Source organism: Saccharopolyspora cebuensis (genome assembly GCF_039542665.1).
In the GTDB taxonomy this organism is placed as follows: Bacteria; Actinomycetota; Actinomycetes; order Mycobacteriales; family Pseudonocardiaceae; genus Saccharopolyspora; species Saccharopolyspora cebuensis.
In genome coordinates this window covers 1-57,671 of the sequence record NZ_BAABII010000025.1, presented here as the reverse complement: position 1 = coordinate 57,671, position 57,671 = coordinate 1, and the positions used below count along the sequence as shown (strand labels likewise).

General features: G+C 69.0%; 33 protein-coding genes, 1 pseudogene and 1 CRISPR repeat array (1 of these 35 running past the window's edge). Of the genes and pseudogenes, 18 read left to right on the top strand and 16 right to left on the bottom strand.

What is annotated here, in order from left to right; genetic code table 11:
• Positions 1-156 carry the 5' end (the start) of a hypothetical protein gene (locus ABD976_RS28150; protein WP_345368098.1) on the bottom strand. 168 nt of this gene lie to the left of the window's left edge, so 156 of the gene's 324 nt are visible here — the first part of the coding sequence; it begins with the start codon at positions 154-156; its stop codon lies beyond the left edge, outside the window.
• Positions 157-480: 324 nt separating this feature from the next.
• A CRISPR array of direct repeats spans positions 481-1,970; the repeat unit is 29 nt; unit sequence CGGACCACCTCCACGTGCGTGGAGAGCAC.
• Between the two features lie 173 nt (positions 1,971-2,143).
• Between ABD976_RS28150 and cas3 the strand changes: the two genes are divergently transcribed.
• From cas3 to ABD976_RS28110, 8 genes are all read left to right on the top strand, one after another.
• Positions 2,144-4,888 carry a CRISPR-associated helicase Cas3' gene (gene cas3 / locus ABD976_RS28145; protein ID WP_345368097.1) on the top strand — a complete coding sequence of 915 codons (2,745 nt, stop codon included), beginning with the start codon at positions 2,144-2,146 and terminating at the stop codon, positions 4,886-4,888.
• A gap of 360 nt (positions 4,889-5,248) precedes the next feature.
• The gene (gene casA / locus ABD976_RS28140; RefSeq protein WP_345368096.1) at positions 5,249-6,829 is read left to right on the top strand and encodes a type I-E CRISPR-associated protein Cse1/CasA; all 1,581 of its coding nucleotides are present in this window, start codon (positions 5,249-5,251) and stop codon (positions 6,827-6,829) included.
• Positions 6,822-7,454: a type I-E CRISPR-associated protein Cse2/CasB gene (casB, locus tag ABD976_RS28135; protein WP_345368095.1), complete on the top strand. Its 633-nt coding sequence runs from the start codon at positions 6,822-6,824 to the stop codon at positions 7,452-7,454. Before casA ends, casB begins: the two co-directional genes overlap by 8 nt.
• Positions 7,451-8,629: a type I-E CRISPR-associated protein Cas7/Cse4/CasC gene (gene cas7e, locus ABD976_RS28130; protein ID WP_345368094.1), complete on the top strand. Its 1,179-nt coding sequence runs from the start codon at positions 7,451-7,453 to the stop codon at positions 8,627-8,629. The genes casB and cas7e overlap by 4 nt, the downstream gene beginning before the upstream one ends.
• Positions 8,626-9,372 carry a type I-E CRISPR-associated protein Cas5/CasD gene (gene cas5e / locus ABD976_RS28125; protein ID WP_345368093.1) on the top strand — a complete coding sequence of 249 codons (747 nt, stop codon included), beginning with the start codon at positions 8,626-8,628 and terminating at the stop codon, positions 9,370-9,372. The genes cas7e and cas5e overlap by 4 nt, the downstream gene beginning before the upstream one ends.
• Positions 9,369-10,055 carry a type I-E CRISPR-associated protein Cas6/Cse3/CasE gene (gene cas6e / locus ABD976_RS28120; protein ID WP_345368092.1) on the top strand — a complete coding sequence of 229 codons (687 nt, stop codon included), beginning with the start codon at positions 9,369-9,371 and terminating at the stop codon, positions 10,053-10,055. Before cas5e ends, cas6e begins: the two co-directional genes overlap by 4 nt.
• Entirely contained in the window at positions 10,052-11,035 is a 984-nt protein-coding gene (gene cas1e / locus ABD976_RS28115; RefSeq protein WP_345368091.1) for a type I-E CRISPR-associated endonuclease Cas1e, read from the top strand. The genes cas6e and cas1e overlap by 4 nt, the downstream gene beginning before the upstream one ends.
• 395 nt (positions 11,036-11,430) lie before the next feature.
• Entirely contained in the window at positions 11,431-13,491 is a 2,061-nt protein-coding gene (locus tag ABD976_RS28110; protein WP_345368090.1) for an NACHT domain-containing protein, read from the top strand.
• Between the two features lie 128 nt (positions 13,492-13,619).
• On the opposite strand, the gene ABD976_RS28105 is transcribed toward ABD976_RS28110, so the two are convergent.
• Positions 13,620-13,766: a hypothetical protein gene (locus ABD976_RS28105; protein ID WP_345368089.1), complete on the bottom strand. Its 147-nt coding sequence runs from the start codon at positions 13,764-13,766 to the stop codon at positions 13,620-13,622.
• A 183-nt stretch (positions 13,767-13,949) separates the two neighbouring features.
• Here ABD976_RS28105 and ABD976_RS28100 point away from each other — a divergent pair, with 183 nt between their 5' ends.
• Entirely contained in the window at positions 13,950-14,291 is a 342-nt protein-coding gene (locus tag ABD976_RS28100) for a hypothetical protein (RefSeq protein ID WP_345368088.1), read from the top strand.
• 262 nt (positions 14,292-14,553) lie between these two features.
• On the opposite strand, the gene ABD976_RS28095 is transcribed toward ABD976_RS28100, so the two are convergent.
• The 7 genes from ABD976_RS28095 to vsr all read right to left on the bottom strand — a co-directional run bounded on the left by ABD976_RS28095 (position 14,554) and on the right by vsr (position 29,337).
• The gene (locus tag ABD976_RS28095; protein ID WP_345368087.1) at positions 14,554-16,176 is read right to left on the bottom strand and encodes a serine/threonine-protein kinase; all 1,623 of its coding nucleotides are present in this window, start codon (positions 16,174-16,176) and stop codon (positions 14,554-14,556) included.
• 60 nt (positions 16,177-16,236) lie between these two features.
• Positions 16,237-19,419, bottom strand: a complete 3,183-nt coding sequence (locus ABD976_RS28090; RefSeq protein ID WP_345368086.1) for a type I restriction endonuclease subunit R — start codon at positions 19,417-19,419, stop codon at positions 16,237-16,239.
• Between the two features lie 6 nt (positions 19,420-19,425).
• Complete coding sequence (locus tag ABD976_RS28085; protein ID WP_345368085.1) at positions 19,426-20,682, bottom strand: restriction endonuclease subunit S; 1,257 nt, start codon at positions 20,680-20,682, stop codon at positions 19,426-19,428.
• Positions 20,679-22,658 (bottom strand): type I restriction-modification system subunit M, encoded by a 1,980-nt coding sequence (locus ABD976_RS28080; RefSeq protein WP_345368084.1) that lies wholly within the window; start codon positions 22,656-22,658, stop codon positions 20,679-20,681. The genes ABD976_RS28085 and ABD976_RS28080 overlap by 4 nt, the downstream gene beginning before the upstream one ends.
• A gap of 71 nt (positions 22,659-22,729) precedes the next feature.
• Positions 22,730-24,760 (bottom strand): N-6 DNA methylase, encoded by a 2,031-nt coding sequence (locus ABD976_RS28075; protein WP_345368083.1) that lies wholly within the window; start codon positions 24,758-24,760, stop codon positions 22,730-22,732.
• 380 nt (positions 24,761-25,140) lie between these two features.
• Entirely contained in the window at positions 25,141-28,323 is a 3,183-nt protein-coding gene (locus ABD976_RS28070) for an AAA domain-containing protein (protein ID WP_345368082.1), read from the bottom strand.
• A 537-nt stretch (positions 28,324-28,860) separates the two neighbouring features.
• Positions 28,861-29,337 carry a DNA mismatch endonuclease Vsr gene (gene vsr, locus ABD976_RS28065; RefSeq protein ID WP_345368081.1) on the bottom strand — a complete coding sequence of 159 codons (477 nt, stop codon included), beginning with the start codon at positions 29,335-29,337 and terminating at the stop codon, positions 28,861-28,863.
• A 687-nt stretch (positions 29,338-30,024) separates the two neighbouring features.
• On the opposite strand from vsr, the gene ABD976_RS28060 reads away from it, so the two are divergent.
• The 6 genes from ABD976_RS28060 (at position 30,025) to ABD976_RS28035 (ending at position 45,192) form a co-directional block, all read left to right on the top strand.
• A complete protein-coding gene (locus ABD976_RS28060) occupies positions 30,025-31,251 on the top strand; it encodes a DNA sulfur modification protein DndB (protein ID WP_345368080.1) in 1,227 nt (408 codons plus the stop codon).
• Positions 31,252-31,872: 621 nt separating this feature from the next.
• Positions 31,873-33,537 (top strand): DUF6119 family protein, encoded by a 1,665-nt coding sequence (locus ABD976_RS28055; protein ID WP_345368079.1) that lies wholly within the window; start codon positions 31,873-31,875, stop codon positions 33,535-33,537.
• 505 nt (positions 33,538-34,042) lie between these two features.
• Positions 34,043-39,886: an anti-phage protein ProA gene (locus tag ABD976_RS28050; protein ID WP_345368102.1), complete on the top strand. Its 5,844-nt coding sequence runs from the start codon at positions 34,043-34,045 to the stop codon at positions 39,884-39,886.
• A gap of 297 nt (positions 39,887-40,183) precedes the next feature.
• Entirely contained in the window at positions 40,184-40,567 is a 384-nt protein-coding gene (locus ABD976_RS28045; RefSeq protein ID WP_345368078.1) for an effector-associated constant component EACC1, read from the top strand.
• The gene (locus ABD976_RS28040; RefSeq protein WP_345368077.1) at positions 40,564-44,301 is read left to right on the top strand and encodes a caspase, EACC1-associated type; all 3,738 of its coding nucleotides are present in this window, start codon (positions 40,564-40,566) and stop codon (positions 44,299-44,301) included. Before ABD976_RS28045 ends, ABD976_RS28040 begins: the two co-directional genes overlap by 4 nt.
• A 207-nt stretch (positions 44,302-44,508) precedes the next feature.
• Positions 44,509-45,192, top strand: a complete 684-nt coding sequence (locus ABD976_RS28035) for a hypothetical protein (RefSeq protein WP_345368104.1) — start codon at positions 44,509-44,511, stop codon at positions 45,190-45,192.
• Positions 45,193-45,219: 27 nt separating this feature from the next.
• Here the strand turns inward: ABD976_RS28035 and ABD976_RS28030 are convergent.
• A pseudogene (locus ABD976_RS28030) lies at positions 45,220-45,327 on the bottom strand (transposase); the annotation flags it as partial.
• Between the two features lie 674 nt (positions 45,328-46,001).
• On the opposite strand from ABD976_RS28030, the gene ABD976_RS28025 reads away from it, so the two are divergent.
• Positions 46,002-46,661 (top strand): GntR family transcriptional regulator, encoded by a 660-nt coding sequence (locus tag ABD976_RS28025; protein WP_345368101.1) that lies wholly within the window; start codon positions 46,002-46,004, stop codon positions 46,659-46,661.
• A gap of 106 nt (positions 46,662-46,767) precedes the next feature.
• Here ABD976_RS28025 and ABD976_RS28020 read toward each other — a convergent pair whose 3' ends face one another.
• Positions 46,768-47,931, bottom strand: a complete 1,164-nt coding sequence (locus ABD976_RS28020; protein ID WP_345368076.1) for an NAD(P)/FAD-dependent oxidoreductase — start codon at positions 47,929-47,931, stop codon at positions 46,768-46,770.
• A complete protein-coding gene (locus ABD976_RS28015) occupies positions 47,931-48,272 on the bottom strand; it encodes a bifunctional 3-phenylpropionate/cinnamic acid dioxygenase ferredoxin subunit (protein WP_345368075.1) in 342 nt (113 codons plus the stop codon). The genes ABD976_RS28020 and ABD976_RS28015 overlap by 1 nt, the downstream gene beginning before the upstream one ends.
• Before the next feature lie 419 nt (positions 48,273-48,691).
• On the opposite strand from ABD976_RS28015, the gene ABD976_RS28010 reads away from it, so the two are divergent.
• Entirely contained in the window at positions 48,692-50,056 is a 1,365-nt protein-coding gene (locus ABD976_RS28010; RefSeq protein ID WP_425570131.1) for an MFS transporter, read from the top strand.
• A gap of 184 nt (positions 50,057-50,240) precedes the next feature.
• Here the strand turns inward: ABD976_RS28010 and ABD976_RS28005 are convergent, their stop codons facing one another.
• The 4 genes from ABD976_RS28005 to ABD976_RS27990 form a co-directional block, all read right to left on the bottom strand.
• Entirely contained in the window at positions 50,241-51,389 is a 1,149-nt protein-coding gene (locus ABD976_RS28005; RefSeq protein WP_345368073.1) for an aromatic ring-hydroxylating oxygenase subunit alpha, read from the bottom strand.
• A gap of 164 nt (positions 51,390-51,553) precedes the next feature.
• Positions 51,554-52,402 (bottom strand): formyltetrahydrofolate deformylase, encoded by an 849-nt coding sequence (gene purU, locus ABD976_RS28000; protein WP_345368072.1) that lies wholly within the window; start codon positions 52,400-52,402, stop codon positions 51,554-51,556.
• A gap of 10 nt (positions 52,403-52,412) precedes the next feature.
• A complete protein-coding gene (locus ABD976_RS27995) occupies positions 52,413-53,786 on the bottom strand; it encodes an L-serine ammonia-lyase (protein WP_345368071.1) in 1,374 nt (457 codons plus the stop codon).
• A 357-nt stretch (positions 53,787-54,143) separates the two neighbouring features.
• The gene (locus ABD976_RS27990) at positions 54,144-56,609 is read right to left on the bottom strand and encodes a GcvT family protein (protein WP_345368070.1); all 2,466 of its coding nucleotides are present in this window, start codon (positions 56,607-56,609) and stop codon (positions 54,144-54,146) included.
• Between the two features lie 501 nt (positions 56,610-57,110).
• Here ABD976_RS27990 and ABD976_RS27985 point away from each other — a divergent pair.
• Positions 57,111-57,671 (top strand): PLP-dependent aminotransferase family protein (locus ABD976_RS27985; RefSeq protein WP_486374967.1); only part of this gene is annotated, 561 nt, incomplete at its 3' end.

The window sequence follows — 57,671 nt, the reverse complement described above, 5'->3', positions numbered from 1 at the left end:
GAACTCGGCGGTGATGCCGGCGAGCCGGTCGTGCCCGAATGCCTCAGCAGGGCAGTCGATCTCGCTGACCGCGCGATGGCGCATCGCCTCGACGGTGCTTCGCACACCTTCTGACGCGTCCGCCAATGCCGTCAGGTCGACGCGGAACCCGTCCACCAGGAAAACTCCCGCACTCTCTCGTCGCCAGGCCACGGCAGACGCTAGGGAAGACCTCGTGCAGCCGTGGGACCCGAACAAGGCCTTCGCCTGAATGGAGCAGTCGAGAAGGCGGCCATGTCGGACTTCGGTCCGTAGTACGCGGCGCGGGGAAGACGTGCTCTTCGGCTCGGCCCCTGTGACGTATCGGCACCCTTCCACGAAGTCCCGGCACGACTGGACGGCTGTGCAAAGCGCGGTGCGGCGAGCCTACTGGCCAGGTCGGCGAATACTTCGATGAGTACGGAGAGCATCTTCTCCGGGTAGGGGTGGGCCCGGCGGGGGCGGACCACCTCCACGTGCGTGGAGAGCACGTGCGCATCGACCACGACGAGCTTGCTCTCGACGGACCACCTCCAGGTGCGTGGAGAGCACAGATCCGGCCACCCCATCGGCACCGAACGCGGCGGACCACCTCCACGTGCGTGGAGAGCACCTGGAGCACCGAACCGATCTTCGAGGACGCGACGGACCACCTCCACGTGCGTGGAGAGCACCGAAGCCCGTTCTCGATCCGGCTGAGCGTGCCCGGACCACCTCCACGTGCGTGGAGAGCACCGGAATACCGTCCGGCCGGAGCCGCGATGCGCCGGACCACCTCCACGTGCGTGGAGAGCACAGCGGCCCAGCGCCTCGCGGCGCCAGCAGCAGCGGAGCACCTCCACGTGCGTGGAGAGCACGCTGGAGCGAACCGTGGAAGTCCAGGGCGACGCGGACCACCTCCACGTGCGTGGAGAGCACGAACCGTCGGTCGGATGATCCGCACCCGTGGCCGGACCACCTCCATGTGCGTGGAGAGCACTTCGCCGGGGGCGCGACCCGCAACGGCAAGACCGGACCACCTCCACGTGCGTGGAGAGCACCGCGTCTCCGGGGCCTGGACCGCCACCGTCACCGGACCACCTCCACGTGCGTGGAGATCATCAGCGGGCCGTCCAGCTCGTCGCGCGGCCGCGCGGACCACCTCCACGTGCGTGGAGAGCACTTAACATCCCGCTGCACCATCGCCCGAGCCAGCGGACCACCTCCACGTGCGTGGAGAGCACCTGGGCGCCGAACACGTAGAGCTCACCGAGGGCGGACCACCTCCACGTGCGTGGAGAGCACCGCTTGCTGGCCCCTCGGCGCCGTTTGGCCGCCGGACCACCTCCACGTGCGTGGAGAGCACTCATCCGAGGCGCGAACGACGACGTCCAAGCACGGACCACCTCCACGTGCGTGGAGAGCACGGTGGTTTGCGCCCGCGAATCACTTCCTGCGGACCACCTCCACGTGCGTGGAGAGCACCCGTTCGGCGCGATCCTCGGCGGTGGCATCGCCGGACCACCTCCACGTGCGTGGAGAGCACGTGACGGCCGCGCCGGCGAGGACCTGCAGCCACGGACCACCTCCACGTGCGTGGAGAGCACTCTCGGCGGTCGTAGTCGGGGATCATGTAGATCGGACCACCTCCACGTGCGTGGAGAGCACCACCAGCGGCAGCAGTGGGCGCGGTCTGCGGCCGGACCACCTCCACGTGCGTGGAGAGCACGGTTCGGGCCGGGCGTGAGTCCTGGTGGTTCCCGGACCACCTCCACGTGCGTGGAGAGCACGCAGTCAACGAGCTGCTGAGGTACTACCTCGGCGGACCACCTCCACGTGCGTGGAGAGCACGCGATCACGCCGGATGAACTGGCCGTCTACACCGGACCACCTCCACGTGCGTGGAGAGCACACCCGTTCGGAGGATGGCGCAACTGCACGAACCGGACCACCTCCACGTGCGTGGAGAGCACCCTTCGCGACCTGCGAGTTTAGCCGAGCGATTTCCCGTTTTGAGGCGGCCTGGGGGTCGGGGGCGGTTGCATCTGCGTTCGTTCGGGTGAAGTGGTTGTCGTGTTCGGCGGTTTTGTCGGGGGTGGTGGCTAGCGTCCGGCGGCACGTTGGCAGGACACGTGGGAGGTCGTTGGTGGTCGGTCCGGGGGCCGTGGTGGATCTTCGGCTGTGGGGCAAGGAGCGCGGGCTGGGTGGTGCACGGTATCCGCTGGCGTGCCACGGGTTGGACGCGGCGGCTGCGGTGCGGGCGTTGTGGCACGGTTTCGTGGCTCCTGGGATGCGGGAGCGGCTTGCCGCGGCGGTAGGGGTGCCGGAGTCGGAGGCGTGCGCGCTGTTCGAGTTCTGGGCCGCGCTGCACGACATCGGGAAGGCGAGCCCGTCGTTCGTCTGCCAGTTGGAGATGGGCGAGGAGTTCCCGCCGGACGTTCCCGAGGTGCGGCTGCGGCATGACGTGGCGGCGCACCTGTGGCTGCCGAGCGGGCTGGAGCGGATCGGGTATGCCCGCAAGCGTGCGACCTCGGTCGGGCGGAGGGTGGCGCAGTTGCTGGGCGGTCACCACGGCACCTTCCATGCTTTCGAGGGCAGGAACCTTCGGCCGGAGTCTCTGCCCGAGCTGGGTTTGGGGCGGGCTCCGGTGTGGGAGGCTGAGCGGACGGCGTTGGTGGGCGTGCTGGCCGGGGTGCTGGCTCCGCCGAGTCCGGCGCGGTTGCCGCCGATCGACGCTGCGGTGCTCGCCGGGCTGGTGGTGCTGGCGGATTGGCTGGTCAGCCAGACCGGGTTCGTGCGGTCCCAGCTCCCCCGCGTGCCGCAGGTCGGGGATGTGTCCTCGTTGCGGACGTTCTTCGACGGGTCGCTGGAGCCCGTCCGGGCGCTGGTGGAGCGGGCCGGGCTGTCGCGGACGCACCTTCGGGACGGCGCGTTCGCGGAGGAGTTCCCCGCCTTCTCGCCGAACGCGCTGCAGGCCAGCATCGCCCGCGAGCTCCCCGGTCTGGTGACCGGGCCGGGGTTGTTGATGGTGGCGGCGCCGATGGGGTTCGGCAAGACCGAGACCGCGCTGCACGCGGCGCGGCTGATGGGCCAGGCAGCCGGGACGTCGGGGTTGTTCGTGGCGTTGCCGACGATGGCCACGGCGGACCAGATGTTCAGCCGGGTGGCCCGCTACCTGTCGCGTCGCGGTGAGGGCGAGACGAGCCAGGCGTTGTTGCACGGCATGGCGTGGTTGAGCCCGGTGGAGGAGATCCTCGCCGGCGCCCGGGCTGCCGAGGGCATTTCCAGCGATGAGGAGTCCCGGGTCAGCTTCGCGGAGTGGCTGCGCGGGGCGAAGCGGGGCCTGCTCGCCGGTGTCGGGGTCGGCACGATCGACCAGGCGCTGCTGGCGGTGCTGCCGGTGCGGCACAACGCCCTGCGGATGTTCTCGCTGGCGGGCAAGACGGTGGTGATCGACGAGGTGCACGCCTTCGACACCTACATGCGCGGATTGCTCAAGGACCTGCTGAGCTGGCTGGGCGAGCTCGGCGTGCCCGTGGTGCTGCTCTCGGCCACGCTGCCCCGCGTGGTCGCCGACGAACTCGTCGCCGCCTACACCGGCCAGCCAGCCGCCGCTGATGCTGCGGTGCCCTACCCGGGCTGGCTGTACGTCGAGCGCGGCGGCACGCCGGAGCTCCAGCCGGTGCAGTACCCGGCCGACCGGCGCCGGCCGGTCGAGGTCAAGCTCCGCGGGGTCGCGCAGGACGCGGAGAAGCAGGTGGACCGCGTGCCGGTGCTGCGGGAGGTCCTGGCGCCGGTCGCGGAGGACGGCGGCTGTGCGGCGGTGATCTGCACCACCGTCGCTCACGCGCAGGGCACCTATACCGGCCTGCGCGAATGGGCTCGCCACCACGGCGTGCAACTGCTCCTGCTGCACTCCCGGTTCCCCGCGCGCCAGCGGGAGCGGATCACCCAGCAGGTCCTGGGCCTGTTCGGCAAGCCCGGCGACGCCACCCACGGAAACCGTCCTTTGAGGACGGTGCTCGTGGCGACGCAGGTCGTCGAGCAGAGCCTGGACCTGGACCTGGACCTCGTGGTCAGCGACCTCGCACCGATCGAGCTGCTCCTCCAGAGAGCAGGTCGTCTCCAGCGCCACCCCGACTGGGACGTTCACCGCCCGGCCTGGGCCGACCCTGCCCGTGGCGGGAACCGGCGCCTGGTGGTGCTCACCGCTCCCGACCAGGACGTGCGCAAGATCCCCCGGGTGTGGAGCTACATCTACCCCCTCGCCAGCCTCGTCCGCGCCCACAGCCTGATCAAGCTCCACGAGCATGCCCCGATCCGCATCCCCGAAGACGTCCAGAACCTCGTCGACCGCGGCAGCTCTGGGATCTTGCCGGACTTCGACGACGAACTGCTCTGCGGCTTCGCCGAGGCGGAACTCCAACGCGCCGCGGGCTGCATGGTCGAAGCCAAAACCGCCAAGCGGTTCAGCATCGGCACCAGCAGCGAATTCCGCAACCTCGCCGGGCTCTCCGCCGAGCAGATCGACGAGGAGCGCGCCACCACCCGCTTCAACGCCGACTCCGAACGTGTCCTGCCGTACTTCCTCCGCCCCGATGGTGAGATCCGGCTCGGCAGCCCGGACGGCGAACCGCTGCCCGTTCCCGCCCGCGACCGGCTCACCCGCGAGCAAGCCGTCGCCATCATGCGCCACTCCATCCCCGTGCCGGGCTCCCTCATTCGCGGCCGCGACGACCGGCACCTGCTCCCGAAGCCGTGGCGCGACCTCTGGCCGGTCAGCGACCTGGTTGCCCTACCGCACCGCGTCGACCCCGACGGCCGGGTGCGCCCGGTGCAGGTCGGAGACCGTGAGCTCCTGCTCGACCCGGATTTGGGCCTTCAGGGGTGACCCGGTGAACATGGGCAATGACCGTATGGATATAGTCTTCCGCATCCGACGAACGATCATGCGAGCAGCAGTCTTCATTAAAGGTCCTATAGCTGGTGAGTCGCCCGATCGAGCCGGTGGTGCGGGCAGCGATGCCGACTCGGCTGGGGTGCCTGTTCTGCCCGGTGTTCCCGAACGCGCACCTGCCTTGTTCGCCTAGTCGGGCAGGTCGTTCAGGCTCCCCAGCGACCTCCACGTACGTGGAGAGCACCGACTGGAATTCGTTGTTTTCGAGCGGCAGTCGGACCACCCCCACATGCGTGGGGAACTTTCCCAGTCTAACTGTCCATTTTGTCCTTACGTTGTGAGGAGTGGTGCGGGATGCCGCCGAGCTTCGACTTGGCCGAGCGCGGGTTCTGCCGGGTGCGGTGGCGACCGGGCCGCGCGCCCGCTGACCCCGATGCGCTGGTGGGTTTCCGCGAGCTGCTCGTGCGGGCGCCGGACATCGAGGATGTGGAGGTGCCGCATCCTCCGGCGTTGGCCGGGCTCCTGCGGGTGCTGTACGTGCTTACCGCGCGCGTGACAGAGCTGGACAAGGTGTCCGAAGCCAATGACTGGGATGAGGCGCGCGAGGCCGCCTTGGAGCGCGGCGGGTTCGACACCGATGCGATCAGCGAGTACTTCGCGGAGTACGCGGGGCGGTTCGAGCTGTTCCACACCGCTGCGGGGGAGCGTTCGCCGTTCTGCCAGGACCCGCGTCTGCTGGAGCAGTGCCGCACGTCCAAGGGCGAGCCGACGAGTTCCGGGGTGAACAAGTTGATGCTCGGGCGGGCTGCTGGTCAAGGGTTCGTGTGGCAGTCGCACACCGTGGACGCCGATCCCCGTCCGGTGCCGGTGCCGGATGCGGTGTTCGCGATGCTGGCGTGGTTGTACTTCGGTGTCCCGGGCCGGTGCACGCCGCGCCGGGTCGGTGCGCAGAGCGCGGCGGATACCGGTGCGGGCCCGCTGCGGGGGACGGTGTCGTTCCACCCGTTCGGGGAAAGCTTGTTCGAGACATTGCTGCTCGGGGTGCCCTATGCGCCGGGGTCGGGTCCTGCGGTGTGGGAGGACGAACTGCGCGATCCGCTGGGCGTGCCGCCCGGAGGTGAGGGGATCGGGGCGCTGCTGGCCGGCCGGTTCCGGCACGCCCTGCTGCTGGAGCCGACCGAGTCCGGGCAGGCGGTGGCCGACGCGCGGATCACCTGGGCGTGGCGCGTCCCGCACGGACCCGACCAGGACCCGTACCTGATCTACCGGCCGGGCAAGGAGCCCGGCGCGCCGCCCTACCCACAGGCGGCGCAGTCGGACCGAGCGGTGTGGCGGGATCTGGACTGCCTGCTCGGTGAGCACGACGAGGCCAAGCAGCCCGCGGTGTTCGAGGGTCTGGGCGATCTGATGGACGCGCAGGAGCGCACGCTGCGGGTCAAGGCGCTGGGCTTCGACCAGGACCGCAGCCAGGCGAAGGACCGGCAGTACTTCGCCGGCGCGACGTCGGCGAAGTCCGAGCTGTGGCAGCAGGTCAGTCCGCAGCACTGGGGGCGGATGCGTCGAGCGAGGGAGGCGGCGGAGGACCGCGGTCGGCATCTGCGAGGCGCGTTGTCCTACGCCTGGCGGGAGCTCGCCGGGGCCTCGAAGCCGTCGCGGGCCCGCGACGGTGGGGTGCGGTGGCTGCACACCGGGATGGCCCGCTACTGGGACGCGGCGGAGAAGGTCTTCTGGAAAGCCGTCGAGCCCGAGGTGCCGCCGCCGTGGAGCGTGGTGAACCGCTACATCGAGGTCGCGGTCCAGGCCTACGACGAGGTGACGCGCAGCGCGGCGCGCACTCCGCGCGACGTCGAGGTCCTGGAGCGGCACCGGCGCCGGTTGTGGACCGGCTTCGAAGCAGACGCAGGGGATGAGGAACGAGGAGCAGACCATGGGTGAACGACCAGCACAGCTCCGCGAGCAGGCGGCGGCGATGGTGCGACATGTCGGGAGCGAGGTGCTGCACGCCCCGGCACAGCGCGCGGCGGTCCGCGCGGCACTCGGCCACACCCCGGGCGAGCCGCGCACCTTCGGCGCGTACCGGGAGATCGGTGCGTTCCTCCCCGAGAAGCCCCGGTTCGCCGAGGAGCGAGCGTTCCTGGCCGTGGCGGCGATGATGTGCGCTCAACCCGCCAGCAATCGCCAGCAGGACATCACCGCCGCCCGCGGGTCCGACGCCGAGCCTGGCGAAGACGACGGAGAGGCGGACACCGAGGCCGCCGCTTCGCTGGGGGCGTCCTGCGCGACCGCGGTCCGCGACAAGCGGATCGCCGAGAAGACCGTGGAGTCCCGGCTGCACCTGCTGTGCCGCGTCGACGCCGACGGCGCACACCGCCAGCTGCCCCGGCTGGTGCACCACCTGCGCGGCGTCGGTGTCCCCATCGACTGGGCCGCGCTGATCGACGACCTCGCCCGCTGGGACCACTCCCGGCAGCGCATCGCCGCGCGGTGGATGCGCGACTTCTACCGGGACAAGAACCAGACCCGCAAGCCCGACGAGAACACTCCGGAGGACCCGTCATGACCACGCCCGCCTTCCTCGACATCCACGCAGTCCAGGCCCTGCCGTTCGCCAACATCAACCGAGATGATCTTGGTGCGCCGAAAACGGTGGTGTTCGGCGGGGCCGAGCGCACCCGGGTGTCCAGCCAGAGCTGGAAGCGCATGATCCGCAAGCACGTGGAGGAGCAGGTCGGGGAGCGCACCGTGCGCACCCGCCGCGTGGTGCGCGGTGTCGCCGAGCGCCTGAAGGCCCAGGGCTGGGAGGACGCGGAGGCCGAGGCCGCGGGCATCCAGGTCGCGGTCTCCGCGGGCGGCAAAGGCATCAAGCTGGAGTCCGACAAGGACGACGCGGACAAGGTCGTGCTGACCACCAGCGTGCTGCTGTTGCTGCCCGAGGCCGGGATCGATGAGCTCGCCGAGCTCGCCGCGGCGCACCGGGAGGTGATCCTCGCCGAGGCCAAGCGGGCGAAGAAGCCCACCGACGTCAAGGCGAAGCTGCCCACCGACGAGGTGGACGCGATCCTGAGCCGCCGAAGCGGCACGATCAACCTGTTCGGGCGCATGCTCGCCGAACTGCCCGGCGCCAACGTCGACGGCGCGGTGCAGGTGGCCCACGCCTTCACCACGCACGGCACGCAGGTCGAGTACGACTTCTTCACCGCCGTCGACGACGTCGAGAAGGCCCTGGAGATCCCCGGCAGCGGGCACATGAACACCGGCATGTTCAGCGCCGGCACCTTCTACCGCTACGCCAACATCAACCTCACCGACCTGGCCCGCAACCTCGACGGCGACACCGACCTCGCCGCCAGCCTCGTGACCGGATTCCTCGACGGGTTCATCAACACGGTCCCGACCGGGAAGCAGACCGCCACCGCCCCGACCACCCCGCCGGACCTCGTGCACATCGCCGTGCGCGACGACCGGCCGGTGTCGATGGCCACCGCGTTCGAAGCTCCCGTGTGGGGAAATCGGGGACATCTGGTCACGTCCGTGCAGCGGCTGCACACCCACGCCGAAGCCCTCAACCGGCTTCTCGGCCAGGCCCACCGGCTGCTCGGCGGCCACATCGCCGCCCCACCCGCTTTCGGCAGCGAGGAGCCCCAGCCGTTGGGGGCGTTCGGGGACCGGCACGAGTCCTACGACGACCTCGTGCACGCCGCGGTGGCCGGCGCCTACCCCGAGGCCGCGCGGTGAGCGGCTTGCTGCTGCGCCTGGCCGGACCGTTGCAAAGCTGGGGCGAACGCAGCACCTTCGACCTGCGCGACACCGCGGGCTTCCCGACCCGCTCCGGGTTGATCGGACTCCTGGCGTGCACCCTCGGCCGCCGCCGCGGCGAGCCGCTCGACGACCTCGCGACGCTGTCGTTCACCATCCGCGTGGACCGGCCCGGCGTCCGTCTGATCGACTACCACACCACCGGCGGGGGCCTGCCGCCCGGCGCGAAGGTCCCCACCGCCGACGGCAAGGGCCGCCCCTCCGGCAAGGGCACCGTGCAGACCTGGCGCGAGTACCTCTCCGACGCGGTGTTCACCGTCGCCGTCACCGGCCCCGACGAAGTGATCGAACGCGCCCAGGACGGGTTGCGCCGCCCGCACTGGCAGCCGTACCTCGGGCGACGCTCCTGCCCACCGGACGCGCCGCTGCTGCTTGACCGGCCCTGCGACGACCCGGTCGCCGAGCTGCGTCGCGTCCCCCTCGCCCGCCGCGTGCGCGGCGCGGCCGACGTCGAGGTGGACTTCCTGCACCCGCACGGTTCACCGGACGAGGTGCACAGCGAGGTCCACGACGTGCCGACGACGTTCACCACCATCGACCGCGCCTACCGGTCCCGCCCGATCTGGCGCAGCACCGAGCACCTGCCCGCCGCCCTCGGCGTCACCGACTTGGCCGACTACACCCGCCGACTCGCCGACTACCTCCACGGAGTCACCGCATGACCGACACCTGGCTCGTCGCGATCACCGTGAACCCCCGGCGCCGCCTGTGCAGCGGCGGCAAGCTCGACGGCCACGCCCTGCACCGCGAACTCATGCGCCTGGCCCCCGACGACCTCGGCGAGCGCCCTCGCCACCAGGCGGGGCTGCTCTACCGCGCCGAGCGCGCCGACCGAGACCTGCGAGTGCTCGCCCAGCTCACCTGCGAACCCCGCGTCCACGCGCTCGCCGACGGCTTCGCCCTCCAGGTGCAGCAGCGCCGCCTCACCCCGCTGCTGGAGGCGCTGCGTCCCGGCGCCCGGGTGCACTACCGCATCGACGCCAACGCCACCAAACGCCACGGCAACCAAGCCCCGGCCCACAAGCGCGGGAAACTCGCGAACCTGCACGGCGCCGAGGCCGACCTGTGGTGGCTGCGCAAAGCCACCGAAGCCGGCCTGCACCCCCTCCAAGTGCGCGCCACTCCGCAATCCGACGTCCTCGGCCCCGCGACCCGCAGCAGGAAAATCCCGACGGAAGACGGCGAGTCCTACTCCGCCGTCCACGGCGTCACCCGCTTCGAAGGCATCGGCATCGTCACCGATCCCGACAAGCTGCGCCACGCCGTGACCACCGGCATCGGCCGCGCCCGCACCTACGGCTGCGGCCTGCTCAGCCTCGCCCCCGCCGTCGAGGAGTCCCCATGACCACGGGCTTGCCCCAACCACGACGGCTGCTCACCGCACCGACCGTGGCCATGCTGCCGCGCGTCGCCGACTCGCTGTCCTTCCTCTACCTGGAGAACGTCCGCGTCAACCAGGACGACACCGGCGTGTGCGCCACCGTCGACAACCACGAGGGCACCACCCGCGTGTACCTGCCCGTCGCAGCGATCTCCTGCCTCCTGCTCGGCACCGGCACCTCGGCCACCCAACCCGCGATGGCCACCTGCGCCCGCCACAACACCACCGTGCTGTGGACCGGCGCGGGTGGCGTCCGCCTCTACTCCGGCGCCCAGCCCAGCGACCTCACCACCACCTGGATCGAACACCAAGCCCGCGCCTGGGCCGACGACACCAGCCGCCTCGCCGTCGCCGCCCGCATGTACGAGAAGCGCTTCGGCCTCCCCGTGCCCGAAGGCACCAGCCTCCAACGCCTCCGCGGCCTCGAAGGCCAACGCATGAAGACCCTCTACCACTCGCTGGCCCAACGCCACAAACTCCGCGGCTTCCGCCGCAACTACGACCCCGCCAACTGGGACGACCTCAACCCCGTCAACCAAGCCCTGTCAGCGGCCAACACCGCCCTCTACGGCACCGTCCACAGCGCCATCCTCGCGCTCGGCTGCTCACCGGCCCTCGGCTTCATCCACAGCGGCAAGCAGCACTCCTTCGTTTACGACATCGCCGACCTCTACAAGGCCGACCACACCATCCCGCTCGCCTTCGCCCTCAACAAGAGCACCCAACCCGACCGCGACGCCCGCATCCGCCTGCGCCGCGACTTCCACCTCTACCGGCTGCTCCCACGCATCGTCACCGACATCCAGCACCTGCTCGACCCCGCCCGAGCAGCCGACCCCGAAGCCGACTCACCCGACGAAGTCGAACTCGTCCACCTCTGGGACCCCGACCTCGGCCCCATCAACGCCGGCGTCAACCACGCCGACGAACTCATCGAGGACTGACCCGGCCATGCCCAACCTCGTGGTCATCTCCACCACCGCCGTCCCCGACTACGTCCGCGGCTCCCTAACCCGCGGCGGGACGGTATCGTAGGAGCGCACGGGGCGCCGATCGATCACGCTCGGAGAGTAACGATGCGGACTGCAGGTGCATCTGGTGCTGGATGACCTCGACACGATGAAGGCCCAGGCGAAGCGCATACTGCGCTTGGGCCTTCTTCCTGGGTGCGCCGGGCCTTACCGCCATCGACGGCGTCATGCAGCCGCTGGCTGGCCGTTCCAGGTGAAGGCAGTGAATTCCGCTGAGTCAAGCGACATGATCGTCTATGCTTTGGGTGCTTCGCCGACGTGCTGGCAAGTCGGGCGGTAGCGGAACTCAGCGCGCACCAGGACAAGAGATGACCGAGGACACACGGCCCGATCAGATGCGGAACCACTTGAGCGGGAAGGCGAAAAACGTTGTTCAAGCTGGTCATCTTTATGGTGATGTCTACTTCCATGAGGCCATGCCGCATCCCCGCGATTTGGCCCTGCATGACTTGGCCAGTGCTGTCCAGAACCACTGGCATGAGGAGGCCGCGCATCGAGGCCTGCTCGATCCCGCACCACTTGCGGTGGCGTGGACAAAAACAGGCGAACCGATCGCGGACCACGCGAGCAACATCGAGGGTTCGTTTTGCGGACGCGCTGATGATTTGACTGGATTGGCGAGGTCGTTTCGAAACTTGCCGCGCCGTCGCCTGGTAGTGCTCGGCGGCGGAGGCGCAGGAAAGACAACGTTGGCGATCTTGCTGGTATTGGCGTTGTTGAAGGACGTCGAACCGCGAGAGCCCATTCCGGTGATGGTGTCAATCGCATCCTGGGATCCACACCAGGAGCATTTGCATACTTGGCTGGTTCGCCGGTTGGAAGAGGAGTACCCTGGTATACGTCGGCTCGGCCGTAAGACGCTGGAAGCACTTGTTTCAGAACGTCAGGTTATTCCCGTGCTCGACGGCCTGGATGAAGTTCCAAGGATTCAGCAAGCATCGGTTTTAACCACGCTCAACCGATCGTTGACCGCTCACGATCCTCTTGTTCTGACGTGCCGCACAGCGGAGTACACAGCGGCAGTGCATGCCGGCGACGTCTTAAGTGCCGCAGCGATCGTGCGTGCAGAACCCGTGGTACCTGAAGCTGCAGTCGCTTATTTGCATGCAGGCACGCCACCGTTCCGGGCTCATCAATGGGAACCGGTTTATGACCAGATCAGGGCAGAGACTGGTCCGGTCGCCGAGGCATTCAGCAGTCCCTTGATCATCTCTCTGGCCAGAACGATCTACGCTCGCTCGGCATCGTCCCCTGCAGAGCTACTAGACACTGGTCGTCTCAGCACAGGATGGTCCGTTGAGCACTTTCTGCTCGGCGCTGCCGTGCCCTCCTCGTACGAAGACTTTCTGGCCCCAGCGACGCCGGGTCCCAATTCTAAGAAGGTAGGGTATGAACCTGGGAGAGCCGTCATGTGGTCGACCTTCATCGCTCACCACCTATACTGGCTCAATACCCGGGATTTCGCGTGGTGGCAACTGAAATACGCCGTGCCGAGATTTGTGTTCGGTGTCGCAGGTGGAGCTCTGACCACACTTATTCTCTTTCCTTTGCTGGCGCTCGGATTTGCTGACGGGAACGTCGGTCCGGACTATTTGAAAGCTTCACTTGGGCTTACCATTTTTTCTGCATACGGTTTGTCGGCTTGGTCGGTAATTAGGTCCCGTCGGCCAAAATCACCCCACCGAATACTTGCTCGACCGAGCCGAGGCTCTACGTCGTCGCGAATTTCTCTACTGCGCGGTTTGGTTCGGATAGTTCTCCTGGTGACGTTTTCGCTTTGGCTGTTAATTGCGTCGGTCGCGTTTATGCCGTCGTGGGTGCTTACGATACTCTTGCTGTTGCCGACATTTTCGCTTTCGGTTCTGCCCTGGTTGCCGCCGAAGGTTAGGCGATTCGTTGGTTGGCCTATTGGAAAGCTTTGGATGCGCATTACTCGTGGTTTGTGGAGTCCGGTCGCTGATTTGGACGTGACCAACCCGAGAAAATTGCTCCAAAGCGACAAGTCTGTCGCGTTATTGGTGTTTTTCGCGTTTCCGGTTGCTATGGCTGCCTTCCCTGCGTTGCTCATTTTCATCGATGTGGTCATCGCGCATTCAGACCCCTCTGGCAGTTATTCGGTCAGTCATTTTAGCTTTTCCGACTGGGTCGTGATGCCCGGGATTGGCGCCACCATAGGAACAGGTTTTTTGCTGGACTCCGCGTGGTGGAACTTTGTTGTAGCGCGCCTGTGGTTATGGCTGCGAGGACGCTTGCCGTTGCGGCTCATGCGATTCCTCGATGATGGCCGTGAACGCCAAGTCTTCCGTCAATCCGGCACGGTGTATCAGTTTCGCCATGCCCGCCTGCATGACCGGCTACTTCATGGCTAGCGGCATTTCCTTTTGGCTTCCGTCGCGCACGCGCCTTCAGGTGAACGTTAAGATTCTTTGTCGAACCGACGTAGCCGGCTATCGCTTTCGCGTCGAATAGTGCAAATACACGATCATCTCCTTGGTGTTCACTCGACTACTTTCGCAAGGGAAAATACCTGCTCGCGTATCTCCATTTTCTGGCGAATCAACATCGAGGTCGCTGCACCAAAGGCGAGAGGCTCAAGGTCTTTCGGTCCCGAAAAAGGCAAAAACGATCGCGTGCCGATGATCAAGAGCGAAATCCGAGAACTATTTGACAAGGGGAGTGGCGCCGAAACAGTGCCACCCGAGGATAAGGAGCCAGAAGTCAATGAATTGGACAATGGAAGCGAGTCCAGTGTGTGGACCGGGTCGTCCGGTCGGGTCGATTTTGATTTTTACCCCGCAGTCGGCAAATCGATGAAGGAGCACCTAGAATGAATGAAATTAACGATCCCGTTGATGAGATCCTCGAGGAAGGACTCGATGACTGGGTAATGCTGGTCAGCATTGTCCGGTTGGCAGAGGAGCGTAGGCTTGGTGATCAGCAGGGTGCTCGGACGTTGGCTACCGCTTTGATCCACGAGCTCATCGTTGGGGAGTGGATGGTCCCCGGCGAGATCGGGAACTCGGGATTCGAGCCATGGAAGGATCCACCGGCCGACGCAGCAGCTCGCGTGGTCGGCAATATTGATTCCGTTGGCTGGAATTTCGTTGACAATGTTGTTGTCTGGTTCGACAACACTGACAAGGGCAATCAGCGCGCTGAAGAAGTGTAGGACCGCCTCGGTGGACTGGTGTATTGGTGTGCGGAGGATGGATGGAAGAGCAGCGCAAGTCCGCGGATGGGCGGGCTGGTCTCCTGTAAGGGTTGGTGGCGGCCTAGGTAGTTGAGCGCGGGGTGCATCATGGGCCGGGCTGCTGAGGTCGCAGGCCAGCAGCACGCGACCGCGGCACCGTGGCGTCTTACCCGGCACCCGATGTGTCCGGCGAACGGGGCAACCTTTCCGTTCTCGCCGCTGCGCTCACCGCTACTGCGAACTAGTCGTCCAGCTGGCCGGTTCGGCGGATCCGGTCGAGCAGCACGGCGACTTCCTGGGTGAGTTCGTGTTCCCGTCCCCGCAGGAGGAGTAGGTCATCGTGCAGGGCCCGCAGCGTTCGGTGCGCATCGGTCAGGTTGTTCTCCGCGAGGTGGAGTTTGCCGATGTCGAGGCGCACCGTTTGCGCCGTCTCGGACGCGTCGCCCTCCGCGTCGCGGATCCGGTCGAGCACGTCGTTGAACTGCTGCAGGGCTTGGGGCGTCTGGCCGAGCTCTGCTCGGCAGTAGGCCGCCTGGAGCAGGCACTGCACTGCGTTGTCGCTCGCCGGGCCAGCAGTGCGGGAGTAGGCGGCTTCGAGGGCGTCGAACTCGGGCAGTGCCTCGCGGTAGTCACCGCCGATCACCATGGCCGCCGCGCGGCGCGACCGGAGTCTCAGGACGTGCGGGTTCTCCGCGCCGAGCACCTCCGCGGCCGGGTGGATCGCAGCCGCCAGGACGTCGGCTGCCTGGGCGTAGCGCGCTTCCTTCAGCAGTGCCGTGGACCGCTCGAACGCGTCGCGGATCGCCTCGCGCAGGCCGGTGCGGGGTGCACGCGCGGCCGAGGCCGATGATTCTTCCGCGGTGGGGCGTTCCAAGGTGGGCCGGGACTCGGAAGGTCGCCGCGGAGCGTTGGGGCGCCGGAACACGAGGGTGGGATCGGGCATCGCGTCGGTGATCGTGCCCGCGGCCTCCGGCTGCTCTCCCGGCACGGGGAGGAACGGCAGCAGCCGTTCGTAGACCTCGTAGGCATCGGTCGGTCGCTGGTCGGGTGCCTTGGCCAGCAGATCGAGCACCAGGCGTTCCAGCTCGACCGGGACCTCCGCTCGGACTTCCCGGAGCGGGGTCGGTTCGGTGGTCACGTGGTGGTACATCCGCGCGAAGTCGTTGTCCCCGTCGAACACCGGATGGCCGCACAACAGCTCGTGCAGCACGCATCCGAGCGCGTAGAGGTCGCTGTGCGGGGTGACGCGCGCACCCTGCACCTGTTCCGGCGACATGTACCGGCTGGTGCCCATGGGCGTGCCGGTCGCGGTCAGCCGGGTGACATCGGATTGCAGGACCGCGGCGATGCCGAAGTCGAGCACCTTGACCGCGCCCTCATCGGTGACCAGAACGTTTGCCGGTTTCAGGTCCCGGTGCACGACCGGCACGGAATGCGCGTGGGACAGCGCGGTGCAGATCTGCGCGGCGAACGCCGCGGCCCAGCTCACGGGCAGTGGCTCGTCCGGATCGATGAACGCGTGCAGCGGTGCGCCGCGCACCAGTTCCATCACCAGGTACAGCTCGTCGGCCGCGCGGTCCAGACCTGCATCGTAGACCTGGGGTACGCCGTGGTGGTGGATGCGCGCGGTGATGCGGGCTTCGCGCTGGAACCGGTCGGCGAGCACGTCGATCGCGGTGCCGGAAGCGACGGACTCCGGACTGATCCGCTTGACGGCGACTTCCCGATCGAGCACGACGTCGAAGGCCCGCCAGACCGTGCCCATCCCGCCGGAGCCGATTTCGTCCCGCAGCTCGTAGCGACCGCCGACCGCGTCCGCCTGCACGCGCCCTCCCCGTCCGCACCGCCACCGTCGGTGCTCCATGATCCCGTGGTGCGATCGGTGCGTCCACCGCTCGGCCCGAGAGCGATGCACTCGTGATCACTACGCCACGTCGTCGACGATGCCCTCCTGCTTGCGGATCAACCGCCAGGCCGCGCTGCGGGCACTGCGGTTGAGCGAGTCCTTGAAGGCCTTCTCGGGGCCGAAGTACTGCCTGCCGAGGTCGGCGATGGTGTCGATGTGGTCCATCATCTTGTCCTCGAAGACGTCGTCGAAGACGATCCCGAAGTTGTCCTCGTCGTTGTTGGCCACCGCGGCCAGCCGGACCTTGGGGTCGTCGACGGTCTCCTGGAACGGCTTGGCCACGTCGGCTTCGGTGAATTCGGTGCCGTGCTTGTCGTTGAACCTGTCGATGAGCTCGGACAGCAGCGAGGTGTCCCGGTCCTTGCCCGCCCCCGAGCCGTCGCCGAAGCCCGGCATCATCGCAGGCCCCTCGGGGCTCAGGCTGAGGTCGTGCTCCCCGGTCCGCTCGACGCGCAGGTGGCTCAGGTCCACTTCGCCGATGTCGACGCCGCCATCACCACCGCTGGGCAACCGGTTGAGCAGGTGCCGTCCGAACAGGTACAGCTGCTCCAGCTCCTCGTCGGCGTACGGCACGATCTGGGCCATGAAGCTGTACTTGCGGGCGAAGTCGCCCAGGTCGCTGCGGAACTGCTCGGCCACCGCCCGCTCCTCGGGGTCTTCGAGCAGCGCGGTGAACCGTTCGACGGCCGGCTCGGTGTGGCGGTAGAGCTCGGCGTGCAGCCGCGCCCACTTCGCCGGGCTGCCGGCCGCCGCCTCCTCCGCGGCCAGCAGCGCCTCGGCGAAGGTGCGCATCTCGGCGTCGACGATGACGTCCGGTGCCATCACCTTGCTCTGCGCGGTGTAGAGCAGGTTCGGGTCCGACGGCAGCGTCACGGCCTCCTCGAAGTACGGCCGGAACGCGTCCTGGATCTCGCCGGCATCGTTGACGAAGTCCAGCACCGCCAAGTCGTTCTGGGTCTTGCGGTCGGAGGTCCGGTTGAGCCGGGACAGCGTCTGCACCGCGCCGATGCCGCCGAGCTTCTTGTTGACGTACATCGTGGTCAGCAGCGGCTGGTCGAACCCGGTCTGGTACTTCTCGGCCACCACCAGGATCCGGTACTCGTGCTGCCCGGCCCCGCCGTGCTGGGTGGCCTTGTCGTCGGCGCGGGTGTAGGCGAAGGCCTTGGGCAGCGCGCCCTCCAGGACGCCGTTCTCCCCGGGCTCGGTGATCTCCTCGCCCTCGTGGTGCACGGTCCCGGAGAAGGCCACCAGCACGCCGACGTCCTCCCGGAGCCGGCCCTCCTCGCGCAGGCGCGCGACGTACTCCTTGATGGCTCGGGACATCTGCACCGCGCTTAGCCGGGAGGCGGTGACCACCATCGCCTTGGCCCGCCCGCCGAGCCGTCCGAGGGTGTGGGTGCGGAAGTGCTCGACGATGACCTGCGCGTGCTGCGACACCGTCGAGGGGTGGGTGACCGCGGCCCGCGCCAGCGCCGGGTTCGCCTTGACCGGGTCGACCTCACGGTCGTCGGGGTTGTTGTTGACCAGCTTCCAGTAGGTGCCGTAGGTGACGTAGTTGCGCAGCGGGTCGAGGATGAAGCCTTCCTCGATGGCCTGCCGCATCGAGTAGGTGTGGAACGGGACGTGGGTCGGTTCGCCCTCGTGCTCGACGAGCGTGCCGAAGGTTTCCAGGGTCTTGGCCTTCGGGGTGGCGGTGAACGCGAAGTAGGACAGGTTCGCGCCCTGGCCCCGGTCGGCGGCCTTCTTCTTCAGCTTCGCCTCGGTCGAGGTCGCGCCTTGTTCGCCGGTGTCGTCGTCGGCGTCGAGCCCGAGATCGCGCAGCACCTTGCGCACGTCGGTGGCCGCGTCCCCGGACTGGGAGGAGTGGGCCTCGTCGACGACGATCGCGAACCGCGAGCCCTTGATCTCGGTCGGGTTCTGCCCGAGGTAGTCCAGCAGGGCGGGAAAGGTGTGCAAGGTGACCGTGACGATCTTGCCGGTCTCCTGCGACAACGCCCGCGCGAGCTGCGCGGACTTGGCCCCGTGCTTCTCGTCGATCGCGACCACCAGGCCCGCGGTCCGCTCGAAGCTGCCGACGGTGTCGCGCAGCTGGGCGTCGAGGTTCCGGCGGTCGGTGATGATGACGACCTTGTCGAACACCGACGTGCCGGGCTGGAGCCCGCCCGCCGCCGCGTCCGGGTCGAGCTCGTCCGGGTCGGTGGGCGTGTGCAGCGAGGAGAGCCGGTGGGCGAGCCAAGCGATGGTGTTGGACTTGCCCGACCCGGCCGAGGCCATCACGAGGTAGTTGTGCCCGGCGCCGTGGCGGGCGGCGTGCGCGGTCAGCTTCTTCACCGCGTCCCACTGCTGGAACCGCGGGAAGATGACCTTCTTCGTCGACCTGCCGTGGGCGCCCTTCTCCTTGTGCAGGTGCACGAACCGTTCCAGCAGGTCCAGCCAGTTGTCCGGCTGCCACACCTGCTCCCACAGGTACGAGGTGGCGTACTTGCCGAACTCGACCGCGGACGGGTTGCCCGCCCCGCCCGGCTTGCCAGGTCCTTCGGAACCGGTGTTGAACGGCAGGAACCGGGTCTTCGCCCCGCGCAGCTCGGTGGCCACGAACACCAGGTCCGGGTCGACCGCGAAGTTGGCCACCACCCGGCGGGTGAACAGGAGCTCGGTGGGGTCGCGTTCGGTGCGGTACTGCTCCTTGGCGTGCTCGACGCCCTGCCCGGTCAGCGGGTTCTTCAGCTCCGCGGTGGCCACTGGGATGCCGTTGAGGAACAGCGCGAGGTCGAGCCGGTTGTCCTTGTCGGCCTGCTTGGCGGCGTACTTGAGCTCGCGGACCACCGTGAGCCGGTTGGCCCGGTAGTCGTCGAGGACCGCGTCGTCCAGCACCAGCGACGGCTTGAAGTAGGCCAGCTGGAAGCGGACGCTCCGGTCCTTCACGCCCTTGCGCAGGACTTCGAGCACGCCCTCGTCGTCGATGGCCTTCGCGACGCGCTTCGCGAACCCGCGCTGGGCCGCGTCCGCGTCACCGCCGTAGTAGCCGAGGAGCTCGTCCCACTTGCGGGCCTGGGTGGCGCCGATGAAGGTGAACAGCTGCGCGGTGTCCAGCCCCAACTCGGGGGCGTAGTCGTCGGCGCTGCCGAGCTCCCAGCCCCGCTCCCGCATCGCGTCCACGATCGCGGTGCCGAACACGGCCTCGTGATGTACCGGGCTCATGGCTGACTACTCCTCGATCCCTCGTCCACTCGCAGTGGAAACGTCGATCTGACCGGTTACGGCGGCGGTGATCAGAGCCTGGCGGCGTTCTTCCAGCAGCGTGACCTGCCGTTGAAAGACTTTCGAAAGTTTGGATCGCCGATCACTTGCAGCACGAACAGCTGCATATAGCCGTTTCAGATCAGCCGCGCGATCGGGCCATGGCAACCGAAAATTGGAAAGATCTTCCATTCCTAGCGTGCGTTGCGCTGTGTCGGAGGCAGTTGCATCCAGAGCCTGACGGATAAACGATCTCGTAGTCAGCCATATCGCGAGCAACTCATTTGAAACTTCACTCAAGGGGCGAAGCACCGCGATAGCACGGTTTACATTCGCGCTCGCAAGCTCGCCCGGAACTATGGCCGATCTCCCCAGCGTCCCGACAACGCTTAGCAGGACATCGCCTTCACGAGTCACCGTCCTCGAATACTGCGCAGACAGCTCCCCGGGAATACGAAGCATCCCCTCCGACCGTCCAGCAAGGTCAAGTAGATCATTTACACGGATAAGCGGGACTCCCTCATCGACAAAAGACGGAACAAGAACGCCATACCTCGGTCGCATTGCAAGTAGGTACTTTAGCCGGGTCTCTCGGGACGAATCAGCGTTGAACTCACGCTCCAACGCAGATTCGTAGCGCTCATCTATCAACGCCATCTGGCGTTTCCGTAGACCAACTAGCTTGTCGATGCGGGCGGTCTCGGCGTCGAGGAAGTCGGCGATGCGGCGTTGCTCCTCCAGTGGGGGCAACGGCACCGGGAATTGCTTGATGTCCCGCTGGAATAGGTGTGGCACCCCCATCCCGTCCTTGACGGACCCGATATGGCCTTGAATTGGTGAGCTGGCGATGACGTATCGAAGGAACCTCGAATTGATTCCGTGGCTGCGTAGCACGGCAATCGATCCGTTTACCGTGGCAGGCCGAGGAATGCCCCTCGTCACATTGACGACCCCTAGTGTGTTTCCGTCCTTTGCGAGGAGGACATCGCCCTCCGTCAACTGGAGTTCGGGCGACTCCAGATATCTATATTCGGAGATGTAGTTGACGTTCTCGAAGTCAATCTCCGCGCCCTTGATGTTCGGGGTAGCTAGGAACGCGTATCCTTCCGGCTGGTACTCGGAAGCAGTCAGCGCCTTCCAGCCGATCCTGGCATTGACCGTAGCGACCCTATCGAGGCGCGTCTTCTGCCAGTGGTCCGGCAGCCCTGGAAAAACGAAGCTCACTCCGTCACCTCCCCGAGGAGCTGCTGGATCTCGGCTTCCAGCGCCTTCAGCTCGGCGTCGATCTCGGCCAGCGGCCTCGGTGGTTCGTAGACGTAGAAGTGCCGGGTGAACGGGATTTCGTAGCCCACTTTGGTCTTGCTGTGGTCGATCCAGGCGTCGGGGACGTGGGGGAGGACTTCCCGTTTGAGGTACTCCTCGACGTCCTCGTCGAGGGGGACGTTCTCGTAGTCGCGGAGTTCGGTGTCGGGTTCGGGTGCGCCCTTGGCGGTCTGCACCTCGCCCTCCGGGTCGCGCACGCCGACGGCCTCGCGCAGGGCCTTGCCGAACGGGGCGCCGGTGGGCCAGGTCGTTCCGGCTTCGACCACCGCGTCCTTGATCGCGAGCACGGCTTCGTCCTTGGCCCACCAGGTCTTGCCGAGCAGCGGGCGCAGCGCGGACACGAAGCCCTCGGGGTCGTCGAGCTTGCGCACCGGCCTGGCCTCGCCGAGTGCCGCGAGGGTGTCCTCGGTGATCTCGAAGCGCAGCTTCAGCGGCCGTTCGACGGTGATGCGGTGGTAGCCGAAGTCGCGGTTGTCGAAGATCTTGACCTTGCCGTGCAGCGGGTGGTCCTCGTCGCCGGCGACTTCCAGGGCCTCGCCCCACAGCCGGGTGATCTCGGCAATCTGGTCGACGGTGACGTACTTGCGCTTGTCGCCCAGCGACTTGCGCATCTTGTGCCAGTGGTCGCGGGCGTCGAGCAGCACCACCTTGCCCCGGTACTCGGGGCGCTTGCGGTTGCTCAGGATCCAGAAGTACGTGGAGATGCCGGTGTTGTAGAACAGCTGGTCCGGCAGCGCGACGATGCCCTCCAGCCAGTCGTTCTCCAGGATGTGCTGGCGGATCCGCGACTCGCCGGAGCCGGCCGCGCCGGTGAACAGCGGCGAGCCGTTGAACACGATCGCGACCCGGCTGCCACCTTTGTCGGTCGGCTTCATCTTCGAGAGCATGTGCTGGAGGAACAGCAGCGAGCCGTCGTTGATGCGCGGCAGCGCGGGCCAGAAGCGGCTGCCCTCGCCGAGCCGCTCCAGCTCCCCTTCGACCTCGTCCTTGACCTTCTTCCACTCCACGCCGAACGGCGGGTTGGCCAGCAGGTAGTCGAAGGTCTGGCGGTAGTGCCCGTCGTCGCTGAAGGAGTTGCCGAACGCGATGTTCTCCGGGCTCTGCCCCTTGATCATCAGGTCGGACCGGCAGATCGCCCACGACTCCGGGTTCATCTCCTGGCCGTAGACCTCGACGGTGGCGTCCGGGTTCATCGAGGTGATGTGCTCGTGGGCGGCGCTGAGCATCCCGCCCGTGCCGCAGGCCGGGTCCAGCACCTTGCGCCCCGCGCCGGGCGTGCTCAACGCGTCCTCGTCCGGGGCGATGAGCAGGTTCACCATCAGCTCGATGACCTCGCGCGGCGTGAAGTGCTCACCCGCGGTCTCGTTCGACTGCTCGGCGAAGCGCCGGATCAGCTCCTCGAAGATGTAGCCCATCTGGTGGTTGGACACCACCTCCGGCCGCACGTCGAGGTCGGCGAACTTGCCCACGACCTGGTACAGCAGGTTCGCGCCGTCGAGCCGCTCGATCTGCCGCATGAACTCGAAGTGCTCGAACACCGTCGCCGCGTTCGAGGAGAACCCGCCGACGTACTGCTTGAGGTGCTGCGCCACGTGCGAGGAGTCGTTGGCGATGGAGTCCAGGGTGTAGGCGGTGGTGTTGTAGAAGCTGTGCCCCGAGGCCCGGCGCAGGAACTTCTCCGGGTCGTAGTCCTGGTTCAGCGTCCGCGCGGTCTCCAGCACCTCGTCGCGGGTCGGTGCCAGCACGCATTCGAGCCTGCGCAGCACCGTGAACGGCAGGATCACCTTCCCGTAGTCGGACTGCTTGTAGTCGCCGCGCAGCAGATCGGCGACGGACCACGCGTGGTTGGCCAGCTCCGTGTGCTTGTTGGTGTTCAACGCTTCCCTCGGTCCTCGTTCGTTGCGGAGAGCATGGTGCGGGCCTCCAGCCGTTACCGGAGGCGTGCTGGTCAGCCGTTCGCGTCGGGCGGCAGAAGGGCTCCGCTGGTCAACCCGGTCGTCCACTGCCGCGCGGTCTCCTCGGCGAGCGCGTCGGCGAGCGCCGCCGCCTGCCGGAGCCGGAACAGGTGCTGGAACGCCTGGCCGTAACTCCGCTGGCCCTGCGGCGGCACCAGCGGCACGCGCAGGCGCTTGACGTCCAGCCGCACGATCGACGTGCCCGTGGTCGCGCGGTGCGTGTTGTCCTCGGCGGACAGGAACCCGGCCAGAAACCACGGATCGAGCCGCTCGGGGTCGGGGCGGAGCAGGAACAGGTGCGGGCCCAGGAGCTTGCCGGCGTCCTCGGCGTCGGCCACGCGGGCGGGCACGCTGCGCAGGCCGTGCAGCGTCTCGGGCATGATGACGTCCCCGCCTTCGATCGTGATGGGCTCGGTCGGCCTGTCCCGCGGCGAGCCCGAGGCGCGGGTGTCCCCGCGGAGCTCGCTCACGGTCAGCACTGGCCGATCGTCCAGGGCCGGGTCCGCGTTTGGCGAGGTCCCGCCTCGACGGACCGGTGCTGCCCGGTGCAGGGTGAGCGCCCCACCGCGCAACAAGTCCGCCACGGTCGCGCTGCGCCGCGGTTCCGGCTCCGCCACCGCCCACGACAGCGAGCCCGGCTGCGCGGCGTCGCCACCGATGCGCACCGCATCCGCCAGCTCGGCCAGCCCGGCGCACGCGCGAGCCAGCTGTTCGCGCAGTTCCTCGGCGCGCCCGGCCTGCTCCTCCGGGGTCGCCACCACACCGGCGTGGACGCGGCGGGCCGGGGTGATGTCGACCGTGGCGTCGAGCAGGTCGACGACCGACGACCGCTGCGCCAGGCCAGCGACCGGCTCGAAGCGCTCTTCGGCCTCGTCGAAATCCCGCCACAGCTCCACGATCCGCTCGTGGGACATCTCGCCGGCGGACGCATCGATGAACAGCACCGACTCGCTGGAGTCCGCGGTCTCGTCCGGTCGGGTCAAGACCCACAGGTGCAGGCCCAGGTGCGGGGGCGGCGCGGCCCCGGGCGGGAGCCCGATGACCGCGCGCAAGGCGCCGTGGCGGATCAGCTCCGCGCGGACCCGGCGTCCCGAGGCCCGTTCGGCCGCGCCCGGTGGCATCAGCACCACCGCGCGACCGCCCGGTTCCACGTGCGCCAGGCAGTGCTGCACCCATGCCAGCTCGGATTCCGACCTCGGCGGGAGGCCGTAGGCCCAGCGCGGGTCGTAGGCGAGGTCGTCATGCCCCCAGTCGCGGACCCCGAACGGTGGGTTGCACAGCGCCGCATCCACCCGCAGATCCGCGAACGCGTCCTGCCGGAGGCTGTCGGCAGCGACCACCTCGACGAGGTCCGCGTCCGGGGCCTCGACAGGGATGCGAACCTCGGCCAGCGCGGTCTGCGCCGCGACGACGTCCTGCCCGAACAACCGGGTGGCCCCGCGGCGCGCCGCTGCCGACAGCAGGCCACCCGACCCGCACGCCGGGTCGAACACGGTCCTCGGCTCGAGGAGGAGACCGGCCATCAGATCGACGACGGGTCTCGGAGTGGTGTGCGCCGAATCGGCACCAAGCACCTCCTGGAACACCACGAGCGTGGCTTCGGCACTCTCCTCGGTCACGCAGCGTAGCAGCGCGCGCACCGTCTCCGGAGCGGCCCCCGCGGGGGTCACGTCCAGGCGCTGAGAGGTCGCCTCAACGAGCTCCTGGTCGTGCAACTCGCACAGCTCGCGGAGCCGGCCGTGCTCCAGCCGTGCGAGCGGCGGGACGAGCGGCAGCAGGGCAGCTGCCCCGCCCGGTGCCTGGAGCAGCGCCGCGCGCAGTTCCTCGGGCGGGGACAGCTCCGGCAGCTGGCCGCGCGCCGCCAGCCAGTCCCGCACCGCCGCGAGGTCGTAGGCGGGGCTGGTGTCGGTGCCGCCGGTCGGTGCCGGGAAGTCGGGGTGTCGCCGCCGCCAGTTGCTCACCGTGGCACGGGTGACCCCGGCCATCCGGGAGATCTCGGCGGAGGTCACCTCGGCCCGGGTCACGGCGCACGCTCCGCGGTTCTTCGCATGCCCTGAACCATACATCACCGAACTCAGATGTAAACACGTTTGACGCTGCTTTCAATGCGCGTCCTGACCCTGCTTTCGGGTTGGCGAGCCACGCCGCGAGGGCAGCTCCGCAGTCGCTCGTCCAACTCCCCTGGCCGCCCTTGAACGCAATGCCCGCTGCGGCGGAGCGCCCCAGGCGTGGTGCCGCGGCATCGGCGGGCCGGCTGCGAAGGTGGTGGTCTGGAGCCGCCCCGCGACGGTGATCGCATGGTTCGGCGATCGACAACCCCGTGCAGCGCGTGGCGTGGGTGCCGCAGTCCCGTTCGTCGGGGATTGAGATAGCCACCGCTTGCGGAGGTGCGATCCTCCCAGTGTCAGCGCGCCGCGGGATGGTGCTGCCCTCGCGGGCAGTACCACTTGTATCCGTGCCCGTCGGGTGCGCGGCGGGCCTCCATCTGTTCGGAACATTCGGCGCAGTTCTCGGGTGGGATGAGTTCTGCTGCGGACGCGCTCTGCAGGACGTGTTCGGCGTATCGGGCCCCGCGATGGCGGATCATGATTTCTCGTCGAGGGGAGTACTTTTTGCTGGAAAGGCTGTTCAGGCTGCCCAGGTAGGTGGTGTTCTTGTCGATTACCAGAATTTTCCTGTGTTCGGCTGTGACGCGAACCAGGTGTGTCACGTTCTCGGCCAACGTGTTCACGGTATTCCGCTTCGTGGCGCTGTTGGTGTCATAGAACTCGTCCCCGCTGTTGGTGATAAATACGTTCACCGGTACGTTCCTGCTGCGGGCATCGCGAAAATGCCTGATGAATTCGCCGGAGCGCTTTCCGGTGAAAGGGGACCACATCCAGACCGACTCGCGAGCTGCTCGGATGTCTTTGAAGACCTCTAGGAAGTAGGTGTCCTCGTCGAACCAACCATCGGCGACGACGTGGATGTGCTCGTTGAACGCCGACCACACGTCCTCCTCGATGTGATCGGTCGGTTGGCGCTCCGCGGACGACCAGCCGAGTGCGTTGCCGGCTCTGATTCCTTTGACCCGCTGTGCATCGAGCATGTCGGACACTGCGTTCAGGACGGTTCCAGGCCCGGCCCGGTTCACGGACTTCCACGAGCACAGCAGGTAGAGGCGACGCTTGGCGCGGGTGATGCCTACGTTGAACAATCGAGCGCCGTCACGTGCGTGCCGGTCGTGCGAGTTCAGGTCCGCCTGCTGCAGCCATCCGCCATCGCTCCCGTCCTCGACGGTGTCGAAGATCGCCACGTCGAATTCTCGGCCCTGGAAGCTGTGGGCTGTGCCGACTTCGACGTGGCGAGTGGAGTCTCCCTTGTCCCGCAAGTAGGACTGCGTCGCTCGCCGTTGCAGCTTGTACGGCGTGATCACGCCGACCGAGTCGCCTCGTTCCAGGTGGTGCATCGCGATCGCATGGGTGAGCATGCTGCCTGCTTCCCACCAGCGTCCCGCTGCTCGGGGAGCCCTGTGGTGCACTCCGAGCCCGCCCAGGTCGTCTGTGCTGATCAGGACGATCTCGGTGTCGGGTGCGTCACCGGGGCGGTCAGTTGCCACCTGCAGGTCGCTCCCGTAGGCGACTTCGTTGGCCAGGTGCGCCAGTGCTCCCCCGAAGCGGTAGGTCTCCCGGAGTACGACGCACCCGGGGTGCTGCAGCGCCGTTCCGACATCTACTACCCCGACCAGCTCGAAGCAGCTCCTCCGGAGCCAGCGCTCGTGCCGGGGGTCCTTCGCCCCGATCGGACCGATTTGGAAAGGGTCGCCGAACAGCGTCACCGTCTTGTTCGCCAACGCCGCGGCCAACAGCACTTCCGGGAGGGATGCGGCCGCTGCCTCATCGACGAGCACGACGTCGTAACGGCCTGCGGCCACGGACCGGTTCAGGTGCACCTGGCTCAGGGTGGTGGCCACCAGGTCAGCCCGTCCTATGAATTCCGCTTCGACCTTCGCTCGTTTCGAGGCCAACTGGACAAGCAGATCCTCGTGCTTCCGCGCCAACGCCTGGTACTGCGACCGGAGCCTTTCGGCGTCCCGTCGAAGCTGTTCCCGATAGGCGTGCAGCGACGGGAGGTCGCGTTCATCAGCGTGCCTGACCAGTTCGTGGTCCGCATCGGTTGGTTCCTCGTGTTCCGCTGCGATGGCCAAGTGATGGCGAGTCCTCGCGATCTGCTCCTCGACTTCTTTGATCTCTTCCGTTCGCTTCTCGACCGCCGCTTCGGCACCTTCGAGCCGTCGACGAGCATCTGCGATCGATTCCGGGGAGAATGGAGAGGTCAGCGACTGGAGCTCTTTCAGCCTCCATTCGAGGTGGGGCTTCCGTCGTCGTAGCGTCTCCTCTGCGGCGTACTTCTGATCGCGAAGCTCCTCCGCGTGTTCCTTGACGGCTGCTACGCGCTTCTCGTTCTTCTTGGGGAGGTCCCGCAGGGTGGCGAGGGCCTCATCAAAAGCCGCTGCGCATCTCCTGGCTTCCCGGTCCAATTCGGATATCGTTAGGCCCAACGACTGGATGTCGGGCAAGTGTCTTTCGGCTGCCTCCGCTGGCGCGAAGTTCTGCCGTTCGGCGTCGAGCAATTCCGAATCGCTCGCCAGGGCCTGCTGGAGGTTCTCCACGGTCCTCTCGGACCTGTCGCGTTCCTGGACGAGGCTGCGGAGGTTCCGCTGGTGGTCTACGCGCTGCTTCGCGTCCAGGTACTTCGCATGGTCGAACTCGTCCAGTTCCGCTTCGGCGTGCTCGAGCACCTTCCACGTGGGTGCGTCCTGGATGGTTTCCAATTGCTGTTCGAGGCTGGCCCGCTCGTCGGTGAGGTCGCGTAGCTGGCCTTCCGCGATCCGGTGCAACGCCACCCGATCATCGGATCCGATCTCCCGGAGGAGTGGAGTGCCGACACGCAGCAACTCGCCCGGCTCCAGCGCTTCGCGATTCCGGAGCACGGCAGCCAGCGCGCCGTCCACGGCGACGTTGGTGCCCGACACCAGCAGGACTCGATGTCCGCTGTCGAGCAGATCGCTGATGGCTTCGCTGAGGACGGTGGTCTTGCCGGACCCGGGGAAACCCCACACGAGATGCAGGCCCCCGGCGGTGCAGACAGCGTACGCCCGGGCCTGCTCGCCGGAGAGGCCGACCGGAGCGGAGGTGTGCTCGGGTACGGGATCGATGCGGCGTTCGACGAGCTTGTCGGCGAGGCCTCCGGTGTCCCCGAGCCTTCTCAGCGCCTCGAGTTGACTGCGTTCCAGGAAGTCGGTGGGGCGAGTCGTGCCCCACAGCGTGAGCCCCCTTCTCGGGGCATGCCTGCCGACCCGGATCTTGACGAGTTCGGACTCCGGTACTTCTGATCGCTCGACGGCACGGTACTGCTCACCGTTCTCGTCGACGAGCCTGAGATCGGTGAGCCGGTCGAGTTCGATCGAGTTGTTCCGCGTGGAGACGTGGTACCAGCCGGTGTGGTCGGCCGGGTGCGCGGCACCGAGCGCCTTGTTCGTCCGTGCGAGTTCGTGGCCGCGGAGCTGGCTCGTCACCGCGTCGATCACATCTTCCCGCCAGGCCAACTCTGCTCCATACGGACGAACGACAGCTGCAAGGTGATCGCGCAGGACCGATCCCGCGCGATCCTAGCGATCTCGGCCGACACGGGGGCGCCGTTCGGTGTCCGATCGTGGACCCGTTCGCACTCCCGCGGGCACGGGCTTTTCGCCTCCGCGGTTCGGCGCCACCTCGGTGGGATGGCGCCGAAACCCGTGCGCGGGGCCGGGTGCCGCGCTGCCCGCCTTGAGCACCGGGGTTCGCAACCGGCCGGGCGCTGTCGGAAGGCCGAGCTGGCGACCAGCGCGCACGCCGAGGCGCAGCTCGGTGGAACGTGCCGGGCCACCGTTCAGCCCCGATGCCGACTGCGCCGGACGTTCGCGGCGTGAGCCGGGGGGCGTGTGAAGTCGGTCCGGCCCCACGTCCGCGTTCGTGGCGCTGAGTCCTGCAATCCCTCGACCGGGCCGGCGGCACGGGCAGGCATGAAGGGTGTGCGACCAGGCCCTGCCGCAGCTCGCCCTGTCCGAGCGTTCCTCGCAGGCTCACCTCAGCGCGCTCGACGATCACTGCGCTCGGTCCGACCGCCGGTGTCGTTCCGCCCGCCGGTCCCGGGCCATTCGCGCGATCCGGTCGGCGGCCGCTTCGGGGTCCTCGTGTTCCCAGACCCGGACGACCGCCCAGCCGGCGGCGGACAGTTCGGCGTCGGTGTCGCGGTCGCGGCGCACGACGCCGTCGAGCTTGCGCTGCCACCATTCGCGGTTGCGCTTCGGGAGGTGGGCGTGCTGGGGGCAGGAGTGCCAGAAGCAGCCGTCCACGAACACGGCGATCCGCGGGCCGCGGAGCAGGACGTCGGCGCGTCGGCGCTTGTTCGTGCCCGGTGGCGTGGTGTCGACGAGGTACCTCAGACCGCGTCGGTGGAGCGCTCGCCGCAGCCGCAGCTCCGGTCCGGTGTCCCGTCGCCGGGTCGAGCGCATGACCTTGGCGGTCGCTGGCGAAGCGGCCCGCGGAGTCGGTCCCGGGTCGACGTACTCGTAGGTCAACGCCCACCTCGCGCCGGCCCGGTGCTGGCTGCGGTGGAGCGCTTGGTGGGCTCGCAACGGATGCACTTCACCTGGCACATGTTCACAGCCCGGGGGAGACCGGCGTCGTCGACTCGCGAGGGGTCGCCCTGGGATCGGTTGCGGAAGCCAGACCTGGGAATCGCGAGGGCGCTCCCGTTCCAGCACTGCATCGAGTCGGCCACCGCGCTGTCCTCGATGACCGAGGACAGGCCCGCCCGCAGCACGCGGGCGGGGAGCGGTGCCACCGGTTGCGGCTCGATCCCGGTGACCGCAGGCAGCCCCGGCCCGACGGCTTCCAACTCGGCGTAGCGCCTCGACTCGCACGTCGAGCATCGCGAGCGGGTAACAGCGGGGGACACCGGGGCATCTCCTCCGTGCCGAGCGCCAGGCGCGAGTCGTCGGGGGGCGAGGGTTCCGGGTCGGACGATGCCAGTTGGTGAGCGTGACGTGCATCACTATGGCGAACGGCTCGAACTTCACAGCGGTGATCTGCGCAGAAGGCTCGGACATGGCGCGCTCCATTCACTCGCATGTGCACCGAGAGAACAACGTAACGACACTTCGACGCGTAAACACGTTTGACAACGCTTTCAGTTGCTGTGATGCTGCCACTCGCAGTGACCGACAGCAGCTGGCCACCCCCGCACTTCCCCAGGAGGTCTCCTCATGCCCATCCCCATGCCCACCGCCGAGGTCGAGGGCATCCGACTGCACGTCATGCCCTTCCGCCCGGACGCCGTGATCGGCACCATGGGCCTGCCGACGCTGATCCAGCTCGTCCCTTCCCCCAAGAACCTGGAGAACAAGCGGGCGCTGCAGTACGCCTCCGGCCTGCAGCGACGGCATGCCGAGATCCGCGGGCTGGTGCAGCGGATGATCAAGTCGACCGGCAAGGGCCGCAACATCGCTCCGTACGCCGACTACATCGCGGCCGGGCTGAAGGGGGTGCACGGCTCGGGGTGGTCGACCCCGCCGGTCACGCTGTGGCTCGCCGGTGAGCTCGGTTCGATCAGCGACGAGCTGGTGCCCGGAACGTCCATCCGCACGATCTCCGTCACCCCCGGCTCCGCGGTGGTCGCCATCGACGGCGAAACGCAGCTCACCGCCTGGCACGAGCTCTACGACGACCCGGCGCGCTTCGGACTCACCCACGACGCGCTCGCCGCGGTGCGGATGCCGTTCGAGCTGTACTGGGGCCTCGGCGTCGACGACGCCCGGCAGATCTTCTACGACCGCAACGTCGAAGGCATCTCGGTCGCCAAGAACCTCGCGATGTCCATGGATCAGCGGGACTACTGCACGCAGCTCACCCGGCGGATCGCCGACTCGGTGAAGGTCGAACGCGACGGGGAGGTCGTCCCGTTCACCGCGTTCATCGAGACCCGCGGCCGTCAGCTCAAGGCCGCCGGTCCGGAACTCGTCACGCTCTCCGCGCTCCGCGTGCTGGTGACCACCGCGCTGCACGGACGTGCCGGGCTCGAGATGACCTCGTCGACGACGCGGGAGACCAGCTTGCCCGAGGGCGTTTCCGCGGAGCACGCCACGCGTCGCCTGGTCCCGCTGCTGTCGACCGTCCTCTCCCAGCTCTACCCGCAGTTCGCGGCGCGGTCCGCCGTTTCGGCACCCGCCGTCCTGGCCGGCATCGGCATCGCCGCGCACGAGGCCACCGGGTGGTCCGGCTCCGGGCGCGTGCTGACCGAGGAGCAGCTCCTCGGCCTGCTGGATCCGGTGCGGTGGGAGCGCAGCGCCCAGTACTGGGACGGCATCGCCGCCAGCGCCAACGCCAACGGCGCACTCAACTTCGGTGGCGGTGCGAAGGATTCCGGTGGACGAGTCGCCAACGCGCTCCTGCACCCCGACACCGAGCACGGCCGCAAGGTCCGCGGCTGGTAGTCAGCAGCCGTTCGCGGTCCGGTGCTGCCCCGGCACCGGACCCGCGACGAACCACCAGCCCGGCTGGCCACGACGCAACGGAGGCCGGGCGAGGGGACGCGGCGCCCCGTGTCGACCGACGCCTGCCTGCCGGTGGTCACCGGCACCCGTCGCGGGTGACCGAGAAATACCGCGACCCGGTACCCGGGGCGGTTGCCGGGTCCGCCCGCACCAGGGCTGGGGCCCGGTGGCCACGTACGCGCATCGTCGCGGTCGCACCGTCGCTGTCCCGGGCCCCGCAAGGTCGTCGGCAGCGGTAGGAGGCCCGGCCGGGGACCCACGAGGTCCGTTGCCGACGGTCGCAACATCGCCGGGCCACCGAGCGGGAACCCCGACGTCAACGGCCGACCTGAGCTTCGCGGGCACTTCCAAGGCGAGCTCCCCGATCGCATCCGGCCTGCTCGGCCGGTGAACGATCAGCACCCAGCACGAGCAGTCGGCTCCCCGCCCAGCGAAGCCTGCGCTGTGGCGGCAACAGCTCTGGCGCTCCTCTAGTGCCCACCGGCGCTCAACTGATCACGGAACGCTCTCGCCTCGGTGGCACTTGGCCCCGAGGCGCCGACGAGAGGAAAGGAAACCACGATGGTCACCAGCAAGAACGCCACCGCACCCGCTGCACCTGCGACCAGGCGGTGCACCCTGCACCTCCTGCACGACGTGGCGGCCGACTCGCTCCGCGAGGCGTTGAACCCCAAGTACGAGGACGCTCCCGGATTCGAGGTCGCCGAAGTCGCGGTGGGCGACGTCCTCGGACTCCTCTGCACGGGAGTGGTCGGTGGGAACAAGCCGCCCGACTGGGTCGCTGCCGTCGACGCGCTCACCGGCACCCGCCCGGCCGTGGAGAACAAGACGGCGGCCGGTGCGCTCCTCGTGCCGGTCGGGGGAGCGCTGTTCGCCCTGACCTTCGGGATGGGGCACCTGTTGCTGGATCCGTCCCGCACGACTCCCGGATTCGGGCTCGGCTTCGCGCTCAGGGTGCTCAGCGCCGACGCCATCAAGCAGGTGACCCACAGCGTCATGGACGCCCGCGGCCGCACCGACCGGAACTCCGCCGCGCAGGTGCAGCACCTCCACTCCTTCGGCATCGAGGCCTACGGGGAGGTCGTGAGCCGGCTCAGCGGAGCGGTCGACGTCTCCGCGCTCGGGCTGGCGGTGGGCAAGGGTGGGAAGAAGACCGTCCAGGTCGCGGGCACGGACGCGCTCAAGATCGACCTGGGAGCGGGAGCAGCGGACCTGCTCTCCGATCTCGAGGAGATCCACCGGGTCTTCACCGAGCAGAGCCCGGCGCCCGGGTTCGAGATGGTCGCCCGCGTACGACCGCTGAAGCCCACCGATGGACGACGGGAGCAGATCGAAGCCGTGCTCGAGGAGCTGCTCGGGCAGGACGAACCGAACCGGGTGGCCGCGACGCTGCCCACCGAATGCCTCGACGAGGGCAGCAAGGCCACGACCTACCGGATGAAGATCGGGCCGCGCCGCGAGCTGATCACCGACCTCAGCTTGGGCGAGGTCCTCGCCAGGACGCGACGGGTCTCCCGCGGTGGGCGCTTGCGCGCGCTCAAGGACGGCTACGTCCAGATGTGCGCGGACGAGCACGGGGAAGAGGTGCTCAGCCGCCAGCTGCCCGCCCACAAGTGGCTCGCGGCCGAGGTGGCGCTCGGCACCAGTCGCTTCTTCCTGCACGAAGGGCGCTGGTTCGAGATGGGTGACGAGTACTTGGACGGCATCCGCCAACAGGTTCGAGACCTCCTGGCCGAGCAGCCGGGCGTGTCCCTCATCGACTGGACCTCCGACCTGAAGGACGAAGAGGCGTACAACCACGAAGCCGCTGAGCACGGATTCGTCTGCCTCGACCGGAAGAAGCTCCACACGACGCAGCACCCGCACGGGATCGAAGCGTGCGACCTCCTCGGTCCGGACGACGAGCTGATCCACGTCAAGCGGGCGAAGACGACTGCCCCGCTCAACCACCTGTTCGCCCAAGGGCGCCTGTCGGCCGACGCCCTGCGCTTCGACGGCGAAGCGCGGCGGAAGTTCATCACCAGGGTCGAACAGATCGCGCCCGAGCGCGCTCTCCCGGAGAACTTCGTGCCCAGGAAGGTCGTCTACGCGATCTCGCTGAAGAGCGGGAAGCCGGTCACCGCCGACAGCCTCTTCACCTTCGCCCAGGTCAGCCTCATGCAGGCGGCTGTGGCCCTCCGCAACGTCGGCATCGAGGTCGCCGTCGCGAACATCAGGACGAGGTGAACCCTCTTCGCCCGATCCCTCCGAGCTGGTGGTGGGCGGTGCCGGTGGGCGCCGATCAGGAGGCTGATGCGCTCGTCGCCGCATGTCGGCGGGTGTCTTCCTCTGCAGCTCTCGCAACTCCGGAAGAGCGGTCGCCGCCTGTGCCGCGCCTTCGTCTTCCACCCCTGCCGGGCGCTGCCCGTCCCCGGTGGCGCTCTGGCTCGGCACGCGCCGAGCAGGCGCGCGGCAGCTGCGGTCGACCGGCCACCGACCAGAGGAGCTGCCGGGGCGGTGATCCGGCCGGGTGGAGGCCTCGGGGAAGGTGCCGAACGACCGCCGTATGGTGACGGGCGCCACCCGGCCGAGCGGGATCGGTGGCCCGGGTAACGTCAGCGTCCGGTTCGTCGATCTTGTCCGTAGCAAACGCCAGCGCATCCCTGCGGGGTAGGCGCTGCCCACCTCGATTGCGAGCATGATGACCTCTTCGGTCCTTCGCGCTTCCAGCGGCGAGGATGATCGGTTGCGGGTGGAGCTGGTGCATCCGCCGGCGATGTACTACGCGCTGGTGCACAACCGGGTTCCGGTGGTGAACCGGCTGCGGATCGAGAACCTCGACGACGAGACCGCTGTCGACGTCGAGGTCGTGCTGACCCTGGCCGGACCGGACGGCCCGCTCACGGAGCCGTGGACGAGGTCCGCGGTGACCATCGCCGCGGGCGGGTCGGTCAGCTGGGACGACTTCGCGGATTTCGCTCCCGATGCGGCGCTGCTGAAGAGCGCCGACGAATCCTTTCCCGTCAGCTACCGGGTGTCCGTCCGGATCGTGGACAGGCACGAGTTCGAGCTGTCGGCCCAGTCCCGGGTGTTGGCGCACAACGAGTGGCTGAGCGCCCCGGCGCTGTACGAGTCGATCGCCGCGTTCGTGCAGCCCAACACCGCATCGGTGAACGGCGTTCTGCGGGCCGCCGGCGAGCTGCTGCAGCGGGAGACGGGCTCGAGTTCGCTGCAGGGCTACCAGGTGGGGCCGAAGCGGGCGGCGCAGATCGGTGCTGCCGTGTACGAGGCCTTGCGCGAGCGCGCGATCACCTACGTCGGCCTGCCGGCATCGTTCGAGGACACCGGGCAGAAGGTGCGCACCACCGCGGCCGTCTTGGGCGACCGGATCGGCAACTGCATCGATCTTTCGGTCACCTACGCGGCGTGCCTGGAAGCAGCGGGCCTGCACCCGCTGATCTGGATGGTCCGCGGGCATGCGTTCGCCGGGTTCTTCCTGAACGAGGAACGACTGGCCGAAACCGTGTCCTCGGACCCGGCCCAGATGATCAACGTGGTCGAGTCGTCCAAATCCATCGCGGTCGAGCTCACCGCGATCGGGCCTGGCGCGGACTCCGTCGGGTTCGCCGAGGCCGCCAAGCTAGGACGCGCACACCTGCGCGGTCCGGGTGAGCTGCTCGGCATGGTCGACATCCACCTCGCGCACCGCTCCGGGATCCGCCCGATGCCGTCGACGGACGTCGGGGACGAGGATCCTGCGGAACCGACGCCACCGGACGCCCCGGAGCGTCGGCTCGCCCTGCCGGACGAGCTGGTCACGAGCGGCGTGCTCGACGACGCCGAGATGGTCGCGGACCAGGGTCCTGCGGACGGCGCGCCAGCGCGGGTCACGGCTTGGCGGCGAGCCTTGCTCGACCTCAGCCTGCGAAACCCGCTGCTCAAGCTCCCCAAGCGGGGCAAGGGCCTGGACCTGCACGTGCCTGCGGGCGGGCTCGCTGCCTTGGACGACCTGGTGCACGGCGGCAAGCCGTTGAACATCGTCGCCCAGGACGCGCTGGGCGGGATCCAGGAGTTGCAGGGCGTGCGCCGCGCCCAGGACCTCCCGGACGAGGTCGTCTTCGCCGAGTTGGCGACCGACCACCGCATCTACGCCTCGGTCACCCATGACCACTACGTCGAGCGGATGCGGGGTCTCCAGCGCGCCGCGCGGACCGTGGAGCAGGAGACCGGCGGCAACTACCTTTACCTCACGCTCGGATCGTTGGTCCACCCGACCCCGACAGGTGAGGCGCACGCACCCCTGTTCCTCCTCCCCGCGCGCATCGAGGGTGGGGCGGGCCGCAGGCCGTACGCGGTGATCGCCGACGGGGACGAACTCGCCGCACCCAACCAGTGCTTGGTGGAGTGGCTCCGCCAGAAGCACGGGATCGAGATCCCGGCCCTGCGGACTCCGGTCCTCGACGGCTCCGGCATCGACATCGGCGCATCGCTGCGGGCGATCCGGCAGGCCCTCGTCGAAGGCGAACTCCACTACCGCGTCGACGAGACGGCGAGCCTGCGGCTGCTCGAGTTCTCCACCTTCCAGATGTGGCGGGACCTCACCCACCACTGGAAGACCTTCCTGGGGAATCCGGTCGTGCAGCACTTGGCGGAGAACCCCGGCCAACCGATGGATGCCCCCGAGCCGGTCGACGCACGGGTCGACGAGACCGAAATGGTCGTGCCGATCGCTGCGGACGGCTCCCAGCTGCGCGCGGTGGCGCTCGCGGAGCGGGGGCATTCGTTCGTGCTGGAAGGACCGCCCGGTACCGGCAAGTCCCAGACCATCACCAATCTCATCGCCCACGCCATGGCTTCGGGCAAGACCGTCCTGTTCGTCGCCGAGAAGCAGGCCGCGCTGGACGTGGTGAAGCGGCGGCTCACGGCGATCGGGCTCGACGCGTTCTGCTTGGACGTGCACGGGCGCAAGCAGTCCCAGCGATCGATCAGCCGACAGCTCAGGGCGGCTCGGGAGCGGCGCGTCGACGGCGACCGGCACGAATGGGAGTCGCTGACCGCCAAGTACCGGTCCAGGGTGTCGGCGCTGCAGCACTACCCCGACCAGGTGCACGACACCAATCGTTCGGGATTCTCGGTGTGGTCGGCCTACCGGGCGACCTTGGTGCACGGTGACGGACCTGCGGCGTGCGTGCCCGCGAGCTACTTCTCGCTGTCCCCCGAGCAGCGCGTCGCCGCCGAGAACGCCGCCCGGGCCCTGCCGAGCGCGGGGCGGTCCGCCCGCCTGCGCCCGCACCACCCCTGGTCGATCAGCGGCTTGCGGTCGATCGCCGATCTCGACCCGCACGCCGCCGCGGCTGCCGCGCGCGAGCTGGAGGAGGTGCGTCAGTGGTTCGGGCGGCTGCCCGAACCACTGCGGCAGCGGATGGCAGCGCTCCCGCACCCGATGCAGCTCGGCCAAGTCCTCGGAGCGGCCGGACTCGCGGCGCAGGGAGCGCTCCCCGACGCCGCCCGCACGGCGGCCGCAGCGCAGGCGGGTTGGGACGACGAGGTGCGCGGTGCCGGGCAATTGGTCGCCGCGTTCCAGCAGCAGCACCGGGAGGTGCTCGCGACCTTCCGGCCCGAGTTCTTCGTGCACCCCGCATTCGACGACCTCGCCGTCCAAGCCGAGGCCGCCGCTCGAGGGCTGATCGGCAAGAAGAAGCGCCGCCTCGAACTGGCCCGATCGTTGCAGGCGCACCTGGCGCCGGGCGCCGCCATCGATGCGACCGCGGTGCTGGAGGTGTTCCGGGCCGCGGCTTCGGCGCGGCATGCTGCGTCCGACGTCGCCCGTGCCGTTCACGGGGTGCGCGGGCTGGGCTTGCCGCCGTCCTGGTTGCCGACCCGGCCGGACGCGGTGCGCGCGATCCAGGCGGCGCACCGGTCCTCGCAGGTGTCGCGGGACGCGCGCCACCGCATGCCTGCGCTGTGGGACGTCTTCAACGGGATGGGGGCGCAGGTCCCGGCTCGCGGGTTGGAACGGTTCCTCGGGGCGTGGCAGACCTGGCTGGGCCTGCTCGGCACCACCGAGGAGGAGTTCGCCCGGTGGACGGCGGGGTCGGATTGGGCCGCGGCCTGGGAGCGGGATGGCCGGACGTGGGTCGACGATCTGGACGGGTACGGCCTGCTCCCGGTCCAGCGGTGGGGCGCTGTGCTGGGTCACACCGATGTGCTCGCGCAGGCCGGGCTGACGGATTTCCGGGAGTGCGTCCTCGGCGGGGAGGTCGCACCGGACGAGGCGGAAGTGGCGGTGCTGCGCGGCATCGCGCGGACCGCCGTCGACGAACGCCTGCGCAGCGGGGGGTTGGACTACTTCGACGCCGACGCGCACGAACAGCAGGTCGTGGACTTCCTCGGCCTGGGGGACGAGGTTCGCGCCCAGCTGCCGGAGCGGATCGCCGCCAGCATCGTGCAGAACCGGGGGAGCGGTGACTTCGACAAACGTGCCGGGGAGCTGCTCCGGCGCCTGGAAGGTCGCCGCACGGATCGGCTGTCGTTCCGGGAAGCGGTGGTGCGCTATCCGGACGTGATCACCGGGCTGACGCCTTGCCTGCTGATGAGCCCGGCCTCGGTCGCCGCGTTCCTCGAGCCGGGGGCCCTCGGCTTCGACATCGTCGTGTTCGACGAGGCCTCCCAGATCCGCGTTCCGCAGGCGATCGGCGCGATGGGGCGTGGTCGGTCCGTCGTCGTGGTCGGTGATTCCAAGCAGATGCCACCGACGAGCATCATGCAGGCCAGCAACGACGACGAGCCGGACGATCCCACCGTCCCGGAAGACCTCGACAGCATCCTGGCCGAGTGCGTCGAGTCCGGACTGCCGCGTGAACTGCTGACCTGGCACTACCGCAGCACCGATGAATCCCTCATCGCCTTCTCGAACGGTCACTACTACGACGGCGAGCTCGCCAGCCTGCCCGCGCCCGGTGGCGACCCCGCTGCCGGTATCGCGTGGCGACGCGTCGAAGGCCGGTTCGAGTCCGGCGGCAGCCGAACCAATCCGGTCGAGGCCTCCCGGATCGTCGCGGAGATCTCCCGCATCCTGTCCGATCCGCGTACCGCCGACCGTTCCATCGGAGTCGTCACCTTCAACGTCCAGCAGCGCGACCTCGTGTTGAACCTGCTGGAGGAGAGCGAGGACGAACGGATCCAGGCCGCGTTGGCCCGCGATGACGACGAGGAGCTGTTCGTCAAGAACCTGGAGAACGTCCAAGGCGATGAACGAGATGTGGTCCTGTTCTCGCTGGCCTTCTCACCGGACCCCAGAACCGGCCGGGTGCGGCTGCGGCTCGGACCGCTGATCAACACCGGCGGGGAGCGGCGCCTCAACGTCGCGGTGACGCGAGCCCGCACGCAGGTGATCGTGGTCAGCTCCTTCGACCCGGAGGACCTCGACCTGTCGGCGACCAACTCCGTCGGTGTCCACCACCTGCGCGCGTACCTCGAGGTGGCGGCGCGCGGCGTGGGCAGCTCCGGGGACATCGTCAGCCGCGGCGGCCGGCCGGATGTCGACCGGATCACCGCGGAGGTCGCCGGTGCGATCAGGGCACGCGGCCACGAGGTCGAGACCCGCTACGGGCTCTCGCACTTCACCGTGGACATCGCCGTCCGAACGCCGGGGAGCAGGAGCTGGTCGGTCGCGGTGCTGCTCGACGGGCCGGAGTGGGCGCGCCGGGCGACGGTCGCCGACCGCGATGCGGCGCCGAGGCTGCTCACGGACCTCATGCACTGGCCGGCAGCGGTGCGGGTCTGGCTCCCGCAATGGATGGCGGATCGGGAGGGCGTGCTCGATCGCATCGACCGCGCGGTGGCCTCGGCGAGCGTGGTCGGCGACACCGCGCCGGCGGCGGAGCCCACGCCGGAGGTACCGGGTGCAGCGCTCCCGGTGGAGGCGGGCCCGAAGGCGGTTGCAGAGGTCGTCGAGCCGCCTCCGGCAGCGGAGGTCGAGGCCGACGACGCGCCCGAGCCGCTGCTCCGATCGGCTCTGCGAACCGAAGCCGCCCCGGCCGATCACCGCCTCGTCGAGGAATTCGTTCCGTTCCAGCCGGTCACGATGGGTACCAGGGAACAGCTCGATGAACTGGCGCACGCAGCTCGGGTCCAGCGGCTCGTGCAGGAGTGCATGGGCGAGGTGATCGCGGCCGAGGGGCCGATCGAGGTCGAGCGCCTGATGAGGCTGGTCAACAACTGCTTCGGTCTGCGGCAGGTGCATGCCGAGCGCAAGAACCGGATGCAGCGGTTCCTCCCGAAGCAGTACCGGGTCACCCGGGGCCTCGGAACCCGGTTCGTCTGGCCCGCCCACCGCGATCCGGAAACCTGGCGGGGCTTCCGCCGCACTCCGGATCCGGGAGGTCGTCCGTTCGCCGCCATCCCTCCGGAGGAGATCGTCAACGCGATGCGCCACGCGTTCGACTCCGGACGAGCGGGGGACACCGAGCAGCTCCGCCGAGCGACGCGGGAATCGCTGGGGTACGGCAAGACGACCGCGTCGATGCAGCGGCTCATGGACCAGGCGCTGGCCTGGGGCGTCACCGCCGGGCGGGTGCCGAAGCCGCCGGAGTGATGCCGCCCGAAGCCGGTGCCGCTGGGGTGCTGCGAACGCCCTGGGACGACGGTGGTCCCGCGCACGAGGGTGGCCGCGTTCCCGCGGCGGATCTCGGGAGGCGTCGTCGGAACGGGCAGCTCGGCCCGCCCTTGCACGAACGTGCATCACCCGACCGGATTTCGACGGGGAGGCCGCACGCGGTGTTCGGCCCCCGCGGTTGCTCCATGCGGGGGTAAAACGATCATCCTGCACCCCGGGATCGCGCGGTCGCCCTAGCCTCTCGACGGTCGAGCTTGGATCGATCGAGAGGAAGACATGGCGAACGGCGCGCGGACCTTCCAGGTCCGGGTCCTCGCGGGTGGCGACCCGCTGCGGGAAGAGCGGTTGACCCGATCGTTGCGCGACGAGCTCGCGGAGCTGGAGGGCGTTTCGGTCGGCTTCAGCAGTGGTGCTGCCAGCTCGCAGGGGAGCAAGGCAGGTCCGCTCACCGATCTGGTCCTGGCCGTGGCCGTGCTCGCGTCGTCGAAGCCGCTCGCCGGCGTCCTGACCACCGCCATCACCGAGTGGTGTGCGCGGGAGCGGCACCGGAAGGTCCGCGTCACCAGGGGCGATGCCGAGCTGGAGATCACCGGGAGCCCCGACGCCGATCAGCGGCAGCTCGTCCGGGAGTTCCTGGAGGAGCCGGAGCCGGACGCGTGAGCCGCGTCCTGCGGCGGCGCGCGCTGCTCGTCCACACCGAGACCTACCAGGACGACCGGTTCTCCGCGCTGCCTTCGACCCGGGCCGACACCTGGCAGCTCCGGCAGGTCCTCGAGCACCGCAACGTCGGGGCCTTCGACGCGGTCCGAGTGGTCGGCGACCTCCGGGCCGACGACATGCGCGCCGAGATCGCCGAGTTCCTCGAGAGCCGCGACCCGGACGAACTGGCCCTCCTCTACCTCAGCGGGCACGGTGCGCGGACGAGCCAGACCACCGGCGAGTTCTACTTCGTGGCCGCTGATACCGACCACGATCGCATCTCGCAGACCGGGGTGAGCGCTGGCTTCGTGAACGAGCGGCTCGAGGAGTGCTGTGCTCCGCACAAGGTCGCGGTGCTGGACTGCTGCTTCAGCGGCGGCTTCGCGCTGGGTTTCCGCACCACCGATCACGCGCGGGGTACAACCAAGTCCGCGGGGGCGTCCCCGCTGCACAGCCGCGGGGTCCACGTGCTGAGCTCGTCCGGTCCGTCGGAGGAGTCGTTCTCCGGTCCGGGGTCCGAGGACGGGCCCACACCTTCGGTGTTCACCGGCGCCGTCGTCGAGGCGCTGCGCACCGGCAAGGCGGCCAAGGACGGCTCGGGCACCGTGTCCGTGGACGACCTCATCGATCACGTCACCCGGCAGCTGCGCGGACGGGGAGGCCAGGTGCCCACCAGGTCGGCCCTGGGGGTCAACGACCGCATCGTGATCGCTTCGTGCCCGGTCGGCGAAGCGCCGACGCTCGCGCCACTGGCGCAGGCGCCGCGGCCGGAACCGCGCGCGGGGTCCATCGCCGAGGACAGCGCCACCAGATCACCGAAGCGCTCGACGACGTGGCAGGACGTGATCGCGTACTACCGGGCGTGCGTGCTCGACGAGAACGAGAAGATGTCGTACCTGCCGGTGGACGGACGTGGCCGCACGTACGCCTGCCTCACCGGTGCTGAGCGCCTCTTGTCCGGTGACCTCGACGAGGGAGGAACCGCCGAGATCACCGAGGAGGCGGCCGAGTTCCTGGCGGGCGTGGACGGGCAGGACGAGCTCTGGGCCGGTTACCCGGCTGTCGTGCTCCACCAGCCGCGCGGCGGTAAGCCCTGGGGTTCTCCCCGGTTCGCGCCCTTGCTGATGCGCCGCGTCGAGATCACCGGAGGCGAGGACGGCGCGCCACCCCGGTTCCGGCCGTACGGCCCGGTGGTGCCGCATCCCGGCTTGGCCGAGGACCAGCTCGGCGAGGAGCAGGCCAGCCACCTCGTCGAGAGCTACCAGCCGACGTGGCACGCGGGCCAGCACGGTCGCCTGGCCACGGATGCGCGCAACCTGCTCCAGCAGGAGTTCGAGCTCCCCTGCGTCCAGGAGCTCCGCCCGGACTTCCTCGAGGAACGCATCGACACGAATTCGCCGGGCGACGGTGCCCGCAACGCCGCGGTCCTCGTCCGGGTGGCACGTTCCGGTGGGGCGAGCGCGAACCTGATCAAAGACCTCGACCACATCGTCGGCCAGCACGAGAAGATCGCGGACACCGCCATGGGTGCCCTGCTGGACGGCTCGAACGACGAGACGAACTCCGAAACGGGCTCCGCGGTCACCCCGCTACCGGCGAACGAAGCGCAACGGGCCGTGTTGCGCGCCGCGATGTCCCAGCGCCTGACGGTGGCGACCGGGCCGCCAGGCACGGGGAAGAGCCAACTCGTGGCCAACGCCGTGGCGACAGCGGTGGCGAACCAGGAGTCGGTGCTGGTCGCCTCCACCAACAACCAAGCCGTTGACGAGGTGTGGCACCGCTGCGATCGCCTCCTCGCCGACAGCGTGGTGCGCACCGGCTCGTCCTTCGGGGCGGAGAACTACCGGCAGCACGAAGCCGATGCCCTCCAGCGCCTGCTGAAGGTGGAACGGCCCGACCTCAACCCGGCCACGGCCCTCGCCGAGCACGCGCGGAAGGCGAGGCGGAAGGACCAGGTCCGGCAGGTCATCGGTCGCAAAGCGGAGGTGGAGCAGCAGCTGCACGAAGCCGCTGCTGGCAGGGAGCACCACGCGGAGCACCTCGGCCGCACCGTGGAATCGCTCGCGGAACTGCTCGGAGCCGGCTCGGAGGTCTGGGAGCGCCGCGCCGGACGACTCGCCAGGGCCAGGTTCTTCGGTGAGTGGCGCCGACGTCGCTCGCTGCGCGTGCTCGGGATCGAACCCGGGGAGGACACCAGGGCGGTGTGCGGGCACCTGGCCGGCTTCGCGGCGGCGGAGGCCCGGTGGCGCCGACATCGGAGCGAGGCGAGCACCACGCCTCCCGACGCGGAGCTCGCGGCTTCCCTCGAGGCCGCCGACGCGGCCGTCCAAGAAGCCTCCCTCGCGGTGTGGCGGGCGTCCACGACCGCCGCGGTCGCTGCTGGCAAGGCCGCCATCCTCTCCTTGGTCCAGGCGACCGCCAGCGGCTCGCGGGATTGGGCAGCCCTGCGCGGCGTCCTCCGCCACGTGCGGGGGTGGGCGACGACGAGCCTGTCCGCTCGGCGGTTCCCCACCCAGCCGCGGTTGTTCGACCTCGTGATCATCGACGAGGCGAGCCAGTGCTCGATACCTCAGGTGCTGCCGCTGCTGTTCCGGGCCCGACGTGCGCTGATCATCGGCGACGTCATGCAGCTCGCGCACATCACCACGATCCCACCGGAACGCGAGGCGCTCATCCGGCGGCGCACCGGTGTCAGCTCGGCGTTCCTGGAGAAGCACAAGCTCTCCTTCCGCCGGCACTCGGCGTTCCACGCCGCCGAGGGCACCTGCGGCGGAAGCCTCCTGCTCGACGAGCACTACCGGTGCCACCCCGACATCGCCTCGGTGTCGAACGGGCTCTTCTACGGCGATGCGTTGACCGTGCTCACCGACGTCCGCGGTCGGCCAGCGGTGGACAGGCCAGCCGTCACCTGGTCGAACGCCGAGGGGCGGGCGCAGCGCGGACCGTCGGGCTCGTCGTGGGTGAACCGCGAGGAGGTCCGGACCGTGGAGCGGTGCGTCGAGTACCTCCGCGCGCACCTCCCCGCGGAGGCCACGATCGGCGTCGTGACCCCGTTCAAGGCCCAGCAAGCCCAGATCACCCGCGCCTTGGGCGAGTGCGACAGGGTGCGGATCGGCACCGTGCACACCTTCCAAGGCGGCGAACGCGACGCCGTGGTGTTCTCCCTCGTCGCGGGCGCGGCGATGCACCCCGGCGCGATCGACTGGGTGAACGGCCAGCTCAACCTCTGGAACGTCGCGATGACCAGGGCCAGGTCGCACCTCGTCGTGGTCGGGGACCGGGAGTTCTGGCGCCGCCGCGGCGGCACCGGTGAAGAGCTCGTGCGCGCAGCGGAAGAAGTGGTCGGTGGACCGACGAGCGCGCCCGGTGCACTCGTGCAGCGGCTCTACGACGTCGCGGCGGAGATCCCGGACGCGCGGGTCGAACTGGGCGGTCGGGTCAACGGCCACGCCATCGACGCCCTGATCGAGCAAGGCGACGGCACTGCTCGACCGGTGCTGCTCGACAGGGGCGGCGGCGAAGACGTGGACCCCGAGCGCCACCTCGGCCTGATGCTGCGGCGACGGGCCTTGCTCAGCTCGCCTGACGAGGGGGCTCCAGCCGTCCGCCTACCCGCGTGGACCCTCTACGACCAGCGCGCCGCGCTCGCCGAACTCGGGCTCACCACCCGTGCGACACCACTGGAGGTGCGCTGACCGGCCTGGCGCAGATCGGTCCGCAGCCGAAAACCCGCTCGGGCCACCGCACTCCGCGATGTCGATACGCGCCGGGCGCCCGCTCGCGGGGTCGATCTGCGCCAGCGCCGCATCCGCTTCCCGGTCTTCGGCCAGGGCTTTGCCTGCGCACACCGGTCCGTCCGCTCTGGATTGCGGTACCTGAGGAAACCACTGGAGAGGTGATGCATGAATCGACGTATTGGAGGACCCGGCGGCGGTTCGGACCCGGGACCGAAGAAGGCGGCTCCCTTCGTCGCCGCCGCAGTGCTGGCGGGATCGGTGGCTGCCACCGGAGGCGGCATCGGTGCAGGAACGGCCTCGCTCGGCACCACGACGTCAACCGGTGCGGCGCACTCCGGTGCCAACCAGGTGATCAAGATGCGCAAGTTCGAGGGCAAGCGGGCCGCTCGCGCGGGCAAGGCCGCAGAAGCGTGGAAACGAATGGGTCTGCGCCGTTCGCGGGAATCCTTCGACGATCAGGTCGAGTGCGTCACGCACTCCTTCGGGGAAGTGCGCGAGTTCTTCGTCCGGAACCCGTGCCGATCGCTCGAGCAAGCCCTCTACGGAGTGGGTGACGGGGCTGGGAACGTCGCGGCGGTTTCCGTGTCGGCGGTGACGATGCCCTCGCGGAACCAGGTGTGGACGTTCAAGCGACTGATCGACACCCACGGCACCGGCGACATCACACCCCTGGGCGGGCCGCTGCTGAAGGCCTACGACGTGCGATTCACAGGTCATCACTACGATTCCCGCACTCAGGGGAAACGCCTCGTGGTCGCCGAAGCCGAAGCGGTGTCCGGTCAGCTCAGCGGCGACGCTCTCGACGCCATCGCGGAGGTCGCCGCCTTGCTGCCCCTTCCCAAGCGTTGATCCGAGGACGTGGAGGACCCATCGGGGGAGCTGGAAGTTGATGCTTTCGACGAGGTTGGTCGTGTAGACGACCCGTCGGAGTTCCGGGGGATAGTCCAGGAACGCGGTGAACGCGTTCCATGCATTCTGCCACGACGCCCACCTGGGTCGAGCGCCGCTTCGGCTGCGCCGTCGCCGGGCCTGCGTCGGCCGCGTGATCCGTCGGCGACTGCCACCTACGTCCGAGCGGATCTGCCCGAAGTGGCCCATGCGCTGTCCGTCCTCATGGGCGAGCCGCAGCTACTCGCTCCCAGACGGCTGCGTTCGCTGCTATGCTCCCGGTGTGATTTGCCCAATTCAGGGAAATATCGCGCGTGTGGGGATTCGATTCCCCTTCGGCACGCAGGTGTGGCAGATCTGCCGCACGCTCGTGCGGCGATCAGCGCGGTATGTGCGGCCGACTTTTCGTGCGTTGTGGGCCCTCGCGGTTGACGTGCAGCAGAGGTCGGCGAGGTGGTCGATGAGGGCGCGGCTGCACTCTTCGCGGATGGTGCGGTCGTAGCTGGGCAGGCCGGTTTCGCCGTGGAACAGCGGCGTTCGGGTTGTGTGGCGGCCAGCGTCCCGGTTTGGGCCTGGGGCCGTCAGCCATGCCGGACCTGGCGACCCGCAACCTCCTCGATCAGGGGATGTGAACAAGATGCGGGCGAGGGCGAGGTTTTCCGGTGACGGGCGCCACTAATGCTTTGCCGTGCACGAACTAGAATGGATAATTGTCTTATGGAGGTTCGCGTCCATCAAGTTCTTGATGTGGTGAATTCGGTGTGCCGATGATGTCCGTGGTCGACGAGGAGCCGGCATACGTGTCGTTGGCCGACAAGGCTTATCAGGCGATCCGGGACCGCTTGATCATGCTCGACATCCCGCCGATGGCGGCGATCGATGATGCCGCGCTGGCTCGCTCGCTGGATGTCGGCCGGACCCCCGTCCGCGAAGCCCTCAAGCGGTTGGAAATCGACCGTCTCGTGGTGTCGTACCCGCGGCGGGGGACCTTCGCCACGGCGGTCGACATCACCGACCTGGCTTATGTTTCCGAGCTGCGCTTGAACTTGGAACCATTGGCGGCGAGGCGAGCCGGCGAGATCGCCAATGAAGAGGAGCTCGTCGAGTTCAGCGAGCTCGCGGACCTTCTGGACGACGTCGATTTCTGCTCGCTCGGCCGTGACGAGGTGATGCGCTGGGACCTGCACGTGCACCGCGTCATCTATCGCGCAGCAGGCAACCCCCTCCTCGAGGACACGTTGATCCGCTACGGGAACTTGGCGACGCGGATCTTCTGCATTTTCCTGGATCGGATGACGCACTTCGAAACTCATGTCAGGGAGCACACTTCGTTGCTTCGGGCAATCGGATCGAGAAATCCCGATGAAGCCGAACGAATTGCGCGGGAGCACGTTCTGAGCTTCGATCGAGCAGTGCGCGCGGTGATGTGAGTGGCTCTCCCGTCGATGTGGCACGGGCGGCGTCGTCGACCGGTGTGCGGCTTTCCGCCGATCCGGTCGGTTTGCTGATCGTGGTCGTTCCGCTGAGCGAGCGCGGTCAGGTTCGTTGGGCGAGTTTGCGCCGCCACCGCCCGAAGGAGCGGGCGTGGTCGAGCGCGAGCACGCCGACCGGGTCTCCCGCCGAGTCGAGGTACAGGGCCAGGAATTCGTCGTGGTCCGGATCGCCCTCCTCGACTTGGACGGTGCAGTCCTCGGTGCGGTGCCCGGCGAACTGGATGTTGCAGCCGTACTGGTGGGACCAGAAGTAGGGGACCGCGTGGTGCGCCGGTGCCGCGTGCTCCGAGCCGAGCAGGGCGGCGACGGCGGCAGGCGGCTGGTGCAGCGCGTTGGTCCAGTGCTCCAGCCGCAGCGGTCCGGCGGTGTACTCGCGGTGGGCGTTCGCGCAGTCGCCGACCGCCACGACGCCCGGGATGCCGGTGCGCCCGCTGGCATCGGTGCGCACGCCGTCGTCCACCGGCACGCCCGATCCCGCGAGCCATTCGGTGTTCGGCTGCGCGCCGATGCCGACCACGACGACGTCGGCCGGTAGCTCGCGCCCGTCGGACAGGCGCACCGCGCGGACGCGGGGATCGCCCACCAGCTCCGCGAGTCCGGTGCGGGTGTGCAGCCGGACGCCGTTGCTCGCGTGCAGCCGGGCGCACACGGCGCCCATCTCGGCACCGAGCGCCCGTTGCAGGGGCACCGCCGCCGCTTCCACGACGTCCACCTCGCACCCGAGTCCGACGGCGGTCGAGGCGACCTCGGCGCCGATGAACCCGGCGCCGATGACGACGAGCCGGACCCCCGGCGCGAGCTCCTCCCGCAGGGCCCGCGCGTCGTCGAGGGTGCGCAAGGTGTGCACGCCTTCCGGGACCGCTGTGGGGAGTTCGCGCGCTCGTGCGCCGGTGGCGAGCACGACGGCGTCAGTGGTGATGCGGGTGCCATCGGCGAGCTCCACGGCCTGCTCGCCGGTGTCGAGCGCGCGGGCGGCCAAGCCGAGCCGCCAGTCCACGTCGAGGTCGGCGTCGTCGGACTCGGTCAGCCGGATCTCGTCTTCGGTGCTGGTGCCGGCGAGGAACTCCTTCGACAGCGGCGGCCGGTCGTAGGGCTGGTGCGGTTCGTCGCCGAGGACGCAGACGCGTCCTTCGAATCCTTGCGCTCGCAGTGCGCGGACGGCCGTCAGGCCGGCGAGCGACGCCCCGACGACGGTGATGTGCTGCATCAACCGACCTCCTCCGCGATCGCTGGCGTGGTGCCGACCGGGGCCGACTCGTGCACGTGGATCAGCCCGCCGTCGACCGACACGGCGTGCGTGCGGACGGGCTTCTTCGCGGGCGGGCCGCTGGGCCGGCCGGTGCGCAGGTCGAAGCAGGTGGCGTGCAGCGGGCACTCGACCGCGCAGCCTTCCAGCCAGCCGTCGGACAGCGACGCGTCCTGATGCGTGCAGGTGTCGTCGATAGCGTAGAGCTCACCGTCCACGTTGAACACGGCGATCGGCACCTCGCCCTGCACGCGGACCGACTCCCCGGGCGGGAGGTCGGACAGCTCGCCCACCAAGATCATGAACGCCTCCTGTTGCAGATCGCGGAACGAGTGGTGAACGACAGAATGCGGCTCGCCTTCCCGGTAGTCAACGGTTGAATTCGGTTGCCACGAACGGGATCACCGGGTCGTGCGCGGGGGGTCGTCGGTCCAGGGCACGACGGGGTTGCGGGGCCGCGGCCGGAGTGGATCGGCGGTCCCGGCGAGAGGTTCTCAAGGGGAGTCGGGGACGTTCGGCTAGACGTTGACCTCGCCCGAGCGACAACTTATCGTGTACAGATATATCAACAGCAGGGCCCACGCCACAAGGGATCGAGCGGCCCGGGCTGCAGCACCGCAGCGGGCCCGCTGCGGTTCGCACCAGGGGAGTCCTCATGACCGGTCGGCCTGCGGGGCCTTGGGGTGGCATCACGCCGCCCGTCGTGCAGGAGGAGCGGACCGTGCGCCGCGCTGTCGCCGCCGCGGCGGTGGGCAACGTGGCCGAGTGGTACGACTTCGGGATCTACTCCTACCTGGCCGCGGTCGTGCTGGAACGGGTGCTGTTTCCGGAGGCCGGCGAGTGGGCAGCGGTGTGCACGCTGGGTGCGTTCGCCGCGGCGTTCGTGATGCGGCCGTTCGGCGGGTTCGTGTTCGGCAGGCTCGGTGACCGGTTCGGCCGCACCAAGGTCCTCTCGGCCACCGTGCTGCTGATGACGGGCGCCACGGTGCTGCTCGGGCTGGTGCCCACCTACGGGTCGGTCGGCCTGGTGGCGCCGCTGCTGGTGCTGCTCGTGCGGATGTTGCAGGGGTTCTCCGCCGGGGGCGAGTACACCGGGGCGCTGACGCTGGTCGCCGAGTACGCGCCGGACCGGCGACGCGGATTCTTCGGCAGCTGGCTGGAATTCAGCACGCTGACGGGGTACGCGCTCGGCGCGGGCGTGTGCGGCGCTCTGATCGCGCTGCTGCCGCACGAGGCTCTGCTGGCGTGGGGCTGGCGGGTGCCGTTCCTGCTCGCGCTGCCGCTCGGGATCACCGGGGTGTACCTGCGGATGCGGCTGGAGGACACGCCCGCGTTCCGGCAGCTCATGGAGCGTTCGCCCGCGCTGGCCACGATGTCGGCCAAGCGCGCGGTCCAGATCGTCGTCCGCCACTACCGCGCCGCGGCGCTGGTCGCGGCCGGCGTGGTCGTCGCCTGGAACGTGACCAACTACGTGCTGACCAACTACCTCCCGACCTACCTGACCGGCACGCTGCCGCGCTTCGGCGAGGGTGGGGCCAGCGGTGTGGCGGCCACCGGGATGCAGGTCGCGGTCATGGTGGTGATGGTGTGCGCGATCGCGTGGGTCGGGAGGCTCAGCGATCGCATCGGGCGCAGGCCGATCCTCATGACCGGCAGCGTGACGCTGGTGCTGTTGGGACTGCCTGCGGTGTGGCTGCTGCGCGAAGGGCTGCTGGGGCAGATCGCCGGGCTGCTGATCATCGGGATGTGCCTGCTGTGCTTCGCGGCGGTGTCGCCGTCGACGCTTCCCGCGCTGTTCCCGACCATGATCCGCTACAGCAGTCTCGCGGTCATCTTCAACCTGTCGGTCTCGCTGCTGGCCGGGACCGCGCCGACGATCATCGAGGCCGCGGTCACCGCGACCGGCAACCTCGACTGGCCGGGGTACTACCTGGTCGGTGCGGGCGTCGTCGGGGCCGTCACGACCTACTTCCTGCGGGAGCACGCCGGGCGGCCGCTGGCCGGAGCCGCTCCGCTGGCGTCCAGCTCCGAGCTCCCCGATCCGCCGCTGTCCGCGGACGGGGTCCCGATGGAACATCCGCGCTGAGCCGTCGTCGATTTCGTGCGAGCCGTCGCGCACGACTGCGGCGTTCTGGGCGCGCGTCGTGCGCATGACCGACCAGCGGGCTGAGGAACGAGATCCGGCTGTTCGACGGGGCTTCGGCCGAGCGGAGCAGGGCGGCCCCGTGCGGACGTGTTGTCCGCGCGGGGCCGCCCGCTCCCCCCGGAGGTCAGCCGATGTGCTTGCGCACCCAGTCGTGGAAATCGCCGATGTGGTGCTCGCTGGGGACCAGCACCCCGCCGTCGCGGTAGGACCGGGAGTCCATCGCGAGCTGGCAGCGTTCGCAGGCGTCGAAGTCCTGCTGGTTGACCCGGTGGAACAGCTCCACCGAACGGTCGATGTCGGCGCCGGAGTCGACGACCTCCGGTAGGTAGAGCCAGTCGCACCGCACGAGGGTGCGGTCCGGTGCGAGCGGGAACATGCGGTGGAAGACCACGTGGTCCGGCACCAGGTTGATGAACACCTGCGGCCGCACGGTGATGGCGTAGTAGCGCCGGTCCTGGTCCTCGTCCACGCCGGGCAGCTTCTCCAGCCCGGCCGAACCGTCGACGGTGAAGCCCTCCACGCCCGCGCCGAATTCCGCGCCGTGCCCCACGAAGTACTGCGCGGCGAGGCCGTCGGCGAACTCCGGCAGCACCTCGGTGAGCTCGGGGTGGATCGTCGCGCAGTGGTAGCACTCCATGAAGTTCTCGACGATCTGCTTCCAGTTCGCCTTCACGTCGTACTCGATGCGCCGGCCGAGCTTGAGGTCGGCGACCTGGTAGCCCACGATCGCGTCAGGGGTACCGAGCCGGTCGGTGACGTCCTGGATCACGGTGTCCTCGAAGGACGGGGGCTGCTCGGCCAGGCACAGCCAGGCGTAGCCGAGCCATTCGCGCACGTGGACCTGGTGCAGGCCGTACTCGTCCCGGTCGATGTCGTCCATCGCGCCGAGGTTCGGCGCGGCGATCAGCTTGCCGTCCAGGGAGTAGGTCCAGGCGTGGTACGGGCACTGGAAGGAGCGCCGCACCTCGCCCTCGTCCTCGGTGCACAGCCTGGCCCCGCGGTGCCGGCAGACGTTGAGGTACGCCTTGATCTCGCCGCTGCGGGCGCGGGTGACCAGGACGCTCTCCCGGCCGATCTGGACGGTCTCGAACTGGCCGGGCCGGGTGAGGTCGGCGCTGTGCACGGCGCAGAACCAGCCGGTCTCGAAGATCCGTTCCTGCTCGGCGTGGAAGATCGCGGGGTCGGTGTAGTAGTGGCCCGCCAGCGTCTCGCGCAGGCTTTCGGGGAGGCGGGCTCGGCCCGCGGTGGAGGTGGAAAGCTCACCGGTCGTCATGGGTGGTGCTCCTCGCTGGAGAAGGGCGAACGCGTTGCGCCGCTACCGAGATCGCACGGCAGCGGGATCGATGTGGCTTCAGGGGGTCTGGACGGGACCGTTCACTGGTGGCGACGTACCCGGGGGAGCGGTCCGCGGAGGCCGGCGGACATCTCCCGGGCTGCTCAGCGGAAGACGACGGTGCTGGTGCCGTTGAGCAGCACGCGGCGCTCGCAGTGCCAGCGCACGGCACGGGACAGGGCGAGTGCTTCGGCGTCCCGGCCGACGGCCTGCAGGGCCTGCGGATCGTGGGTGTGGTCGATGCGGATCACCTCCTGCTCGATGATCGGTCCTTCGTCGAGGTCCGGGGTGACGTAGTGCGCGGTCGCGCCGACGAGCTTCACCCCGCGGTCGTAAGCCTGGTGGTAGGGCTTGGCTCCCTTGAAGCCGGGCAGGAACGAGTGGTGGATGTTGATGGCGCGGCGGTGCAGCACCTTGCAGGTCTGGTCGGACAGGACCTGCATGTAGCGGGCGAGGACGATCAGCTCGGCGTCGTGCTCGTCGACCACCTGCAGCAGCCGGGATTCGGCTTCGGGCTTGGTCTCCGCGGTGACCGGGATGTGGTGGAACGGCAGGCCCGCGGCCTCGGCCATGGGGCGCAGGTCTTCGTGGTTGGACACCACCGCGACGATGTCGGCGCTGAGGCCGCCGGTGCGCCAGCGGTAGATCAGGTCGTTGAGGCAGTGCCCGAGCTTGGAGACCAGCACCACGATCCGCGCGCGCCGGTCGGGGTGGAAGGCGTGGTGCATCGCGAAGTCGGCGGCGACGGGTTCGAACTCCCGGGACATCAACTCGAGATCCACCTCGTGCGGGGCGGTGAACTGGGTGCGCAGGAACAGGCGGCCGCGCACCGGGTCGTCGAACTGCCGGTATTCGCCGATGTCGCAGCCCTGCGAGACGAGGTAGGAGCTGACCGCGTGCACGATGCCGGTGCGATTGGGGCAGTCCAGGGTGAGGGTGAACGAGCGTGTCACGGGTTTCTCCTCAGCACTCCACGATGTTGAGAGCCAGCCCGCCGCGGGCGGTCTCCTTGTACTTGTCCTTCATGTCCGCGCCCGTCTCGCGCATGGTCTTGATCGCCTTGTCCAGCGAGACGTGGTGCCGCCCGTCGCCGCGCACCGCCATCCGGGCTGCCGTGATCGCTTTGATCGCGGCCACCGCGTTGCGCTCGATGCAGGGGATTTGCACCAAGCCCCCAACGGGGTCGCAGGTCAGGCCGAGGTTGTGCTCGATGCCGATCTCGGCGGCGTTCTCCACCTGTTCCGGCGTGCCGCCGAGGACCTCGGCCAGGCCCGCGGCGGCCATTGAGCAGGCCGATCCGACCTCGCCCTGGCAACCGACCTCGGCCCCGGAGATCGAGGCGTTCTCCTTGAACAGCACCCCGATCGCCCCGGCGGTGAGCAGGAACCGGACGACGGTGTCGTCGCCGAACGAGGGGAGGAAGCGGTGGGCGTAGTGCAGGACGGCGGGGACGATGCCGGCGGCGCCGTTGGTCGGGGCGGTGACCACCCGACCGCCTGCGGCGTTCTCCTCGTTGACCGCCAGCGCGTAGAGGGTCACCCACTCCATCGCGTGCAAGGCGTCGCTCTCGTCGGTGCTGCTCTCCAGGCGCTCGCGGAGTTCGCGGGCCCGTCGGCGGACCTTGAGCCCGCCGGGAAGGGTTCCGCACGCGTGCGTGCCGTTGGCGACGCACTCCTGCATGACCGACCAGGTCTGCAGCAGCCCGGAACGGGTTTCCGCCTCGCTGCGCCAGGCTCGTTCGTTGGCCAACATGACATCGCTGATCCGCGGTCCGGCTTCCGCGGTCCGCGCCAGCAGTTCCGCGCCGGTGCGGAAAGGATGCGGCACCGGCACCTCGTCCTCGACCAGGACCGGCCTGCCCGCTTCGTCCTCATCGAGGACGAAGCCGCCACCGACCGAGTAGTACTCCCGGCGATCGAGCCGGGTTCCCGTGCCGTCGAAGGCTTCGAAGACCATGCCGTTGCTGTGGAATTCGAGCCTCGTGTTCCGGTGCAGGACGACGTCGTCGTCGATGCTGAACGCCACCTCGTGCTCGCCGCCGAGGCTGAGCCGACGTTCTGCACGCGCGGCCTGCACCTGCGGTTCGGCCGCGACCGGATCCACCAGGTGCGGTTGCTCGCCGGCCAAGCCCAGCACCACGGCCTTGACGCTGCCGTGGCCGTGGCCGGTCGCGCCGAGCGAACCGAACAGCCCGCAGCGGACCCGCGCGACGCGCGGCAGCGTTCCCCCGTCGCGCAGACGGGTGACGAACAGGTACGCCGCCCGCATCGGTCCGACCGTGTGCGAGCTGGACGGCCCGATGCCGACCTTGAACAAGTCGAAGACGGAGAGGCTCATGAACGCTCCTGACCGGGTCGCGTGGGCGGTGCTTCGTCTCCGGCGGCCCCAGCGCGGTGGCCCGCGCGCACGTCGCCCCGGCGCAGCGGGGCGGGCGTCGACGAAGCGGGCGGAACCGCGCTGCGGGTGGCTGTCGTGCCGGATCTCGCGGCTGCGGATGCGGCGCTCGGCGTCATCGGGCGACCATGCCCAGCAGCGCGGCGGGCGGCGCTGCGCTCGCCCCGCCGCCCGGCGCGGGTTCCCGGGCGGCGAGATCGTGCCGGAAGGTCTCGATCGTGTCGGTGCGCATGGTGTCCTTCGCGGTCGTGGCACCCCGCCGGACCGGGGAGGGCCGGTCGGGTCGTGCGGGCGGCGGGATCAGCGGCGGATGCGGTGCATGTCCGGGTCGACCAGCGGTTCGGCGGCGACGGTGGCGCGCACCCGGCGGTCGAAGTACTGGATCTCGACCGGGGTGCCGGGTCCGGCGGTGGCGGGCAGCCAGGCGTAGGCGATCGGCGTGCCGAGGGTGTGCGAGAAGGCGGCGGAGGTGATGTAGCCGGAGGGGGCGCCGTCGAGGAACACCGGCTCCGCGCCGAGCACCACGCTGCGCCCGTCGTCGATCGTCAGGCAGCACAACCGGCGGGAGATCGCCGCCTGGTCGAGGGCGGCAAGGGCGTCGCGGCCGGTGAACCCGCCCTTCTGCAGCCGCACGGCGAACCCGACGCCGGCTTCGTAGGGGTTGTGCTCGGTGGTCATGTCCGCTCCCCAGGCGCGGTAGCCCTTCTCCAGCCGCAGGCTGTTGAACGCCGCCCGACCGGCGGCCACGACACCGAGCCCGCGGCCGGCTGCGAAGAGCACGTCCCAGAGCCGCTGCCCGAGTTCGGCGCTGGTGTAGAGCTCCCAGCCGAGTTCACCCACGTACGACACCCGCATCGCGGTGACCGGGATGCCCGCGATGTGCACGGGCTTGCAGCGGAAGTACTTCAGACCCTCGTGCGAGAGGTCGTCCCGGGAAAGCGGCTGCACCAGGTCGCGCGCGAGCGGCCCCCAGACGCCGATGCAGCAGGTGCCGCCGGTGATGTCGCGCAGCCGCACGCTGCCGTCCTCGGGCAGCTCCCGGCGGAAGTGGTCGTGGTCGAGGTTCCCGTTGGCGCCGACCTGGAAGAGCTCCTCGCCGAGCCGCGCGACGGTCAGGTCGCTGCGGACCCCACCGGCCTCGTCGAGCACCAGCGCGTAGGTGACCGAGCCGACGGATTTGCGCACCTTGTTGGTGGTGAGCCGGTCGAGGAAGTCCAGCGCGCCCGGGCCGCTGATCTCCAGCCTCTTGAGCGAGGTCATGTCGTGGAGCGCGACGGCGGTGCGGGTCTTCCACGCCTCGACCGCGGCGATGGGGGAGTGGTACATCGCCGACCAGGCGTCCCGCGACGGCGGCTGCCACTCCATCGGCAGGTCCTGGACCAGCGGCGCGTTCGCCTCGTACCAGTGCGGCCGCTCCCAGCCGTGGGATTCCAGGAAGACCGCGCCGAGCTCCTTCTGCCGGGCGTGGAACGGGCTGACCCGCAGCTCGCGCGGGGAGAACCGCGGCTGCAGCGGGTGCTTGACGTCGTAGACCTCGACGAAGTTGCGCTGGGCGGTCTCGTCGACGAAGGCCTCGGTGGTCTCGATCTCGTCGAAGCGGTGCACGTCGCAGCCGTGGAGCTCGATCTCGCTGCGCCCGTCCACCAGCAGCTGCGCGACCGCGCGCGCCACGCCGGCGGAGTGCGTGACCCACACGGCCTCGGCGATCCAGAATCCGGACACGTCGGGTGATTCGCCGACCAGCGGCCCGCCGTCGGGGGTGAACGACATGATCCCGTTGAACCCGGTGCTGATCTCCGCCGACTCCAGCGCGGGCAGCAACCGCCGGCTGTGCTCCCAGGACGCGGCGAAGTCCTCCTCGGTGAACGGCAGCATCGACGGCATGGACCGCTCGGTGGCGGAGTCCTGCTGCGGCAGTCCACCCGGTTCCACCGGGATCGGGCGGTGCGCGTAGGTGCCGATGCCCAGGCGGTCGACGTGCTGCCGGTAGTACAGGTCCTGGTCCTGGTGGCGCAGGGTCGGCAGCGTCGCCTCGGTGCGCTCGTCGTTGCGCCCGGCCAGCTCCGGCAGCGGCTCGGTGCGCGCGTACTGGTGGGCCATCGGCAGCAGCGGTACCCGCATCCCCGCCATCTCGCCGATGGCGCGGCCCCAGAAGCCGGCGCAGGAGATCACGATGTCCGCCGGCACTTCGCCCTGGTCGGTCTGCACGCCGGTGACCTGTCCGCGATGCTGGTCGACCCCCACGACCTCGACCCCACCCCGGAAGCGGGCCCCGCGGGCCACGGCGCGGCGGGCGAGCTCCTCGACCGCCCGGGTCGCCCCGGCGAGCCCGTCGGTGGGGGTGTGCAGGCCGCCGAGGATGCGGTCCGGGTCGAGCAGCGGGTGCAGCTTGGCGCACTCCTCGGGGCTGATGACCTCGCCGGGAACGCCCCAGGAGGTCGCCCAGCCCTGCTTGCGGTGCAGGTCGTGCAGCCGTTCGGGGGTGGTGGCGATCTCCAGCCCGCCGACCTGGTTGAAGCACCAGCCGCCCGCGGCGTCGAGGCTCCGGAGCTTCTCGACGGTGTAGGTGGCGAACTCGGTCATCGCCTTCGACGAGCCGGTCTGGTAGACGAGGCCGGGCGCGTGCGAGGTCGAGCCGCCGGTGAGCGGGAGCGGGCCCTTGTCGAGGACGGTGACCTGGTGCCACCCGCGACTGGTGAGCTCGTCGGCCAGGTTCGCGCCGACGATCCCGGCTCCGATGATGACGACACGAGGGGTCCTGCTCATGCTGGTCTCCTAACGGCGGGGTGGTGTTGACCGCGGGGAGTGCGCGGCTGCGGCTCTCGTTGCAGGAGCGGGGACGACGAACCGTTCCGACGCCCTGGAACCGACGTCGGCGCGGGAGGTAGCAGTGGGGGTTCCAGGGCGTGCGCCGAGCCGTTCGCGCTGTGGACGGCGCGGGAGGCGAGACCTGGACGAGGAACTGATATATTAACTTCCTGGCAAAGTAAGCGGCGGTGCTCCGCAGGTCAACAACCCGGTCGAAATTCGATCTGAACGGGTGGCCGCGCGCGGCGCGGGCGGGGCGTGCGGCGGTCGGATCCCGCGTTTCCGCAAGGGGTTTCAATTGTCGAGGCCAGGTTGCGGGGTGCATTGACCTCTTGACCGGACGGCGTGCGGTGCTACTATGATCGCCAACTGATATGTCAGTTGTCGTGTCACTGGTCCGGCACTGGCTCGACCCCCTGATCTCCCCTGGCTGGCCTTCTCCAGCGCGGAAGGAGTCCCATGAGTCCGTCCGGTAAGGACTTTGTCAACGTCCCGCTTTCGGCCGTCGACCCCGAGGTGGCGGGGGCGGTCGGTGCCGAGCTGAACCGGCAGCAGAGCACGCTGGAGATGATCGCTTCGGAGAATTTCGCGCCGCGGTCGGTGCTGGAGGCGCAGGGTTCGGTCCTGACGAACAAGTACGCGGAGGGCTACCCGGGCAAGCGGTACTACGGTGGTTGCGAGCACGTCGACGTGGTCGAGCGGCTGGCCATCGACCGGGTCAAGGCGCTGTTCGGTGCGGAGTACGCCAACGTGCAGCCGCACTCGGGTGCGCAGGCCAATGCCGCGGCGATGTTCGCGCTGCTCAAGCCGGGTGACACCATCATGGGTCTGGATCTGGCGCACGGTGGTCACCTGACCCACGGGATGAAGATCAATTTCTCGGGGAAGTTGTACAACGTGGTGCCCTACACGGTGCGCGACGATGATCACCGGGTCGACATGGACGAGGTCGCCCGCCTGGCGCGGGAGAACCGGCCGCAGCTGATCGTCGCGGGCTGGTCGGCCTACCCGCGGCAGCTC

What these genes read in the sequence shown, in the direction of transcription:
- casA (WP_345368096.1), top strand. Translation starts at nt 5,249, where the DNA reads ATGCCGCCGAGCTTCGACTTGGCCGAGCGCGGGTTCTGCCGGGTGCGG.
- casB (WP_345368095.1), top strand. Translation starts at nt 6,822, where the DNA reads ATGGGTGAACGACCAGCACAGCTCCGCGAGCAGGCGGCGGCGATGGTG.
- cas7e (WP_345368094.1), top strand. Translation starts at nt 7,451, where the DNA reads ATGACCACGCCCGCCTTCCTCGACATCCACGCAGTCCAGGCCCTGCCG.
- cas6e (WP_345368092.1), top strand. Translation starts at nt 9,369, where the DNA reads ATGACCGACACCTGGCTCGTCGCGATCACCGTGAACCCCCGGCGCCGC.
- cas1e (WP_345368091.1), top strand. Translation starts at nt 10,052, where the DNA reads ATGACCACGGGCTTGCCCCAACCACGACGGCTGCTCACCGCACCGACC.
- ABD976_RS28110 (WP_345368090.1), top strand. Translation starts at nt 11,431, where the DNA reads ATGACCGAGGACACACGGCCCGATCAGATGCGGAACCACTTGAGCGGG.
- ABD976_RS28100 (WP_345368088.1), top strand. Translation starts at nt 13,950, where the DNA reads ATGAATGAAATTAACGATCCCGTTGATGAGATCCTCGAGGAAGGACTC.
- ABD976_RS28095 (WP_345368087.1), bottom strand. Translation starts at nt 16,176, where the DNA reads ATGGAGCACCGACGGTGGCGGTGCGGACGGGGAGGGCGCGTGCAGGCG.
- ABD976_RS28090 (WP_345368086.1), bottom strand. Translation starts at nt 19,419, where the DNA reads ATGAGCCCGGTACATCACGAGGCCGTGTTCGGCACCGCGATCGTGGAC.
- ABD976_RS28060 (WP_345368080.1), top strand. Translation starts at nt 30,025, where the DNA reads ATGCCCATCCCCATGCCCACCGCCGAGGTCGAGGGCATCCGACTGCAC.
- ABD976_RS28055 (WP_345368079.1), top strand. Translation starts at nt 31,873, where the DNA reads ATGGTCACCAGCAAGAACGCCACCGCACCCGCTGCACCTGCGACCAGG.
- ABD976_RS28045 (WP_345368078.1), top strand. Translation starts at nt 40,184, where the DNA reads ATGGCGAACGGCGCGCGGACCTTCCAGGTCCGGGTCCTCGCGGGTGGC.
- ABD976_RS28035 (WP_345368104.1), top strand. Translation starts at nt 44,509, where the DNA reads ATGAATCGACGTATTGGAGGACCCGGCGGCGGTTCGGACCCGGGACCG.
- ABD976_RS28025 (WP_345368101.1), top strand. Translation starts at nt 46,002, where the DNA reads ATGTCCGTGGTCGACGAGGAGCCGGCATACGTGTCGTTGGCCGACAAG.
- ABD976_RS28020 (WP_345368076.1), bottom strand. Translation starts at nt 47,931, where the DNA reads ATGCAGCACATCACCGTCGTCGGGGCGTCGCTCGCCGGCCTGACGGCC.
- ABD976_RS28015 (WP_345368075.1), bottom strand. Translation starts at nt 48,272, where the DNA reads ATGATCTTGGTGGGCGAGCTGTCCGACCTCCCGCCCGGGGAGTCGGTC.
- ABD976_RS28005 (WP_345368073.1), bottom strand. Translation starts at nt 51,389, where the DNA reads ATGACGACCGGTGAGCTTTCCACCTCCACCGCGGGCCGAGCCCGCCTC.
- ABD976_RS27995 (WP_345368071.1), bottom strand. Translation starts at nt 53,786, where the DNA reads ATGAGCCTCTCCGTCTTCGACTTGTTCAAGGTCGGCATCGGGCCGTCC.
- ABD976_RS27990 (WP_345368070.1), bottom strand. Translation starts at nt 56,609, where the DNA reads ATGAGCAGGACCCCTCGTGTCGTCATCATCGGAGCCGGGATCGTCGGC.